This window comes from Streptomyces sp. B93 (assembly GCF_018070565.1).
Classification (GTDB): Bacteria; Actinomycetota; Actinomycetes; order Streptomycetales; family Streptomycetaceae; genus Streptomyces.
In genome coordinates this window covers 1-55,062 of sequence record NZ_JAGPXL010000029.1, presented here as the reverse complement: position 1 = coordinate 55,062, position 55,062 = coordinate 1, and the positions used below count along the sequence as shown (strand labels likewise).

The window sequence follows — 55,062 nt, the reverse complement described above, 5'->3', positions numbered from 1 at the left end:
GTACGGACCTCACTGACCGCCAACGACCTGCCCGGCGACCTGTCCCGGCTCCGGTCGCGGATCGAGCAGGCCATTCCGGTGGGACGGGGCATGCACGACAGCCCCGTCGAGCCGGGCCGCCTGCACGGGTTCGCCACCGGGGGGTGGGACGACTTCTGGGGGCGGTTCGAGGGGGTCGCGGAGGCGGTGAAGTTCCGTCAGGGACGGGCGACCCAGCAGATGGGGACGCTCGGGGGCGGGAATCATTTCGTTGAGGTTTGTACGGATATGTCCGGCGCGGTGTGGCTCATGCTCCACTCCGGTTCCCGGAACATCGGCAAGGAACTGGCCGAGCACCACATCGGTGTCGCGCAGAAGCTGCCGCACAACCAGGGTCTGGTCGACCGCGACCTCGCCGTCTTCGTCGCGGACACCCCGCAGATGGCGGCGTACCGCAACGACCTGTTCTGGGCGCAGGAGTACGCCAAGTACAACCGCAGCATCATGATGGCGCTGCTGAAGGACGTGGTCCGCAAGGAGTTCAGGAAGGCGAAGCCGACCTTCGAGCAGGAGATCTCCTGCCACCACAACTACGTGGCGGAGGAGCGGTACGACGGCATGGACCTGTTGGTGACCCGTAAGGGTGCGATCCGGGCCGGGTCCGGGGAGTACGGCATCATCCCCGGCTCCATGGGCACCGGTTCGTACATCGTGAAGGGCCTCGGCAACGAGCGGTCCTTCAACTCCGCCTCGCACGGCGCCGGTCGCCGGATGAGCCGCAACGCCGCCAAGCGCCGCTTCTCCACCAAGGACCTGGAGGAGCAGACGCGGGGGGTGGAGTGCCGTAAGGACTCCGGGGTCGTGGACGAGATCCCCGGCGCCTACAAGCCGATCGAGCAGGTCATCGACCAGCAGCGGGACCTCGTGGAGGTCGTCGCCAAGCTGAAGCAGGTCGTCTGCGTGAAGGGCTGACCCCCAGGGGGCGTCAGCCCTTCACGGGCGTCAGCGGGACTCGCGGTGGACCTTCGTGTTGGACGCCTGGGCGCGGGGGCGGACGATCAGGAGGTCGACGTTGACGTGGGGCGGGCGGGTGACGGCCCAGGTGATGGTGTCGGCGACGTCGTCGGCGGTGAGGGGTTCGGCGACGCCCTCGTAGACCTTGGCGGCGCGTTCGGTGTCGCCGCCGAAGCGGGTGAGGGCGAAGCCCTCCGTCCTGACCATGCCGGGGGCGATCTCGATCACCCGGACCGGCTGGCCGACGATCTCCAGGCGGAGGGTCTCGGCGAGGACGTGGGCGCCGTGCTTGGCGGCGACGTAGCCCGCCCCGCCCTCGTAGGTGGCGTGGCCCGCGGTGGAGGAGACGACGACCACCGTGCCGTCGCCGCTGGCGACCAGGGCGGGGAGCAGGGCCTGGGTGAGGTTGAGGGTGCCGATGACGTTGGTCTCGTACATCTGGCGCCAGTCGGCCGGGTCGCCGGTGGCCACCGGGTCCGCGCCGAGCGCGCCGCCCGCGTTGTTGACCAGGACGCCGATCGTCGTGAAGGCCGTCGCGAACTCGTCGACGGCGGCGCGGTCGGTGACGTCCAGCGCGTACGCGGTCGCGGAGTGGCCCGCCGCGTTGATCTCCTCGGCCAGCGCCTCTATCCGGTCCTTGCGGCGGGCGGTCAGGACGACGCGGTAGCCGGCGGCGGCGAGCTGCCGTGCCGTGGCGGCGCCGATGCCGCCGCTCGCGCCCGTGACGACGGCGATGCGGGAGGCGGCGGAGGGGGCGGCGGCTGCCATGGGGGCTCCTCTGGCGTGACGGGTCCGGTGTGACGGGTTACGGGTTGGGACGCGTTCCTTCTCTGCCCGGTCAGGATAGGCATGGGGGCCGGGCCGGGGGTTCGTGGTCCCGCTCTGCGGTCGTCGTGGGGCGGTGCCGGTGGGAAAATCGAGGGTGGGGCCCGGCCGGTGTGGAGGTGGGTCATGGGAGACGCGCGTGAGGTCATGGACCGGCTCACGGAGGCGGTCACCACGGGCCGCGATCCGGACGTCCTGGCGGAGCTGTTCGCCGAGGACGCGGTCGCCGTCACGCCCGACGGGGAGTTCCGCGGGCGCGACAGCATCCTGGGCTGGTGGGGTCAGATGATCGAGGCGATGCCGGACGCGTGGTACGAGCCGGAGCACGCCTACGAGGCCGGTGACACCGCCATCGACGAGGGCTTCTACCGGGGCCGCAACAGCGGGCCCCTTCAGCTGCCCACGGGTGAGACGTTGCCCGCGACGGGCCGGGAGGTCAGGATCCACGGGGTGGACATGGCCACCGTGGCGGACGGCCGGATCGTGAGCTACCGGGTCTACTACGACCAGATGGACTTCCTGGGGCAGCTGGGCCTGCTGCCGCCCGCCTGAGCTGTGGAATAAGCGTGGCCACGGTGCCGTTCAGCGGTATAGTTGAACGGTCAACCACTTGGAGGATGAGCGGCCATGCAGTCCATGCAGTTCGGGATCTTCAGCGTCGGAGACGTCACGCCGGACCCGACGACGGGCCGTACCCCGACCGAGCGTGAGCGGATCAAGGCGATGGTCGCCATCGCCCTGAAGGCGGAGGAGGTCGGGCTGGACGTCTTCGCCACCGGCGAGCACCACAACCCGCCCTTCGTGCCGTCGTCACCGACGACCATGCTCGGGTACATCGCGGCACGGACCGAGAAGCTCGTCCTCTCCACCTCCACCACCCTGATCACCACCAACGACCCGGTGAAGATCGCGGAGGACTTCGCGATGCTCCAGCACCTGGCCGACGGCCGGATGGACCTGATGATGGGGCGCGGGAACACCGGCCCGGTCTACCCCTGGTTCGGACAGGACATCCGGCAGGGCATCAACCTCGCCGTCGAGAACTACGCCCTGCTCCACCGGCTGTGGCGCGAGGACGTCGTGAACTGGGAGGGGAAGTTCCGTACGCCTCTCCAGGGATTCACCTCCACGCCCCGGCCGCTGGACGACGTCCCGCCGTTCGTGTGGCACGGCTCGATCCGCTCGCCCGAGATCGCCGAGCAGGCCGCCTACTACGGTGACGGCTTCTTCCACAACAACATCTTCTGGCCCGCCGACCACACCAAGCGCATGGTCGAGCTGTACCGGGCCCGCTACGCCCACTACGGGCACGGCACGCCCGAGCAGGCCATCGTCGGCCTCGGCGGCCAGGTGTTCATGCGGAAGAACTCGCAGGACGCGGTGCGCGAGTTCCGGCCCTACTTCGACAACGCGCCCGTCTACGGGCACGGGCCGTCGCTGGAGGACTTCACCGAGCAGACCCCGCTCACCGTGGGCTCGCCCCAGCAGGTGATCGAGAAGACGCTCGCCTTCCGCGAGTACGCCGGGGACTACCAGCGCCAGCTGTTCCTTATGGACCACGCCGGGCTGCCCCTGAAGACCGTGCTGGAACAGCTCGACATGCTCGGCGAGGAGGTCGTGCCGGTGCTGCGCAAGGAGTTCGCCGCCGGGCGGCCCGAGAACGTGCCGGACGCGCCCACCCACGCCTCCCGGCTCGCCGGGAAGAACGCCGAGAAGTCCGAGGAAGGTGCCGCCGTATGAAACTCGTCGTCGTCTCGGCGGGACTGAGCGTCCCGTCCTCCACCCGGCTGCTCGGTGACCGCCTCGCCGCGGTCGCCGCACCGGCCGCCACCGCGCCGGAGCCCGCGCCCGCCGACGTGCGGGTGATCGAGCTGCGCGACCTCGCCGTGGAGATCGCGCACACCTTCACCAACGGGTTCCCGGCCCCGGCGCTGGCCGAGGCGTTCGACGCGGTCGCGGCGGCCGACGGGCTGATCGTCGTCACGCCGGTGTTCTCCGCTTCCTACAGCGGACTGTTCAAGTCGTTCTTCGACGCCCTCAGCGTCACCGACGAGAACGCCCTCACCGGCAAGCCCGTCCTGATCGCCGCGACCGGCGGCACCGCCCGGCACTCCCTGGTCCTCGACCACGCCCTGCGCCCGCTGTTCGCCTACCTCAAGGCCGTCGTCGTCCCGACCGGGGTCTACGCCGCCTCCGAGGACTGGGGCGCCGAGGGCCTGGACGAACGGATCGAGCGGGCCGCCGGTGAACTCGCGGCGCTGATGGCGGGGCTGTCCACCGCCCGGCCGCTGCCCAGGCGGGACTCCTTCGAGCAGGTCACCCCGTTCGAACAACGGCTCGCGGCCCTGCGCCCCACCGCGTGAGACCGCCCGCTGTCCCGGTGAGATCCCGGTAAGAAGCCCGGCCGTACCCCGAACCCCGGGTCGTACGGCCGGGCCGCTTTGCCACACTGGACCCGTGGCCCCCACTGTTCTGCTCGCCGAGGACGATCGCGCGATCCGGCACGCCCTGGAGCGGGCCCTGACCCTGGAGGGCTACGACGTCACCGCGGTCGCCGACGGAGTGGAGGCCCTGGCCAGCGCCCACCGCACCCCGCCCGACGTCCTCGTCCTCGATGTGATGATGCCGGGCATCGACGGCCTCCAGGTCTGCCGGGTGCTGCGCGCCGAGGGCGACCGCACCCCGATCCTGATGCTGACCGCGCTGGTGGAGACCCAGGACCGGATCGCCGGCCTGGACGCGGGCGCCGACGACTACGTCGTCAAGCCATTCGACGTCGAGGAGGTCTTCGCCCGGCTGCGCGCCCTGCTGCGCCGCACCAGCCCCGACGGCGGCCCCCTCACCAGCGACGCGCCGGAGACCGTCCCCCGGCCGCTGCCCGACCCGCGGTTCATCGACGCCGCCGGCATCCGCATGGACCCCCGGGCCCGGCGCGCCTGGCGCGGCAGCCGTGAACTGGAGCTGACCCGCACCGAGTTCGAGCTGCTCGAACTGCTGGTCCGCAACGCGGGCATCGTCCTGGACCACGCCACCATCTACGACCGCATCTGGGGTTACGACTTCGGCCCCGGCTCCAAGAACCTCGCCGTGTACGTCGGCTATCTGCGCCGCAAGCTCGACGAACCGGGCGCGCCGCAGCTGATCCACACCGTCCGGGGCGTGGGTTACGTACTGCGGGAGCAGTGATGAGCCGGGGGCGGCGGCTGCGGCTGCTGTCGCTGGGGACGACGTTCGCGGTGTCCTTCGCGGCGGTGACGGCCGCCGTCACCGTCGTCGTCGGCATCCTGTCGTACAACGCGGCGGCCCGGCTGGTGCGGGTGGACCAGCAGTCGGTGTTCGCGGAGGTCGTGCAGGACCTGCGGGCCGAGGTGCGGGCCAACCGGATGGAACCGGCCGACTTCTCCTCCGGGCCCGGCCATGACTTCGTCCGCCCCGCCCGCACGGACGTGCAGGTGCTCGGCCCCGACGGCGACATCGTCGACCCGGGCAGCCCCGGCCTCCCCGTCACCGGCGCCGACCGGGAGGTGGCGGGCGCGGCGGGCGCCGGGACGGTCGTCCAGCACCAGGACGTCGACGTCGGCAGCGACGTGTACCGGGTCGCCACCGTCGCGCTCGGCAGCGGGCGGGGCGCGGTGCAGGTGGCGCAGGAGTTCAGCGACACCGAGGACCTGCTGCGCACCCTCCAGCAGCGGACCTGGCTGCTGATGGCGGCGGTCGTCGTCGCCGCCGGGCTGTTCGGCTGGTGGCTGGCCCGGCGCATCACCCGCCGCCTGGTCGTCCTCACCGACGCCGCCGAGGCCGTCGCCCGCACCCGGCGGCTCGGCATCCAGGTCCCGGTCACCGGCTACGACGAGGTCGGCCGCCTCGGGCGGGCCTTCGACCGCATGCTGGGCCGCCTCGCCCAGTCGGAGGAGGACCAGCGGCGCCTCGTCCAGGACGCCGGGCACGAGCTGCGGACGCCGCTGACCTCACTGCGCACCAACATCTCCCTGCTGCGCCGGATCGACGAACTCCCGCCGGAGGCCCGCGAGGAACTCGTCGCCGACCTCGGGCAAGAGGCCCGGGAGCTGACCGACCTGGTCAACGAGCTGGTGGAGCTGGCGGCCGGGCAGTCCGACGCCGAGCCGCCGCAGCGGGTCGACCTCGCCGACCTCGCCGAGGACGTCGCCGCGCTGGCCCGGCGCCGTACCGGGCGCAGGATCGTGGTGCGGGCGGGCGGTGGCACGGTGACGCAGGGGCGGCCCGTGCTGCTGACGCGGGCGCTGTCCAACCTGGTCGAGAACGCGGCGAAGTTCGACGCCGACGGCCATGAGCCGATCGAGATCGTCGTGTCCGGGCCGGACGGCGAGTCGCCCGGGCGGCCGCTGCGGGTCGAGGTCCTCGACCGCGGTCCGGGGATCGCCGACGACGACCTGACCCGGGTCTTCGACCGTTTCTACCGGGCCGCCGACGCCCGCGCCCTGCCGGGTTCCGGGCTCGGGCTGTCCATCGTGCGGGAGGTGGCCCTCTCGCACGGCGGGGCGCCGTTCGCCTACCGGCGGGACGGGGGCGGCTCGGTGCTGGGGTTCACGGTGGGGCGCCGGACGGGCTGAGCGTCCGGCGCCGCGGGGCCGCGGGTCAGCCGCCGAGGGCGGCCTCGGCGGCGGTGAGGGCGCCGGTGTGGCCCCTGCGCAGCGCGGTCAGCTCCTCGCGGTGCTCGGCGATCTGCTCCCGCTGGATCCTGGCGTCCTCGGTGAACCAGGTCCTGACCAGGTTCGTGGACTCCTTGCAGTCGATGTCGGCGACGGCGACGGCGATCTCCTCCGCGGAGGGGGTGTCGCCGGCGCGCGGGGCGAGGTCGATGGCGTTGTAGGGCACGTCGACGGTGTGGCCCTTGTCCTTCATGCAGGCCGACCAGTCGGCGAGCACGGCCCGCACCTCCGGTGTCTCCCGCGACTTCACCAGGCTCTGCCCGTCGAGTTCGGAGACGAGGGTGAAGTCGAGGTTCCGGGTGCCGAGGGTGTCGTCGGCCCAGCCCGCGCAGCCGTCCTTGTGGATCTTCTTGCCGTTGAAGCTGGCGCGTGCCGGGGCCGCGCCGGTGTCGGCCGGGTTCAGGCTGGTGCGGCCGGAGAGCACCTCGACCTGCGGCTGGGTGAGGGCGGGCAGCTCGGTGCGCTGCTGGCGCTGGAGGTCCTCGGGCAGCCCGTAGCCGTACTTCTCGGCCGCGGCGCGGTCGGTGATGCCGTAGCGGCGTTCCATGTTGGCGTCGTTGTCGTTCGGCGGCGGGTTCATCCCGGCGGGCGGGAAGGCGACCTCCAGGCCGTACTCGGCCATGCACTCGCTCTGGAGGCGGCGTTCGGCGTCGTCGAGGGTGACGGTCTCCTCGTAGGTCTGCATGTAGCGCTCCAGGGGCAGTTCGAGGCCCTTGGCGAGTCCGTTCGGGTCGGCCTTGGGCCACTTGCTCCGGTCGACGGCCGAGCCCGCCTCGGCGACCGGTTCGGCCCGGGTGCCCCGGTCGGGGGCGCCGCCGGGGGCCGCGCAGCTGGTGACCAGGCCCGCGCAGACGGCGAGGAGGGCGATGGCTGGTGCCTTGGTGCGGTGGGTCATCGGCGTCTCTCCTGGGTCCGGGGCCGGGTCACGCGAAGTGCTGGGAGGCGTTGTCGTTCTTCAGCGTCGAGTCGAGGTTCACGAAGGGGCAGTCGTAGGCGGAGGCGTGCCCGAAGTACTGGGAGTGGCCCTGGTAGCCGGAGTTGTAGTAGACGCGGTAGTTGTCCGCGGGGGCGCAGTTGCGGACGGAGGCGGCGTTGTTCTTGACGCGCTGGCCGCTGCCGTTGCCGTTGCCGTTGAAGACGTAGACGTACGTCGACAGGGTGGAGCCCTGGTACTGGCTGGTGCCGTCGTAGTCGTGGACGTTGCCGTAGAAGCTGGCCCAGCTGGAGAGGATCTTGCCGCCGCTGAGGGCGTACTCCTTGGAGTTGTAGACCATCCACAGGTCGCCGTAGGAGCAGTTGATCCAGGGGACGTCGCAGTTGTCGGTGACGTAGTAGGTGGCGGCCTGGGCGGGGGTGGCGGTCGCCAGGAGTCCGGCGGTGGCGGCCACGGCGGTGGTGGCGGCGGACAGGGCGGCCCGCAGCTTGGTGATCTTCATGGGTTCCTCCCGGGTCACTGGTGGCGGGCGGCGCGGCGGCGCCGGGACGGCTCGGTGGCGTCCACGAGGACCCCGGCCCCGGCGCCCGGCCGTTCGTGCGCGGCGCGCAGGCCCTCGGCGACGCGGGCCAGCTTCGGGTCGCCGGGTGCCACGGCGACGTAGAACAGGCCCTCGTACGGGCGCCGGTCGTCGCCGCCCCAGCGGACGACGCCCTCGGTGTCGGCGACGATGTCGCGGATCACCAGTTCCTGGGCCCTGGTGAAGCCGCCGCGGACGCCGGGCGGGAAGGAGCCGGGGCGGACGACGACGGCTGTGCCGGAGGCCTGCGCGGACTGCGGCAGGCCGCTGTCGCGGACCTTCGACGGGGCGGTCCAGCCCTGGAGGGGCGCCGGTTCGCCGGGCAGGCCGAGGGTGTCGACCTCGTAGTGGAAGCGGCGCACGACGTGCACCAGTACGGTCTCCACGTCCCCGGTGCGCACCACCACGCTCAGTCCGGTGCCGGGCACCGGGCAGGTGGCCAGCTCGCTGTCGGCGTCGACGGCCTTGTGCATCTCCCAGCCGTTCGCGGACGGGCGGCCGGTCAGCGTGCGGCGGCGGCGCGCCTCGAAGCGGCGCAGCGCTTCCTTGAGGTCGTCGTCCTTCAGGGGCTTCGGCGCGGCGGCGGGGGCGGCGGCGGCCGGTACGGCACCCAGTCCCACGCCGGTGAGGCCCGCGGCGGCGGTGACCCCGGCGGCGGTGGTGAGGGCGCGTCTGCGGGACAGGTCGATGTTGATCACGGGTCAGCCTTCCTGGTGGTCGGTGGGGCTTCTCGGGTCAGGCCTCGCGCACGACGCGGTTGTACTTCTCGAAGATCGCGTAGAGCGGCATCCGCAGCTGGGCGTCGCTGAACGCCGGTTCCGCCGGGCCCTGGTAGCGGCGCAGGACCTCGTAGATCTCGGTCTCGGTGTAGTCGAGGGCGGGGCGGCGGATCGGGCTCTCCGCGACGTCGCCGGGCTTGCCGTCGGCGCCCCAGATGTGGACGAGGCCGATGGTGCGGACGTTGAAGGAGTTGTCCGTGAGCAGCCGCAGCCACATCTTGTACCGGTCGGCGTCCGGGTCGGGGCGTACGTCGGTGGGGTCGAGGATCTCCCCGTCGACGAGCCCGGCGTTGATGCAGTGGTTCCAGGCGAGGATGCCGACCCGGCCCTGGATCTGGCCGATGCCGGTGCTGGAGTCCTGGGCCCGTTCGACGCCGGGGAGGTGCTGGGCCCAGTCCGGCAGGACGCCGGTGTAGTAGAGGCCGACACCGCCGTCGACGTTGGCGTCCTCGTTGCCGTAGTGGCAGAACTCCCAGAAGGCGGAGGTCTGGATGAGGGCCTTGCGCATCCGGTACCGGCGGGCGGTCGCCGTGATGACGTCGTCCTCCTCGAAGACCGCGTTCAGGCACTCCAGCCGGGTGTAGATGCTGGTCGACGTCTCACCGCGCCCGATGGACCGCATGTACTCCGTGGCCTCCGAGGCCAGGGCGCCCCAGTAGTCGAAGTTGAAGTAGATGTCCTGCTTCAGCGAGGGCGCGGGGTCGAAGCTGGCCTGGCCGGTGTCGCGGCCGGAGGCGATGTTGTTGTCGATCTCGATGGCCCCGTCGCCGGAGCCGACGGACTTGGTGACGATCTGGTCGAACGCCCAGTTCTCCGGCAGCGTGTAGCCGAGGTTCCCGGAGAACCCGGAGGACATGTCGGACACGAAGCTGGCGTCCGCGTACCCGGCGGCCGAGACCCGGGAACAGACGTTGCGGGGCCCGTAGATGCCGATCCGGTAGCCGCTTCCGGTGCGGTCCATGTGGCTCTTGACGCTCTGGAAGTACGGCAGGATGTGCGAGGTCACCTCGTCGTCGACGGCGTCGTAGTCGACCGCGAAGTAGATCCGGCTGCCGGACTTGAAGCCGTGCTCCTCGGCCTTGTACGTGGCGTTGGCGCAGTCGAGGACGCCCTGCTGGGGGCTGTAGTAGTCCACCGAGCGGGCCCACGTCTGGTAGATCGGGAAGCAGCGCAGCCCGTACTGCCGGATCGTCTCCAGCTCGCCCGGCTGGATCTCCTTCTCCGGCAGTGAGGTCGTCGACGGGTTGTAGAGGTAGCGGCCGACGTACTTGTAGCCCGCGTCCTTCAGCGCCTGCGCCCGCGCCGGGGTGATCTTGGTGACGCCGTCGCAGGCCTCACCGGCGCGGCTCTGGTCGCCGTAGGAGACCAGCAGGGACGCCCAGGTCTGGAAGTCGCCGATGCCGGTGACGGGGAGCTTGGCGAAGGACTGGAAGACACGCACCCCGTCGGCGACGGTGGAGGTGAAGTTCCCGAACGGCACGCTGCGCTTGTTGAGGATCATGCCCGCGGTGAACAGCAGCGCCCAGGTGCCGGTGGTGCCGACGGCCACGGTGTGATTGCGCAGGCCGGACTGGGTGCCGGGGCCGAAGACGCCGTTGGCGGTGCCGTCGGCCATGCCGAGTTCGTACTGGATGGCCAGCAGCAGGGACTTGGCGACGTCGCGGGAGTGGTGGCCGTCGCAGGGGATGACGTAGAAGTCGGCGCGGTTGACGTAGCGGCCGTTCAGCCACTGCTGGATCTCGCGGATGGTGTCGGAGCCGTTGTTGACGGTGACGTAGGCGTCCATGTTCAACAGGCCCTTGAACACCTTGGGTTCCAGGCTGCTGCCGGGGAACGTGCCCCCGACGCCCATGTTGGCCTTCAGGGACGCCACGGCCGCGGCGACGCGGTCGGTGTAGACGCCCTCGATGCCGTCGCCGTCGTAGCCCTTGCAGTACAGCGCGGACTGGATGATCCGGCAGAAGTCGGCGGACGGCATGGTGGAGGCGTTGAGGCTCGGGTACTTCGACCTGAGGGTGGAGAGCGTCGTGGGCCCGAAGCTGTTCGACAGCGCGGTGATGCCGAGTTCCCACTGGAGGGCGCGGGTCAGGGCGTACATGGTGTTCCAGCCCGTGCGCCCGTCCTCGGTGACGGTCATGCCGATTCTGCCGCCGTAGACCTGATTGACGAACCTCTGGGCTCTGAGCACCATCTCGTCGGCCATGGGTGGCCCTCCTTCGTGCTGCGGTGTGTGGGCAGGGTGAGCGGCGGGCGGTGGGGACGAGGGGGAGGGGAGACGGAAGGGGGAGAAGGCAGGGCGAAGCCGCCGTGTGTGACGGGGAGTTGCCGGGGCGCGGTCGGTGGAGCGCCCGGTGCGACTGCGGTCGGTGACGGTGAGTGGCGGCCGATGAGGGGGGCCTGGAGTGCCCCCCGGACGTTGCACTACGACGTGCCGTGAACCCGCGAAGCCCCCGTCCCCCTCCCTCGACTGCGATGCCGCGAGGGGCGTCCGGCCCGTTCCACACCGGACTCCGTGTCCCCCGCCCCTCGCGGCCTCCACGAACCTAGGCCTACGGATCATCGGGGGGAAGGGGGTTTCCGGCAGGGAATCCGCAGGTGGGGGAGGCTGGTTACGGAGGGTTCCGGGGCTCATCCGGATTAACGGGCTATGCCGGGATGCGGGCGACATCAGTGCTTCCGGCGACACCGGGCGGGCGGTCGGTATTCTTCGGCCACTCGCTCAAGTGCTCGAATTGAGGTCTATACCTGTCGCGATCGCGGGGGCTGGAATCGTGACTGACCTGTGGGGGGAGGGGGTTGGCGGAAATCGCAACTCATTTGTGCGCCGGGCCGCGTAGAGAGCGTTTTCGGCCAGGGGTCCGGAGGGGGTTGTGGGGTGCCTGCGGCGATGATGTGTAGCGCTGCGTGATCAAAGATGGGCATGTGATGTGCGTCACGCGAGGGCTGGTGGGGGACGCCTCAGGCGGGGTAGGCGTGGGTCTGGGTCGCCTTCACCGTCGCCCACACCGTGCCGCCCGGACGGAGGTCCAGTTCGGCGGCGGCCATGGTGGTGAGGTCGGCGGCGAGGGGGAGTTCGCCGCCGAGGGCCGCGCGGATCCGGTCGCCGTGGGTCTCCAGACCGGCCACCTCGCACCGCCAGAGGTTGCGGGCGCTGGAGCCGGTGGGCCGGTCGCGGTGCAGGGTGACCGCGCTGGGCGGGAAGGCGACGAAGACCGGCCCGGTGAGGTCCTCGGTGGTGGTGATCGCGGGTCCGTCGTCGAGGCGGACGGCGTGGCCGTCGGCCCGGCCCCGGTAGAGGTTCAGGCCGACCAGATGGGCGATGTAGTCGGTGCGCGGGTGGCGGGCGATGTCGGCCGGTGCGCCCTCCTGGACGCTGCGGCCGTCCTCGATGACGACGAGATGGTCGGCCAGCACCATGGCGTCCAGCGGGTCGTGCGTGACCAGTACGGCGACCGCTTCGAAGTCGGCCAGGTGGCGGCGGAGCCGGGCGCGTACGTCGAGCCGGGTACGGGCGTCGAGCGCGGCGAGCGGCTCGTCCAGCAGCAGCAGGCGCGGGTGGGTGGCCAGGGCGCGGGCGAGGGCGACGCGCTGGGCCTGGCCACCGGACAGCTTGCGGGGCTTGCTCGCGGCGTGCGCGGCGAGACCCAGCCGGTCCAGCCACTCGGCGGCCTGGGCGCGGGCCTTCGCCCTGGAGGCGCCGTGGCAGCGCGGGCCGAAGGCGACGTTGTCGAGCGCGGACAGGTGCGGGAAGAGCAGGTAGTCCTGGAAGACCACCCCGACCGGCCGTGACTCCGGCGGCGTACCGTCCAACTCCCGCCCGTCCAGCCGCAGATGCCCGCCGGACAGCGGGACGAGACCGGCCAGGGCCCGCAGCGCGGTCGTCTTGCCCGCGCCGTTGGGGCCGAGCACGGCGACCACGTCACCGGGCGCCGCGCTGAGCGCCACGTCGAGACGGAAGGCGCCCCGCTCGACCACCAGCCGGGCGTCGAGCCCTTCGGCGCCCTGGCGCTTGTCGTCCCCGCCGCCGGTCATGAGGCGGTCATCCACCGGTCGCGCAGCCCCGCCAGCACCGCGATCGACACGGCGAGCAGGACCAGACTGAGGGCGATCGCCGCCTCCGGGTCGTTCTGGAGGGCCAGGTAGACGGCGAGCGGCATGGTCTGGGTGCGGCCCGGGAAGTTCCCCGCGAAGGTGATGGTCGCGCCGAACTCGCCGAGCGCGCGGGCCCAGGCGAGGACGGCGCCCGCCGCGACGCCCGGCGCGATCAGCGGCAGGGTGACCCGGCGGAAGGCGGTGAAGCGGGAGGCGCCGAGGGTGGTGGCGGCCTCCTCGTAGCGGGGGTCGGCGGCGCGCAGGGTGCCCTCCACGCTGATGACGAGGAACGGCATCGCCACGAAGGCCTCCGCGACCACCACGCCCGCCGTGGTGAACGGCAGGGTGACCCCGAACCAGTCGTCCAGCCACCGGCCCACGACCCCGTTGCGGCCGAGCGCCATCAGCAGCGCCACACCGCCGACGACCGGCGGCAGCACGAGCGGCAGGGTGACGAGGGCCCGCACCAGCCCGCGCCCCGGGAACTCCACCCGGGCCAGCAGCCAGGCCAGCGGCACCCCGACGACCAGGCTCACCGCGGTGGCCGCGGTCGCGCAGACCAGGGAAAGCCGGAGCGCCTGCCACACCTCGGCGCTGGTCAGCAGGTCGGGCATGCTCCGCCAGGGGGCACGGATCAGCAGCGCGACGAGCGGCAGGACGAGGAAGAAGAGACCGATCAGCGCGGGGAGGAGGAGGGGGAGGGGGGCACCTCGGTTGTTCCCTCCGGACCGGAACCGGGGCCGGAACCGGGACGGGAGCGAGGGCGAGGGCGGGCCCTGGGGCCTCGGCTGGGACGGGGACCGGGAGATCACGGCTGGAGGAACCCCGCCCCGGTCAGCACCCGCTGCCCCTCCCCGGACCGCACGAACCGGATGAACGCCTCGGCGGTCGCGGTGTTCCCCGACTCCTCGAGCAGGGTGATCGGGTAGTCGTTGACGGCGTCGGCCGACTCGGGGAAGTCCACGCCCTCCACCTTGTCCCCGGCCGCCCGCACATCGGTCCGGTAGACGAGGGCGGCGTCGGCCTCCTTCAGCACCACCTTGTTGAGGGCGGACTTGACGTCCTCCTCGTAGGAGACCGGCGTGAGCTTCAGCCCGCTCGCGTCCAGCGCCTGCCGCGCCGCGGCCCCGCACGGCACCGACTCGTCGCACAGGACGACCTTCAGCCCGGACCCGGTGAGGTCCTTCAGGGACGCGATCCCGTCCGGGTTGCCCGGCAGGGTGGCGATCTCCAGCTGGTTGCGGACGAAGACGGCGGGCTTGCCGGACGCGGCACCGGCAGCGGTGACGATCTCCATCGTCCTGGGGCTGGCCGAGGCGAACACGTCCGCCGGGGCGCCACCGGTGATGCTCGCGGCGAGGGCGTCGCTGCCGCCGAAGCTGAAGGTCACCTCGGTGCCGGGGTACCGCTCCTCGAACCGCTCGCCCAGTGTCGTGAAGCTCTCCTTCAGCGAGGCGGCGGCGAAGACGGTCACCTCCCCGGACGGCTTCCCCGAGGCACCGTCCGACCGCGCGGAGGCGTCGGAGCCGGGCGACGAACAGGCACCCAGCCCCAGCAGGGCACCGGCGACCACCCCGGCCACCCCCAGGCGCCCACGGCGCATCCAGCCTCCGGAACGGGGCATCACGGATCCACTCCCTCTGCTCCTGACGGACGCGCTTACGCGCACGATAATGCCGCAGGTGCAAGGGGAAAGTCACTCCGGGTGCCGCAGAAGCGAGATTGTGAGACTACATGCCTGGCAAGTGCGGAGCGGAAGACACAGGGAGGGGGGCGCCGTTCGACCGCGCGGCAGCCGACGGCGTCACGCCTCCCGCTTCGCGTCGATCTCGGCGACGAGGGCCTCGATGCGGGTCCTGATCTCGTCGCGGATCGGGCGGACGGCCTCGACGCCCTTGCCCGCGGGGTCCTCCAGGGCCCAGTCGAGGTACTTCTTGCCGGGGAACACCGGGCAGGCGTCCCCGCACCCCATGGTGATCACGTAGTCGGACGCCTGGACGGCCTCGGTCGTCAGGACCTTCGGTTCGGCGGCGGAGATGTCGACGCCGACTTCCTTCATCGCCTCGACGGCGGCCGGGTTGACCCGGTCGCCGGGGAGAGAGCCGGCGGAGCGAACCTCGACGCGGTCGCCCGCGAGGTGCTGGAGGAATCCGGCGGCCATCTGCGAGCGGCCGGCGTTGTGGACGCAGACGAACAGCACGGAGGCGAGCGGAGCGGAGGACATGCGTTCTTCCTTCACGAGGCGGTGGGGAGGTGATGGGCGGATCTGGGCAGGCGGTTGACGGGTGGTGCGGAAAGGGTTCAGGCGCCCGGCAGGCTGGCGAGCAGGTCGGCGACGCGGGCGTCGATGTCGTCGCGGATCCGGCGTACGACTCCGAGGGCGGCGCCGTCGGGATCGGCCACCGGCCAGTCCAGATAGCGGCGGCCGGGCACGACCGGGCAGGCGTCCCCGCAGCCCATCGTGATGACGATGTCGGCGGCCCGTACGACCTCGTCGGTCAGCGGCTTGGGGAACGCCCCGGCGAGATCGGCGCCCACCTCGGTGAGGACCTGCGCGATGTGGGGCTCGACCTCGGCCGCCGGGTGCGTGCCCGCCGAGGAGACGGTGACCCGGCCGGTCGCCCGGTGCTCCAGGAGTGCGGCCGCGAGCTGGGAGCGTCCGGCGTTGTGGCTGCACACGAACAGCACCCGTGGCAGCCCCACGCCCGGCGTGCCCTCGACGTGGGCGAGGGCGTCGAGGCGCTCGGCCGCGAACCGCTCGGCCAGCACCACCAGGTGGGTGCTGACCCGTGCGGTGGCGGCCAGCCGCAGGTAGGAGTCGGCGAGGAGGCCTTGCACGGTTTCGACGGCGAACCGGCCGGCGTGCCGAGTGGCCAGCCGGGCGGCGCCGGCGGCAAGGCGCTCGTCGGGCAGGGCGGGGGAGGGGGCGGAGGACATGGAAGACCCTTTCGACGGGCCTGACGTGACGGACTGTAGGTCAGCCCCGGCTGGTGTCAGCGTCGGGTGATGTGACAGTATCAGCCCATGATGACGTCAGTCGACACTGACCTGATCCGGGTGCTGGCCGACCCGCTCAGGCTCCGGATCGTGACCCTGCTCGCCCGCGAGACGCTGTGCACCACCCACCTCGTCGAGGAGACCGGGGCCCGGCAGACCAACCTCTCCAACCACCTGAGAGTGCTGCGCGAGGCCGGGGTCGTGGAGACCGAGCCGTGCGGCCGGTACACGTACTACAAGCTGCGCCCCGACGTCATCGCCTCGCTCGCCGGCCAGTTCGCCGAACTGGCCGAGTCCGCCCGTGGTGCCGCCGAGAACAAGAGGGCCTGCCCGTGACCCGCACCGAAGCGTCCGCGACGACACCGGATGCGTCCGTCGTCGCCAAGCTCTCCACCCTCGACCGCTACCTGGCCGTGTGGATCCTGCTCGCCATGGCCGTCGGCCTCGGGCTCGGGCGCGTGGTCCCCGGGCTGAACGACGCCCTGGCGAAGGTGGAGGTCGGCGGGATCTCCCTGCCGATCGCGCTCGGCCTGCTGGTCATGATGTACCCGGTCCTGGCCAAGGTCCGCTACGACCGGCTGGACGCGGTCACCGGCGACCGGAAGCTGATGGTCTCCTCCCTGGTCATCAACTGGGTCCTCGGGCCCGCGGTGATGTTCGCGCTGGCCTGGATCTTCCTGCCGGACCTGCCCGAGTACCGCACCGGCCTGATCATCGTCGGCCTCGCGCGCTGCATCGCCATGGTCATCATCTGGAACGACCTCGCCTGCGGCGACCGCGAAGCCGCGGCCGTCCTCGTCGCTCTGAACAGCATCTTCCAGGTGCTGGCGTTCGGCCTGCTGGGCTGGTTCTACCTCGACCTGCTCCCCGGCTGGCTCGGCCTCGGCGACGGCGAGCGCCTGGACATCTCCATGTGGAAGATCGCCCTGAACGTGGTCATCTTCCTCGGCGTCCCGCTGGTCGCGGGTTTCCTGACCCGCCGTATCGGAGAGCGGAAGCTCGGCCGTGAGAAGTACGAGACCGGTTTCCTGCCGAGGATCGGCCCCTGGGCGCTGTACGGCCTGCTCTTCACGATCGTCATCCTCTTCGCCCTCCAGGGGAAGACGATCACCTCGCAGCCGCTGGACGTCGCCCGCATCGCCTTGCCGCTGCTGGTCTACTTCGCGGTGATGTGGTTCGGCACCTTCGCCCTCGGCAAGGCCCTCGGACTCGCCTACGACCGCACCGCCACCCTCGCCTTCACCGCGGCGGGCAACAACTTCGAGCTGGCCATCGCGGTCGCCATCGCCACCTTCGGCGTCACCTCGGGCCAGGCCCTGTCCGGCGTCGTCGGCCCGCTGATCGAGGTGCCGGTGCTCGTGGCGCTGGTGTACGTCTCGCTGGCCTGGCGGCGCAGGTTCACCACCGCGCGGCGGGGTTGATCACGGCGGTCAGGCCGGTGCGCGGCCGGTGCCGGTGAGCAGCCTGCCCATGGTGGCGAGCACGGACGGCTCGACCCGGTAGTAGACCCAGGTGCCGCGTCGCTCGGAGGTGAGCAGCCCGGCCTCCTTGAGCTTCTTCAGGTGGTGGGAGACGGTCGGCTGGGAGACCCCGACGTCGGAGATGTCGCACACGCACGCCTCCCCGCCCTCATGGGAGGCGACGGCGGAGAACAGCCGCAGCCGCACCGGATCGCCCAGCGCCTTGAACATCGCCGCGGCGGTCTCGGCCTCCTGGGCGGTGAACGGCCGCTCGGTGAGCGGCGGACAGCACGGCGCGACGACCTGACCGTCGACGGCGTCGAGCAAGGGCAGCATCTCGGTATTCGACATGCATCTATGTTGACACACGTCAAACCAGCGGTGCCTCCCCACTGGAACGCTCAATTTCGATAAACGTCTATGTTGACGCACATCGAAACAGGTGCCATGCTGGCAGCGCGATACATCGACGTCCATCAAAACAGGAGTTCGACACCTGATGAGCACCCAGCAGCTCCCCGTCGTCGTCATCGGAGCCGGCCCCACCGGACTCGCCGCCGCCGCACACCTCGTCGAGCGCGGCATCGAGCCGCTCGTGCTGGAATCGGGCGACGGTGCCGGTGCGGCCGTTCGTGAGTGGAGCCACGTACGCCTGTTCTCCCCCTGGGGCGAAGTCGTCGACCCGGCCGCCGAGAAGCTCCTCGCCCCCACGGGCTGGACGCGCCCCGACCCGGCGGCGTACCCGTCCGGCGGGGACTGGGCGGAGCGGTACCTGCGGCCCCTCGCCGACGTCCTCGGCGACCGGGTCCGCCTCGGCGCCACGGTCACCGGTGTCTCCCGCTCGGGCCGCGACCGGATCGTCGACGCCGACCGTGCGGCCCAGCCGTTCGTCGTCCATGCCGAGTACGCCGACGGCCGCGAGGAGCGGGTCCTCGCCCGCGCGGTCATCGACGCCTCCGGCACCTGGACCACCCCCTCCCCGGCCGGTGGCAGCGGTCTGCCCGCGCTCGGCGAGCAGGCGGCGGCCGACCGCGTGACCTACCGCGTCCCCGACCTCAAGGACCCCGTCGTCCGCGCCCGTCACGCGGGCAGGCGCACCGCCGTGATCGGCTCCGGCGCCTCCGCGTTCACCGCGCTCGCCTACCTCGCCGAGCTGGCCAAGTCCGAGGACGGCAAGGGAACGCACGCGGTGTGGGTGCTGCGCCGCGGCATCTCCGGCTCCACGTTCGGCGGCGGCGAGGCCGACCAGCTGCCCGCCCGCGGTGCGCTGGGCCTTGCGGCCAAGGCCGCCGTCGACGAGGGTTACGCCGACGCGGTCACGGGCTTCCGCACCGAGGCGTTCGAACGCGACGGTGACGGCCGTCTGGTCCTGGTCGGCGAGGACGGCCGCCGCCTGGACCCGGTCGACGAGGTGATCGTGCTGACCGGTTTCCGCCCCGACCTGTCGTTCCTCTCGGAGATCCGCCTCGGCCTCGACGAACGGCTCCAGGCCCCGCTCCAGCTCGCCCCGCTGATCGACCCCAACCAGCACTCCTGCGGCACCGTCTACCCGCACGGCCACCGCGAGCTGTCCCATCCCGAACAGGGCATCTACCTCGTCGGCATGAAGTCCTACGGCCGTGCCCCGACGTTCCTCGCCATGACCGGCTACGAGCAGGTCCGCTCCGTCGTCGCCGCGATCGCGGGCGACCTCGACTCCGCCGACCGCGTCGAACTCACCCTCCCCGAGACCGGAGTCTGCGGCGGGGCCGGCCTGTTCGACGCCCCCGACACCCAGCAGACCGACGGCGGCGGCTGCTGTGCGCCCGCGCCGCAGCTCGTCCAGCTCGGTGCGCCCGCGGCAGCCGGTGCCACCGCCGAGGAAGCCCCGGCGGGCGGCTGCTGCGGCTGACCCCAGTCCCCGTCCACCTACCAGGAGGTACGTCATGTCCCGCGTGCAACTCGCCCTCCGCGTACCCGACCTCCAGGCGGCGATCAGCTTCTACGGCAAGCTGTTCGACGCCGAGCCCGCCAAACTCCGCGACGGCTACGCCAACTTCGCCATCGCCGAGCCCCCGCTCAAGCTCGTCCTCTTCCAGGGCGAGCCGGGTGAGGAGACCCGCCTGGACCACCTCGGCGTCGAGGTGGCCACCACCGACGAGGTCCACGCCGCCACCGCCCGCCTCACCGACGCCGGTCTCACCACCCGCGAGGAGAACGACACCACCTGCTGCCATGCCCTCCAGGACAAGGTCTGGGTACGGGGTCCCGGCAGCGAACGCTGGGAGGTGTACGTCGTGAAGGCCGACACTCCGGCACCGGAGCCCACCGCGACCGGTACCTGCTGCTGACCTTCCACGCCCCGGACGCCCACCACCCCGGCCGCGACCGGAACGGGGCCCGGTCGCGGCCCCGTTCACGCGCAAGCAGCGCCACCAGCCGCGCCCTTTGCTGGGCCTACAGCCGCCCCGTCACACTCCTGACCAGCAGCTCAGGGCCACACCAGGCAATAAGGCTGGTGCCCCGCCTCATGCAACCGATGGCTGAAGTCCTGCCACTCGTGCAGCAGCTGGTAGACGTTGAACGCGTCGCGGGGGCCGCCGCGGTCCGGGACCGTGGACCAGATGAAGGCGGCGGCGCCGACGGCCTCCTCGCCGATGCCGCGGAGGGGGTCGACGACGGTCATGGGGAGCTTGACGACGGCGTAGTCGGGGTGGAGGACGACCAGCTCCAGCGGGGGCACCTTGTGGAGGGGGACGCCTTCGATGCCGGTGAGGACCATGGCGGCCATGGTCTCCGGCTTGATCTTGGTGAACATGCCGTTCATGCCCAGCTCGTCGCCGCCGAGTTCCTCGGGGCGCATCGAGATCGGGACGCGGGCCGCGGTCGCGCCGTCCGGTGCGCCGAAGTACTTGTACGTCACCCCCACCCGACCACCATTCCTGCGCTCACTCGGTACGCCGGGAACGCCCGGTCCGTCCGGTGTCCGACGTGTTTCGGTTGTTTCCTCCGCGTCGCGCCGGTGCCTTCCCCGCCGGGCACGTCGAGGACCCAGGTCGTCAGTCCCCTCGCCCAGTCCGCCACCGCGATGCATATCTCCACCCGACTGCTTTTCTAGGACGCGTGGCGCCCGCCGCGCAACCCGATCATCGTGTCAGTGACCTCCCCCACGGCCGCTCGCCGAAACGTGCGCGCGGAAACACCTGTCCGCGGGGTCCTCGCAGCAGTCTCGCAGATGGTGGTGGATTGATCAGACATATTCGCTCCCGGTCGGGGTGGGGCGCTGGCCTACCCTGAGGAGGTCCCCGTCAACCGGAGTCCGAGAAGTCGGAGAAGTCGCAGGTCATGAGCGAAGCCCCCTATTCATACGACGCGCCTGCCTCGCAGGCTCTATTCGACCGTGCGGCCGTCGTCACGCCGGGCGGCGTGAATTCCCCGGTGCGGGCCTTCCGCGCGGTGGGCGGTACGCCCCGGTTCATGGTGTCCGGCACCGGTCCGTACCTGATGGACGCGGACGGACGCGAGTACGTCGACCTCGTGTGCTCCTGGGGGCCGATGATCCTCGGGCACTCGCACCCCGAGGTGATCGCCGCCGTACAGGAGGCCGTGGCGCGCGGTACGTCCTTCGGTACGCCCGGTGAGGGTGAGGTCGCGCTCGCCGAGGAGATCGTCGCGCGGATCGAGCCCGTGGAGCAGGTGCGGCTGGTCTCCAGTGGGACCGAGGCGACCATGTCCGCCATCCGGCTCGCCCGCGGGTTCACCGGGCGGTCCAAGGTGATCAAGTTCGCCGGGTGCTACCACGGGCACGTGGACGCGCTGCTCGCCGCCGCCGGGTCCGGGGTCGCCACCTTCGCGCTGCCCGACACCCCCGGCGTCACCGGCGCCCAGGCGGGCGACACCATCGTGCTGCCGTACAACGACCTCGAAGCCGTGCACGCCGCCTTCCGGGCCCATCCCGGTGAGATCGCCTGTGTGATCACCGAGGCCTCGCCGGGCAACATGGGCGTCGTACCGCCGCTGCCCGGGTTCAACCAGGGGCTCAAGGACGCCTGCGCGGAGAACGGGGCGCTCTACATCTCCGACGAGGTCATGACCGGGTTCCGGACCAGCCGCAGCGGGTGGTTCGGGGTGGACGGCGTGCGGCCCGACCTCATGACCTTCGGGAAGGTGATGGGTGGCGGGTTCCCCGCCGCCGCCTTCGGGGGGCGCGCCGATGTGATGGCCCACCTCGCTCCCGCCGGGCCCGTCTACCAGGCGGGCACGCTGTCCGGGAACCCCGTCGCCACCGCCGCCGGGCTCGCGCAGCTGCGGCTGCTCGACGACGCCGCCTACGACAAGGTCAACGCCGTCTCCGCGCAGATCCAGACGCTGGTGACCGAGGCGCTCGGCAAGGAGGGGGTCGCGCACACCCTCCAGAGCGCCTCCAACATGTTCTCCGTCTTCTTCACCGACCGGCCGGTGCGCGACTACGAGGACGCCAAGGCGCAGGAGTCGTTCCGGTTCACCGCGTTCTTCCACTCGCTGCTGGCGAGCGGCGTCTATCTGCCGCCCTCCTCCTTCGAGTCGTGGTTCGTCTCCACCGCCCATGACGAGCGGGCCGTCCAGCGGATCGCCGACGCCCTGCCCGCCGCCGCCCGCGCCGCCGCGGAGGCCACGGCATGAGGGACGAGACGCGGGACATCACCGTCGTACATGTCATGCGGCACGGCGAGGTCGCCAACCCCGACGGGGTGCTGTACGGGCGGCTGCCCGGCTACCACCTGTCCGAGCTGGGGCGGCGGATGGCCGACCGGGTCGCCGAGCACCTCGCCCACCGCGACATCACCTACGTCGTCGCCTCGCCGCTGGAGCGGGCGCAGGAGACGGCCACGCCGATCGCCAAGGCGCACGGACTCGACCTCGCCACCGACGCCCGGCTCATCGAGGCCGAGAACGTCTTCCAGGGCAAGACCTTCGGGGTGGGGGACGGGGCGCTGCGGCGGCCGGAGAACTGGAAGCACCTCGTCAACCCGTTCAAGCCGTCCTGGGGAGAGCCGTACGTCGACCAGGTGGTGCGGATGATGGGCGCGCTGGACGCGGCCAAGGACCAGGCGCGGGGGCACGAGGCCGTGCTGGTCAGCCATCAGCTGCCGATCTGGATCGTGCGGTCGTACGTGGAGAAGCGGCGGCTCTGGCACGACCCGCGCAAACGGCAGTGCACGCTCGCGTCGCTGACGAGTTTCACGTACCAGGGCGACCGGATCGTCTCCGTCGGGTACACCGAGCCCGCCCGTGACCTGGTCCCCGCCCATCTCCTCGCCGGCGCCAAGCCGGTGAAGGGGAAGGACAAGGCCTTCGGGGCGTGAGGGGCGCCCGCGGGGCGTTCCCTCACCCGTCTGTGACATTCGTTGCGGAATCTCCGCGAATCCCGGGAAACCATCCGTTCGTCGCATTCATCTGACTGTGTGACCAGCACGGAATGCGAGGGACGGGGGCGCCATGCGCAACTTCACCCGACGGGGAGTCATCGGGATCGGTGCGGGGGCTGCCGCCGCCGGGCTCACGGGCTGCGGTGGTCCCACACCCTCAGACGGGGGTGCCCCCGGTGCCGGTTCCCCGACCGGTGGCGGCAAGAAGAGCAAGGAGCCCCGGGGCTTCCGCGCCCGGCCGATCGGTGACGGCTCCACCTCCTACACCGGCAAGCAGCCCCACCAGCCGCCGGAGCCCGAGCCGCTGGAGCCCGGTCAGACGCCGCCGCAGTTCGTCGTCTTCTCCTGGGACGGCGCCGGTGAGGTCGGCAACGGCCTCTTCCCGCGCTTCCTCGACCTCGCCGAGGAGCACGGGGCGGGCATGACCTTCTTCCTCTCCGGGATCTATCTGCTGCCCGAGTCGAAGAAGCGGCTCTACGACCCCCCGAACAACGTGCGCGGTGCCTCCGACATCGGCTACCTCACCGACGAGCACATCAAGGACACGCTGAAGAACGTCCGCCGTGCCTGGCTGGCGGGGCACGAGATCGGCACCCACTTCAACGGGCACTTCTGCGCCGGGTACGGCTCGGTCGGCAACTGGACGCCCGCGCAGTGGCGCAGCGAGATCGACCAGGCGAAGTCCTTCGTGAAGGAGTGGCGGACCAACACGGGGTGGACGGAGATCGAGTCGCTGCCGTTCGACTACGACAAGGAACTCGTCGGCGGGCGCACACCCTGTCTGCTCGGCCAGGACAACCTGCTGACTACCGCCCGTGAGCTGGGCTGGCGCTACGACGCCTCCTCGCCCGGCGGGCGTCAGGTGTGGCCGGGGAAGCGGGAGGGGCTCTGGGACCTGCCGTTGCAGCAGATACCTTTCCCCGGGCACTCGTTCGAGGTGCTGTCCATGGACTACAACATCCTCGCCAACCAGTCCATCAACTCCACCAACGCCCCCGCCCACAACTATCCGGGGTGGCGGGAACAGGCCACTCAGGCCTACATATCAGGATTCAAGCGGGCATACGAGACCAATCGGGCGCCTTTCTTCGTCGGCAACCACTTCGAGCAGTGGAACGGCGGCATCTACATGGACGCCGTGGAAAAGGCCCTGAAGCACATCGCCCGGGAGCGGGAGAAGGGCGGTGACGTGCGGCTCGTCTCCTTCCGGCAGTTCGTGGACTGGCTGGACGTACAGCCGCCCGCGGTGCTCGACAAGCTGCGCACCCTCGACGTCGGACAGGCGCCGACCGGGGGCTGGCGACAGTTCTGAGCAGGGGCCTCGCAACCCCCAGGGGGGTGGGCAAGATCCCCAGAACGGGCATGCGAAACTTTTCACATGAGTGCCGCCAGCCGCGCCCCCCAGCGCTCGAACCGCCCACGCCGCACCCGCCGCCGCGTCCACCCGCTCGCCGCCGGTGCGGCCGTCGCGGCACTCGTCCTCACCGCCTGCTCCACCGGGGGCACCTCCGGAGGCGGCGGTGACACCGGCTTCGTCGCCGGGTCCGACGGCATCGACACCGTCGCCAGGGGCGAGCGGACGGCCGCCCCCGAACTCTCCGGCGAGACCGTCGAGGGCGGGCAGCTCGATGTCGCCGACCACAAGGGCAAGGTCGTCGTCCTCAACATCTGGGGCTCCTGGTGCTCACCCTGCCGGGCCGAGGCCAAGAACCTCCAGACCGTCTACGACGACACCAAGGACCAGGGCGTCGAGTTCGTCGGCATCAACACCCGCGACAGCAACACCAGCAAGGCACGGGCCTTCGAGGAGGAGTTCGGGATCACCTACCCGAGCCTCTACGACCCGACCGGCAAGCTGATGCTCCGCTTCGAGAAGGGCACCCTCAACCCGCAGGCCATCCCCTCCACCCTCGTCATCGACCGGGACGGGAAGATCGCCGCGCGCACCCTCCAGGCGCTCAGCGAGAAGAAGCTGCGGGAGATGCTCGACCCGGTCCTGGCGGAGAAGTGACGTGGCTGTGACCGGACTCACGGCGCTCGCCGCCACCGGGACCAACGACACCGTCCTCAACGGCGCCCTGCTGCTCGCCCTGCCGATCGCCGTCCTCGGCGGCCTCGTCTCCTTCTTCTCCCCCTGCGTCCTCCCGCTCGTCCCCGGCTACCTGTCGTACGTCACCGGGGTCAGCGGCACCGACCTCGCCGACGCCCGGCGCGGCCGGATGGCCGTCGGCGCCTCGCTGTTCGTGCTCGGCTTCACGGTCGTGTTCGTCTCCGGCGGGGCGCTGTTCGGGTTCTTCGGGCAGGAGCTGCAAGAACAGCAGACCGTGCTGTCCAGGGTGCTCGGCGTGCTGATGATCCTGATGGGCGTCTTCTTCATGGGGCTGATGCCCTGGCTGACCCAGCGGGAGTTCCGCTTCCACCGGCGCCCGGTGGCCGGTCTGGTCGGCGCCCCCGTGCTGGGTGCGCTGTTCGGCATCGGCTGGACGCCCTGCATCGGGCCGACCCTCGCCTCGGTGCAGGCGCTCGCGCTCAACCAGGCCAGCGCCGGGCGCGGCGCGCTGCTGACGGTCGCCTACTGCGTCGGCCTCGGGGTGCCCTTCGTGCTCGCCGCCGTAGCCTTCCGCAAGGCCCTCGGCGCCTTCGGCTGGATCAAGCGCCACTATGTGTGGGTGATGCGCACCGGCGGCGTGATGATGATCGCGACCGGTGTGCTGCTGCTGACCGGCGCGTGGGACAGCCTGGTGCAGGAGATGCAGACCTGGTCCAACGGCTTCACTGTGGGGATCTGACCGATGACCAAGACGACAACGCCCGCGGCCGAGGACCAGGACCTCGGCGCCGCGGGCTCCCAGCTCTCCACCGCCCCCAGCGAGGAGGCCCCCAACCTCCCCGCCCTCGGCGTCATCGGCTGGGCCCGCTGGTTCTGGCGGCAACTGACCTCCATGCGGGTCGCGCTGCTGCTGCTCCTGCTGCTGTCGCTGGCCGCCATTCCCGGCTCGCTGATCCCGCAGACCGGCGTCGACGCCACCCAGGTCGCCGACTTCCGGCAGCGGCACACCACCCTCGGACCGGTCTACGACAAGCTCGGTCTCTTCCACGTCTACAGCTCGGTGTGGTTCTCCGCGATCTACATCCTGCTGTTCGTCTCCCTCATCGGCTGCATCGTCCCGCGCACCTGGCAGTTCGTCGGCCAGCTGCGCGGCCGGCCGCCGGGCGCCCCCCGACGGCTGACCCGGCTGCCCGCGCACACCACCTGGCGCACCGAGACCGACCCCGAGCAGGTACGGGAGGCGGCGCTCGCGCTGCTGAAGAAGCGCCGGTTCCGCGCCCACACCGCCGGGGACGCCGTCGCCGCCGAGAAGGGCTACCTCCGCGAGGTCGGCAACCTCCTCTTCCACCTCGCGCTGATCCTGATGCTGGTCGCGTTCGCCTGGGGCCAGCTGTTCAAGTACGAGGGCAACAAGCTGGTCCTGGAGGGCGACGGCTTCGCCAACACCCTCACCCAGTACGACGACTTCAAGTCCGGCAACCTCTTCACCCAGGACGACCTGGACTCCTTCAGCTTCAAGCTGGGCGACTTCCGGGGCACCTACGAGCCCTCCGGACCCAACCGCGGCACCGCCCGCACCTTCGAGGCCGACCTCACCTACAGCGTCGGCGCGTTCGGCGCGGAGCAGAAGACCACCGTCCAGGTCAACGAGCCGCTGGACATCGGCGGCTCCAAGGTCTACCTGGTCAGCCACGGCTACGCCCCCGTCGTCACGGTCCGCGACGCCAGCGGCAAGGTCGTACTGGACAAGGAGGCCGTGCCGCTGCTGCCGCAGGACGGCAACATCACCTCCACCGGCGCGATCAAGGTCATGGACGGCTACCGCAACGCCGACGGCGAGCGGGAACAGCTCGGCTTCCAGGCCTTCTTCGTGCCGACCTTCGCCGGGGAGGGCAGCGGCACCATGCTGTCCCAGTTCCCGGCGCTGCTGAACCCGCGCCTGGCGCTCAACGCGTACCACGGCGACCTCGGCGTGGACTCCGGGATTCCGCAGAGCGTCTACCAGCTCGACAAGACCCACCTGAAGGAGTTCAAGGACTCCGACGGAGAACTGGCCAAACAGCGGCTGAAGGTCGGCGAGACCATGGAGCTGCCCGGCGGCCAGGGCTCGATCACCTTCGAGGGCGTCCAGGAATGGGCCGGTTTCCAGATCGCCAAGCAGCCCGCGAGCGGCTGGGCGCTCGCCGGAGCCGTCGCCGCGATCCTGGGCCTGTCCGCCTCCCTGTTCGTACAGCGCCGCCGCGTCTGGGTGCGGGCGGTGCGGGGCGCCGACGGGGTGACCGTCGTGGAGATGGCCGGACTCGGCCGCAGCGAGTCCGCGAAGGTGCCCGAGGAACTGGGCGACCTGGCCGGACTCCTCTACGAACGGGCACCGGGCGCACCCGACCCCGGCCAGGACCCAGAAGCAGACCAAGAACCCGACCCGACCCACTCCGCTGTTCCTGCCGAAGGGGCTGAGAAGTGACTCTCGCCGCCGCGACCCACGAGAACCTCGCGAACATCAGCAACACGCTGATCTACTCCGCGATGGCCGTCTACACCCTGGCCTTCTTCGCCTACATCGCCGAGTGGCTGTTCGGCAGCCGCAGCAAGGTCGGCCGTACCGCCGCTGCGCTCACCGAGCCGCGGGAGGAGAAGGCCGCCGCTCCGGCGGTCACCGCGCGGAAGGCGGGCGGCACCGCCGTACTGGAGCGGCCCAAGGTGACGGTGCGGGCCACCGCCGGAGCCCGGGACGTGCCGGACGGGCCCGGCGCGCACGGCGGGAGCGAGCAGGGCGACCTGTACGGGCGGATCGCCGTCTCCCTCACCGCGCTGGGGTTCCTGCTGGCGTTCGGCGGGGTGCTCTGCCGGGCCCTCTCGGTCGAGCGGGCGCCGTGGGGCAACATGTACGAGTTCAACATCACCTTCTCCACCACGGCCGTCGGCGTGTACCTGCTGCTGCTGGCGCTGAAGACGAACGTGCGGTGGCTCGGCCTCTTCCTGATCACCACCGTCCTCCTCGACCTCGGCCTGGCCGTCACCGTCCTGTACACCGAGAGCGACCAGCTGGTCCCCGCGCTCCACTCGTACTGGCTGTGGATCCACGTCTCCACCGCGATCCTGTGCGGCGCGGTCTTCTACGTCGGCGCCGTCAGCACGATCCTGTACCTCTTCCGGGACTCCTACGAGAACAAGCTCGCCGGCGGCGGCACGCCCGGCCGGTTCGCCACGTCCTTCCTGGAGCGGCTTCCCGCCGCGGCCTCGCTGGACAAGTTCTCCTACCGGGTCAACGCGGCCGTCTTCCCGCTGTGGACGTTCACGATCGTCGCGGGCGCCATCTGGGCCGGTGACGCCTGGGGCCGCTACTGGGGCTGGGACCCCAAGGAGACCTGGTCGTTCATCACCTGGGTCGCCTACGCCGGTTATCTGCACGCCCGCGCCACCGCCGGCTGGAAGGGCCGCAAGGCCGCCTACCTGGCCCTGCTCGCCTTCGCCTGCTGGCTGTTCAACTACTACGGCGTCAACATGTTCGTCTCCGGCAAGCACTCCTACGCCGACGTCGGCCTCGGCGTCCTCCAGGCCGCCGGTTTCTGATCCGCGAACCCTTTGAGGGCCGGTTCCCGTGAGACACCTCACGGGAACCGGCCCTCGGCGTACGGACAGACACAAGGACGTGGAGACGAATCTGCGGAAACGCATCCGCGCGGGGGACCACGACGCCTTCGGTGAACTCTTCGACGCGTACGCGCGCTCCGTCTACAACCATGCCTACCGGCTCACCGGGGAGTGGGCGACCGCCGAGGACGTCGTCTCGCTGACGTTCCTGGACGCCTGGCGGCTGCGCACGAGGCTCGACGAGGAGGGCGGCTCGCTGAGGCCCTGGCTGCTCGGCATCGCCACCAACGTCACGCGCAACGTCCGCCGCGCCGCCCGGCGGCACGCCGCCGCCGTCGCCCGGCTGCCGCGCGAGGAGGCGGTACGGGACTTCGCCGACGAGGTCGCCGGGCGCGTGGACGACGCCGGGCGACTGGGCCTCGTACAGGAGGCGCTGGGGAGGCTGCGGCGGGCCGAGCGGGAGGTGCTGGCGCTGTGCGTGTGGGGCGGGCTCGACTACGCGGCTGCCGCCGAGGCGCTCGGGGTGCCGGTCGGGACGGTGCGGTCGCGGCTCTCCCGGGCGCGCGCAAAACTCGCCAAACACCTGGAACTCCCGCAAAGCGCCGGACAGATGAGAGGTGACCGCACCACCGCGGTCAGGCCCCTGAGGGAGGGAAACCGATGAACCAGCTTCCGGAACTCCCGGAACCTCTTGAGCGAGACCTTCCGCCGGGCCGTCACCGACTCCTCAAGGAGCATCTGATGACCGAGATCCGGCGCGACGAGCCCCTACCCGCCCGCACCCGCCGCACCCGGTGGCTGCGGCCCGCGATCGCCGCGGCGGCCGTGGCGACGGTCGCCGCCCTCACCTTCGCCGCCCTCCCGGACGGCGGCGACGCGACCGCCCAGCCGCCCAGCCGGGCCACCGTCGCGCTGCTGGAGGACATCGCGCTGGCGGCCGAGGGCGAGGACGTCACGTACGGCGAGATCCGCGACGACCAGTTCGTGTACGTGGAGAGCAAGGTGTCCTACGCCCAGTACGAGGAGGGAGCGAAGACGAAGATCCCGCCGCTGCACCGCCTGGAACAGTGGCACTCCGTGGACGGCACGAGGAAGGGGCTGGTCCGGGAGACGGGCCGCGGCCAGTGGCCCGTGGACCCCGACGCGCAGCGGGGCGAGCTGGGCTACGAGGTCTCCACCAACTACCGCCACCTGGCCACCCTGCCGACCGACGCCGACGCGATGTACGACTGGCTGCGCGAGACGGCACCCGACTACAGCGGCCAGCAGACCGACCAGGCCATGTTCGTGCTGGTCGGCGATCTGATCCGGGACGCGATCGTGCCGCCGGAGCAGAGCGCGGCGCTCTACCGCGCGGTCGCCCGCATCCCCGGCGTGACGGTCGTGGAGAACGCGGTCGACGCGGCGGGCCGCGAGGGCGTCGCGATCGCCCGCCAGGACCCGGACAACCCGACCCGGGACGAGTGGATCTTCGACAGGGAGACCTTCGAACTCCTCGGTGAGCGAAGCGTCGCCAGCGAGGACTACTCGGACGTGAAGAAGGGCACCGTGACCAGCAACACCGCGGTGCTGCGCCGGGCCGTCGTGGACGCGCCGGGGGAGCGGCCGTAAGGGGTGCGCGACGTCCCCTTCGGGGTCACGCTGGAGTCATGACCGGTTCCGTCGAACAGGGCACCAGCCAGACCCACGGGAACACCCACCTCCTGCACTTCCTGGTACGGCTCCCGAGGCCCATGGAGGCGGTCTGGCCCGCGTTCGCCACGCCGGAGGGGCTCGCGGCCTGGTTCACCCCGGCCGATGTGCTCGAACCCCGGCTCGGCGGCGCGGTCACCCTCCGCGGCACGGGCTCCGGACAGATCACCGCCTGGGACGTTGACCGGGTCGCCGAGTACACCGTGGGGGAGGGCGGCCGCATCCGCTTCCACCTGGAACGGGACGGCGCCGAGGCGTGCGTCCTGCGCTTCACGCGCGAGTTCCGCGGGGAGGGGGAGTCGGAGGCGGAGTGGCGGGCTCGATTCGAACGCCTGATCGACATCGAGGGTCCGTCGCCGTGACGCACGGAGCCTCACGGCGGCGGCAGGCACTCCTCACCCGGCGGCTTCCCCTCCGGCCAGGCGATCTGCACGAACCGCGCCCGCCCCTCCGACGTCAGCTCCACGATCGGTACGGCCTTGTCGTACGGGTTGCCGTGCACATCCAGGCAGATCCAGCCGCTCGCCCCGTCGACCCGCAGCGACGAACCCTTCACCTGGGGCCACTGGAGGCCCACGTCGGCCAGCGGCGGATCGGTCCGGCCCTCCGGGGTCGCCTGGCGGATGCCGTGCACGGCCAGCCGCATCGCGTCGTACGCGATGATCAGCTGGCCGTCCTCCAGCGCGACCGGACCGATCGGCCCGACGGGCGCCCGCTCCCCGTTCGTCACCAGCCGCTCCAGCTCCCGCGCGTCCCGCACCGAACCGCCGGTCCGCGCCGGGTCGTGCTCCCAGGCGTCCGGATGCGCCAGCGCCGTGTAGCGCACCGACAGCTTCCGCTTGAGGGCGTTCCGGTCGAGATCCCTGTCGCCGGTGAGGTAGGAGGCCTCGTCGCCGGTGAGCACGGTGAACCCGCGGTCCTGGCAGCCGCGCCCGCCGAGCGCGTTGATGAACTGCCGCAACTGCGTGTGGCGCCCCGCGAACAGGATCGTGTCCGTCTCCTTGGCCGTGTCGCACACCAGGTGGGTGATCTGCCGGAACGTGTTGGCGGTCGTCCCCTCCTGACTGCGGTCGTCCGGCGGCGTGAACGGCTGCGGCTCGTACGGGGAACCCTCCAGCAGCCGCGCGAACGACCGCTGCAACGTCGTCGTGTACGGGTCGCCCGGCTTGTCGTACACCAGCAGCGCCCGCCCCGCCTTCACCTTGGCGAAGGAGGCCAGCGCCCGCGCCTCGTCCGTGTTCGTGGGAGAGACCCTGGCCAGCCCCGGGAACGGGTCCACGCCGTCCTGGTCGTTGGCGAGGTCGTCGGCGGTGATCGAACTGCCCACCACCGGGATGCCCAGCCGCGTCAGCTCCGCGACCGCCCGCTTGTTGTTCTCCGTGCTCGACCCCACCCCGGTCACCGCCCGCAGCCGGTCCGGGTCGCCCGTCATCCCCACCAACTGCCCGACCGTGTGCGGCCAGTGCGAACCGTCCGCGCCCGGGTTGGCCAGCACCAGCCGGATCTGCGGGGTCTGCCCGTTGGACTCGTGGTTGGCCCGGTACTGCGCCAGGTACGCCCCCTGCAACTCGTGCAGGGTGTCGTGCAGGTTGTCCCGGTCGGACGCCGTGAACGGCGCCAGCATCGCGACCGTCACATAACTCCCCGGCTTCAGCGAGCGGTTCTCCCGGTCGATCGCCCGGATGGTGTCCCCGAGCAGCGGTCGCCCGAAGTCGTAGGCGGTCGCCGACACGCCCACGCACTCGTCACTGCCCTCCGGCCGTACGACACCGGGGGCGCAGGAGCGGTCCTCCGCGGTCAGCGCCCGCACCGCGAAACCGACCCCCACCACCAGCGCCACCGACAGCAACAGCGCCAGATAACGGCGCAGCGGGATCTCCCACACGCCCTCGCGCAGCCGCTCCCCCAGTCGGGCCATCAGCCGCCTCCGTCCCGGTCGTCGTCGGCATCGGCGTCGGCGTCGTCCGACGCGCACAGGGGCCGCCCGGCGAGGGCGCTCGCCGGCCAGTCCCGCGAGGCCCGCCACAGCAGGGCGTTGCCCGCGGGCCGCAGATTGGACAGCTGCTCCAGTTCGAACCGCAGCCGGTCGGCCACCCGCTCCTCCGGCAGCACCAGCGGATCGGTCAGCTGCCACACGGCGTGCAGCAGCCGCCGTATCCGCAGGTGCAGCGCGGTGTCCGCACCGTCCGGCACCGGGTGTCCGGCGTCCGTACGGCCCAGCGCGACGGCCGTACGCCGGTCCACCGGCCGCTCGTGGTCACGGCCCTCGGCGTCATGGGCGTGGAAGTAGGGCGCGGACGCCACAAAGCACAGGGTGTCCAGCCAGACGCGGGTGTCCAGGTGCGGGAACGTGTCCCGCAGGTGCGCCACCGCCGGGTCGGCGGTCCCCAGGGCGAGCTGGTGGTAGAGGCGGTAGCGGGCGTGGTCCTCGCCGGTACCGTCGTAGTGCCGTATCAGCGTCTCGTGCGCCGCCCGCCAGCGGCGGTGGTCGGAATCGCGGTGGTGCAGCCGGAGCAGCAGCAGGGTGCGCACGAACGCGCTGCCCACGAACTGCCCCGGCACCACCGGCAGCCCTTCCGCCGCGAGCAGCGTCCCCAACGACCGTACGTCCGCCGGACCGAAGTCGTCCGGCAGCAGCGCGGCGGCCAGCGCGCACGCCGAGTCGTGGTCGTGGGCGGCGGCCAGCACCGTCAGCTCGTCGAGGCGGTCGGCGGGCACCAGCCGGTCCAGCAGTTCCCGGTAGGCGGGCTCGGGCTCGCCGTGCTCCCGCAGCCGCACCGGAGCCGTGACCAGCGTGCCCAGCGAACCCGCGTCGTCCGGATGCTGCGCCGCGGACTCCGCCAGCACCTCGACGCCCAGCGGATTCCCGCCGGTCAGCCGGTGCATGGCGTGCGGCAGCTGCGGCGGCACCGCCAGCTCCCCGCACACCGCGCCCACGATGTGCAGGGTGTCCTCCGGCGACAGCGGCGACAGCGCCACCAACAGCGCCCGCGACGACGGCGCGGCCGGGTCCGGCGCCCAGCCGCTGCGCCGCGCCACCTCCGGCAACTCCCGCCGTACGGCCGCCCGCAGCGCGCTGGTCCGGCCGTCGCCGCGCAGCCCGGCGAGGAACACCACCTGGTCGGTGTGGCCCTCCGCCCGGTCCCGCAGCACCGCGTCGACCAGCCCCGGGCCCGGCGCCACCTGCGCGTTGTCCACCAGGACCAACGGCCGTCCGATGCGCTGCATCCGCGGCAGCACCCCCGTGTAGGCATCCCCCAGGTCGGCGAGGAGCGCCCGCACCAGATACCGCTCGGCGTGCTCGCGCGAGGCGCCGCCCGCACGGAAGTGCCCGGACAGCAGCATCAGCCCACGGCGCGCGTGCCCGCCCGCGTTCGGATAGTCGCGGTACCACAGCGCCGCCCGCTGGTGGCGCCGGTTGCCGAAGCCCTCCGAGATCGAGTCGAGGGTCGCCTCCACCGCCGCCGACAGCAACGGCCCCGCGGTGCTGGTGGCCGCGGCGACCACGTTGGCGGCCACCCGCCCGGCCCAGCGCCCCGCCACCCCGGAGATCCACGAACCGCTCTCGTTCAGCAGCAGGATCCGCTCCACCTCGCTGCGGATGCGCTCCGAGTCGGTGTCGGCCCAGCCGCTCGCCGCCACCGCCACCAGCCCCGCCATCAGCCTCGGGAACTGGATCCGCCCCGCCCCGGTGACCGGCTCCGCCAGCTGCTCGGCGGCCTCCAGCAGCGCCTGCGACAGCGGCGACCAGGACTCCTCCGGCCGACCGAGGGGAGCCCGCGCGAACTGCGGTCCCGCACAGTCGACGAGCGCGGTCGGGGTGTGCCCCTTGTAGGCGTCCCGTAACTCCCCGAGGACCGTGCTCTTGCCGAGCCCGCGCGCGCCGGTCAGCACGACGAACGGCAGCTCCTTCGGATGCTCGACCGTCGTGGCGCGATGCCGGTGCGGGCGCAGGCCGACCAGCCGCGGGGCAAGACCGGCCGGTTCCGCGTCGAACAGTGCCCCGCGCCCGTGCAGCCGTCTGCCCACCCTTGTTTCCCCCTCCACCAACACCAGTTTATGAAGGGGGGGTTGATCCGGAACAGGCCGCGTGGTGTCCGTTGTGTTACGGAGCCGGGGGCGCTCGGAACGCGTACAGGAGTCGCCCCCATCGCGTACCGCGAGGGCGCTGCGGGGGCGGTGACGCACGGTGCGCCGCCGTCGAGGGGCCACGCCAGGGGTGAGGCGGTGGTGGAAGACGCCGTTCGCCGGGAGATCCGCACCAAGGTGCCCGCGCCGCTGTCCGGACCCCGGCGAGCACCGGCCGACGCCCCGGCGGCACCGGGCCCGTCCCCCCGGCGCACCGCCGTCGCATTCGCCGCCACCGGCAGCCGCTCCTTGCCGAGGAACCCCACCGCCGGGGACCGGGCCACCCGCACCCCGTACGACTCGACCTCCCGCGCGGAGCACAGCACCACGGCCGTGCCGGGCGCCGCCAGGCACAGGGCCCGACAGACGGCGAACCCGTCCGCGACCCCGCGCCCGACCCTGTCCTCACCGCTCAGACCGACGTCCAGCAGCACGGCGTCCGGCGGCGGGTCGTCGTCGACGATCAGCACGGTGCGCGGCATGCCCCCATCGTCACCACGGGCCGACGCCGCCGTCATCCGTGCGCGCACGGAACCGGACCGTCGCCGGTCCCGTGCGGACCATGATGTGCGGCCCCGCGCCGCGCCCAGACTGGCGTGACCGCGGGCGCGGAGGGGAGCGCCCGTGACATCGCCGTGTCGGCGGCGCTGTCCGGCCTCGGCGGGGTCCTGGCCGGCAGCGACCCGGGCCTGTACGGGGGGCCCAGGGACGCCGGGCACTGCGACAGGGCGGGGCTTGTCGACTTCCTCCAGGACCCGCGCAACCGGCGCAAAGCCGAGGAGTGGGCTGATGTGAAAGGGCTCGGCGGGGTCGACGAGATCGACGGGTACGCGCGGAAACTGACGCCCGTGCTGCTGCGCGCCGACACCCTGTCAAGAACCACGACTTCAAGAAGGGCAAGGCCGACCCCTTCGACGCGTTGCTGGAGGCGGGCATCGCCATCCTGGTGGACCAGTTCGGCGCACCGGCCGTCCAGTGCAGCTGCGGCAACCCGTTGAAGGCGTTCGACCACGACATCGGGGACGCCGACGTCAAGTTCGACGACCGCAACAAGAAGTGGTCGTCGTACGACGAGAAGCGCGTCGCCAAGGTGAAACCGGCGCCGGCCACCAAGCCCGTCGAGGTCTACCAACTCGTCGACGTCGAGGAACCCGACACCGGCCTGGCCCGCGAGGCGGGCTCCGACGGCACCACCGACGAGGTCCTGCCGGAGGCACCGGACCGCGGCACCCCGTCTGTCGACCCAACCGAGTCATTGGTGACGGTCCCGGACGGCCAGGGGCGGCCCGCGGACGAGGCGACAGCGTCCCTGGCAGCACAGGGCCGCCAGGTCACGACGACCGAACAGCCCTCCGACACCACGGCCCCCAACACGGTCCTCACCTAAACCCCGCCCCCCGGCACGGAGGTCCCACCCAACACCCCGATCACGTTGACGGTGACCCCACCCGCCCCCGAGGAGCAACCCCAGGAGCAAACGGACCCACCCCCCCACGGACGACGCGACGGGCGAACCGGCGGACGACACTGGCAAAGAAGCGGGCGGCCCCGACGGCAACCAAGGCAGCGGGCGGTATGTGTCCCTACTGCTGTCTCTCCAGTACCGCGTAGTCCGCGAAGCTGCGGCGGTAGCGGGTGTGCCGGGTCTCCTGGGTGTGCCGGCGTTGCCACTCCTCGACCTCCGTCGGGTGCGTGCACGGGCCCGAGCGGGCTCCGCAGTCCTCGTCGTCGCCGGACACGCACCGTGCCTCGTACTCCGGTTGGGCGGAGGCGTCCTGGACGATGGAGTACGGCACGTACCGGAAGACACGGCGCCCGGTCGAGCGCTCGTTGGCCGCCCTGACGCCCGCGCTGAGCCGTTCCTCCGGGGTGGCCGCCCTGATCCGTGCCGGGTCCGCCTCCCACTCGCGGCCGCCGCCGACGGGGCGCAGTAGGGCGTACGGTCCGAGTCGGGCCTGGAATTCGCCGACCTTGCGCGTTTGGGGGTCGTAGACGAGCGTTCCCCGTTTCATTGCCGCACCTTTCGTCACGCTGGGTGTACTGAGCGTCGCTCAGGGGAACGGTCGGATTCAATGCGTGGCGCGTGACACCGGGGCGTTGTCACAGAGGGGGGCGGGACCGTGAGCAGTCATGCCGAGATCTTCGGGGAGTTGCTGCGGCACTTCCGTGAGTCCGCGTGCCTCACCCAGGAGGCGCTGGCCCGGCAGATCCCGTGCGATCGGTCCTACGTCGCGAGGGTGGAGGCGGGGACGCGGGTGCCGCAGGACACGTTCGCGAAGAAGTGCGACGAAGTGCTGGGCGCGGGTGGGGTGTTGGTGCGGCTGTGGGGAAAGGTGGACTGGTATCCCCAGGTCGAGCATCCGGACTGGTTCCGTCGCCGGGCCGAGATGGAGCGGGAGGCGGTCGCGCTACGGGAGTACCAGATCCACGTGGTGCCGGGGCTGTTGCAGACGGAGGCGTACGCACGTGCGCTGTTCTCCCGCGCGCGGCCGGCTCATGAGGCCGAGGAACTCCTCAGGGCACGTCTGAGCAGGCAGGCGCGCTTCCTCACGGACGACGGGCCCTTCTACGCCGTCGTCCTCGACGAGAGCTGCCTGCGCAACGTGGTGGGCGGCCCCGCCGTGATGAGAGAGCAGTGCACGCACCTGCTGCGCGTTGCCGAGCGTCCCAACATCCACCTCCAGGTGGCCCCGGCGAACCATCCCGGACTGCTCCGGCCCAACACCTCCATGTCCCTGATCCGGCTGTCCGACGGGCACGAGTGGGTCTACTCGGAGTCACTGGACCGGGGTCACTTCAGTGACGATCCGGCCGTCTTCGCCCGGCACAGCCAGACCTATGATGTGCTCAGGGCAGACGCTCCGTCAGCCCTTCGATCGGCCGCTCTGATCAGCGACGCGAGGGAAGGCTACGAGCATCATGGACAGGCATCCGCTGGACGCGGCGACATGGATCAGGAGCAGCTACAGCGGCGACAACGGCGGCAACTGCGTAGAAGCGGCTCCCGCGTTCGACGGCCCCGTCGTCCCCGTCCGCGACAGCAAGACAACCCCTGACGGCCCCGTCCTCCACATATCCCGCGCCGCCTGGACAGCCTTCATATCGGCCCCGCCGATGGCCCCATAGCCAGGACGCCCCACTGGCGCGTGGCCGTGCGGGTCGGCTTTCCGTAGCGTCCTGGGCATGACCTCAGAGAGCAAGGGCACCGCCCAACTCGCGGCCGCGATGGTCCTCTCCGGCACGCTCGGCGTCTTCGTCGTCGAGTCGGGGGCGTCCCCCTTCAACGTCGTCTTCTTCCGTGTGCTGTTCGGCGCCCTCGCCCTCGGCGCCTATGTCGTGGCGCGTGGGTGGCTGCGCGGGCACGGGTTCACGCCGCGCACCCTCGGACTCGCCGTTCTCGGTGGGGTGTTCATCGTCTTCAACTGGGTGTTCCTGTTCCAGTCGTACGAGAACACGTCGATCTCCGTGGCGACGGTCGTCTACCACACGCAGCCGTTCTACGTCGTCCTGCTGGGCGCCCTGCTCTTCCGGGAGCGGCTCACCGCGGCCAAGGTGGGGTGGATCGCCCTCGCCTTCGCGGGGCTGATCCTGGTCTCGGGCGTCACGCCCGGCGACTTCACCAGCGGCGACGGGTACCTCACCGGTGTCGGGCAGGCCCTGCTCGCCGCGCTGCTGTACGGGCTGTCCACCCTGGTCACCAAGCGGATCACGGGCGTACGGCCGCATCTGATCGCCCTTGTCCAGGTCGTCGTGGGCATCCCGCTGCTGCTGCCCTTCGCCTCGTTCGGGGCGATGAGCGGGACCGGCGCCGACTGGGGGTGGCTGGTGGGGCTGGGTGTCGTGCACACCGGGCTGATGTACGTGCTGATGTACGCCGCCTACGCCCAGTTGCCGACGTCGAAGATCGCCGTACTGGCGTTCGTCTACCCGGCGGTGGCGATGGTGATGGACTGGGCGGTCTACGGCCACCACATCGGGTTCGTGCAGGCGCTCGGCGTGCCGCTGATCGTGCTGGCCAGCCTGAAGGTCACCCTTGCTCGGCGAGCAGCTTCCGCGTCTGCTCCAGGAACAGCCGGGCGTGCGCCGGAAGCCGTTTCCCGGCCCGCCACGCCAGCTGGGTCCAGAGGGTGAAGGGCGGCTGCCAGTCCAGCCGTACCAGGGAACCCTCGGCGAGTTCGGCGGCGACCGTCACCTCGGGCAGCAGCGCGACGCCCAGGCCGGTCGCCGCCGCGCGCTTGGTCGCCTCGATGGTGCCGAACTCCATGAAGGTCACGGGGGCGAGCGCGGTCAGCTCCCGCTCGAAGAGGTCGCGGTAGGCGCAGCCCGGCTCGGTGGCCAGCAGCGACACGGGAAGCAAGTCGACGGTCGTGAGCGGGCGGCCGGTCAGGGGGTGGTCCGGGGCGGCGACCAGGGCGAGGGGCTCGGGTCCCAGTACCTCCGTCTCCAGGCCGGGGTGCCCGGTCTCCGCCTCCATCAGGAAGCCGAGGTCGTAGGTGCCCTGGTGCAGCGCCTGCCGGGTCTCGTCGCCGATGGTCGTACGGAAGGAGAGGCGGACCTTGGGGTAGCGGTGGTGGAAGAGTTCGAGGAGGGGTGGCAGGCGGTGGTTGGTCAGCGACTCCATGGTGCCGACGGTGAGCGTGCCCTCGGGCTCCCCGGCGCTGCTGACCGCCGTGCGGGCCTCCTCCGCCAGCTCCAGGATCTGGCGGGCGTACGGCAGGAGGCGCTCGCCCGCCTCGGTGAGGCGGATGCGGCTGCCGAGGCGGTCGAACAGTTCCGTGCCGAGGGAGGATTCCAGGGCGCGGATCTGGCTGGTGACGCTGGACTGGGCGTACTTCAGCTCGGCGGCGGCCCGGGTGAAGCTCAGGACGGTGGCGACCTTCTCGAAGGTGACGAGCAGCCGCAGCTCCATGGCCCGACTAGTCCCGCTTCTTCTTCTCGTCGTCCTCGTCGTCCTTGAGGGACTTCAGGAAGTCGGGGTTGTCGTCGGGGGCCACCCACTGCTGGGAGCGGCCCGTGCGCACGCCGGACCAGCCCTCGGCGGCGGGGCTGCGCTTCTTGCCCGCGATCAGCCAGGAGATGGACCCGACCAGCGGGAACAGCAGCACGAGGATCGCCCACAGGGGCTTGGGGATGTGCCGGATGTCCTCGTCCTTCGTGCTGATGCAGTCGATGAACGCGTAGACGCTCAGTGCCAGCGGCACGAGGAACATCAGCACCCGCAGCATGTGGCCTCTCCAGCGGAGCGAAGGGGTCGAGGGCGGCGGACGCGGCCCCCAGGTACACGTTCAGGGTAGCCCCTCGGGAATACTTGTCCCCATGGCTTACGACGATCTTCGCTCGCTGCTCAGGGCTCTGGAGCGCGAGGGCGACCTCAAGCGCATCAAGGCCGAGGTGGATCCGTACCTGGAGGTCGGGGAGATCGTCGACCGGGTGCAGAAGTCCGGCGGCCCGGCGTTGCTCTTCGAGAACGTGAAGGGCTCGGCGATGCCCCTGGCGATGAACGTGTTCGGCACCGACCGCAGGCTGCTGAAGGCGCTGGGGCTGAAGTCGTACGCGGACATCGGGGAGAAGATCGGCGGGCTGCTGAAGCCGGAGCTGCCGCACGGGTTCGTGGGGGTGCGGGAGGCCTTCGGGAAGCTCGGCGCGATGACGCACGTACCGCCGAAGAAGGTGAAGTCCGGGGACGCTCCGGTGCAGGAGACCGTCCTGACCGGCGACGACGTCGATCTGGAGCAGCTGCCCGCGCTGTTCACCTGGCCGAAGGACGGCGGGTCGTTCTTCAACCTGGGGCTGACCCACACCAAGGACCCGGAGTCGGGCGTCCGCAACCTCGGTCTGTACCGCCTCCAGCGCCACGACCGGCGCACCATCGGCATGCACTGGCAGATCCACAAGGACAGCCGCAACCACTACCAAGTCGCGGCCCGGCGCGGTGAGCGCCTGCCGGTCGCGATCGCCTTCGGCTGCCCCCCGGCCGTCAGCTACGCCTCCACCGCGCCGCTGCCCGGTGACATCGACGAGTACCTGTTCGCGGGGTTCCTCGCGGGCAAGCGGATCGAGATGGTCGACTGCAAGACGGTGCCGCTCCAGGTCCCGGCGCAGGCGGAGGTGGTGCTGGAGGGGTGGCTGGAGCCCGGTGAGATGCTGCCCGAGGGTCCCTTCGGCGACCACACCGGCTTCTACACGCCGCAGGAGCCGTTCCCCGCGCTGACCATCGACTGTGTGACGATGCGCAAGCGTCCGCTGCTCCAGTCGATCGTGGTGGGGCGGCCCCCGACGGAGGACGGGCCGCTGGGCCGGGCGACGGAGCGGTTCTTCCTGCCACTCCTCAAGATCATCATTCCGGACATCGTGGACTACCACCTGCCGGAGGCGGGCGGCTTCCACAACTGCGCGATCGTCTCGATCGACAAGAAGTACCCCAAGCACGCGCAGAAGACGATGCACGCGATCTGGGGCGCGCACATGATGTCCCTGACCAAGCTGATCATCGTCGTCGACAGCGACTGCGACGTCCACGACCTGCACGAGGTCGCCTGGCGGGCGCTCGGCAACACCGACTACGCCCGGGACCTCACCCTCGTCGAAGGCCCCGTCGACCATCTGGACCACGCCTCCTACCAGCAGTTCTGGGGCGGCAAGGCGGGCATCGACGCGACGAAGAAGTGGCCCGAGGAGGGGTACACGCGCGACGGGGGCTGGCCGGACATGGTGGAGTCGGACCCGGACACGGCGGCCCTGGTCGACCGCCGCTGGAAGGAGTACGGCCTGTGACCTCCGCTTCCGCGGCGCTCCCCCGGCAGCCGGGGCGCACGAAGGCGTTCCTGCGCCTCGTGATGATCGAGCACTCCGTCTTCGCGCTCCCCTTCGCCTACATCGCCACCCTCACCGCGATGTACGAGTGGGACAGGAACATCCACTGGGGGCGGCTGCTCCTGGTCACCCTCGCCATGGTCGGCCTGCGCACCTTCGCGATGGCCGCCAACCGGATCATCGACCGCGAGATCGACGCCCGGAACCCCCGCACCGCCCACCGTGAACTGGTCACCGGCGCGATGTCGGTACGGCACGCCTGGACCGGCGCGCTGATCGCCCTGGCGGTCTTCCTGGGCGCGGCGGCCCTGCTGAACCCGCTGTGCCTGGCGCTGGCGCCGGTCGCGGTCGTCCCGATGGTCGTCTACCCGTACGGCAAGCGGTTCACGGACTTCCCGCAGGCCATCCTCGGCCTCGCCCAGGCCATGGGCCCCATCGGCGGCTGGCTCGCCGTCACCGGGTCCTGGTCCTGGGACGCGGTGATCCTGGGTCTCGCCGTCGGCGTCTGGATCGGCGGCTTCGACCTGATCTACGCCTGCCAGGACGTCGACACCGACCGCGAGACCGGCGTCCGCTCGGTCCCGGCCCGCTTCGGCATCCCGGCGGCCATCTGGGGCGCCCGCGCCTGCCACTTGGTGACGACGGCCCTCTTCGTCTGGTACGCCGTCGCCACCGGCGCGGGCGCCTTCTTCTGGCTGGGCCTGCTGATCGTCGCGGGCGCCTTCGTCTACGAGCACTCCATCGTCCGCCCCCATGACCTGTCCCGCCTGAACAGGGCGTTCTTCAGCGTCAACGGCTTCATCGGCATCGCCCTGTTCGCCTGCGCCCTCCTCGACCTGCTGGTGCGGGGGCTGACGGTCTGAGTCCCCCTGCTGTCCCGAGGTCTGGGTCCGGTTGCTGTCCGAGGTCTGGAGACGGGTCAGTAGCGCCAGCCGCGCAGGGCGTGCCAGGTGTTGGGGCCGACGATGCCGTCGACGGCGGAGGCGCCGAGGTAGGTGCGCTGGAACCAGCGCACCGCGCGCTCGGTGGCCGGTCCGAAGTCGCCGTCGACGGTGAGCCGCGACCCGCCGGAGGTGTTGCGGTAGTTCGTCGTGCCGTTGATCAGCGCCTGGATCTCCTTCACGTGGAGGCCCTTGCTGCCGTACTCCGCCCACTTCCTGCCGTAGTCGTAGTCGCACGTCAGCCCGATCGTGCTGCGCGTGTAGCAGGTGTCGTCCGCGGCGTACGCGGTCGGTGCGACGGCTGTGGCGGCTCCTGAAAGGAGGCCCGCGGAGGCGACCAGCAGCGCCAGCCGGGATCGTGCGTTCATGTCTCTCCTGCCTTCGGGTGAGAGGAAGTGACGGACCGCCGGCACGCGGGGCGGGTGGCGGTCCGGAAGTGAGGTCAGCCTGTCCTCGGTGTGACGGGCGGCGATATCATCCGGGACGTCCCGGGTGTCTCTGGGACGTCCTCGCCGCTCACCTGCGGGGACTTGGCCGGGCTGGTACGTCCCGGGGCACGGGCTGGGACGGTTCGGGTGCGCGGCCGCTGGGGGGACAGGCCAGTGCAGAGGGCCTGAGGCAGGTTCCGAGGGAGAGGACTCGTCTGTCATGGCGTCGTGGAGGCCGCTGCCCGACGGACTCAGCCCGCACGCCCACCGGTTGGTGACCCGCATGCGGCAGCTGAAGGACCGCACGGGGCTGAGCCTGTCGGCTCTGGAGAGACGTACCAGTTACAGCCGGTCGTCGTGGGAGCGGTATCTCAACGGGAAGATGCCGCCGCCGTCCGAGGCGGTCGCGGAACTGGCCGCGCTGGCGGGTGAGGACGGCCGGGCCCTGGGGCAGCTCCAGACGCTCGCCGCCGGCGACTGGCAGCGCTCCGCGTCGCCGGGGGCCGTGCCATCTGCGCCGTCTGCTTCGGAAGGGGCGGACGAGCCGGACGGTGCAGCGCCTCGAAGACGGGCCTCCCAGCTGGGCGCCTGGGCCCGGCTGCGGGCTCCCTACCTGATATCCGGACTGATCCTGGCGGGTACGGCGGCGGGGGTCGCCGCCACCTGGGACCGTGCCGGTGACGTGGCCGCGGGCGGCGGGTTCACCTTCCGGGCCGGTGTCAGCTACGACTGCCCCGTGACCCGCAACGGCGCCTGGCTCACCGCCGGTTACAGCGACACCCGGCGGGCGTATCTGCACCAGGTGCTGACCAGCTGGGACGTGGTGGAGGCGCAGTGCCTGCTGGAGTACCACGGTTACTCGGTCGCGGAGGTCGACGGCGCCTACGACGCGATGACCGAACGCGCCGTCAAACGCTTCCAGGAGGACCACGGCGGTCTGGTGGTCGACGGGGTCATCGGCGAGCACACCTGGGAGGTGCTGCGCCGTTGAGCGGGCCGCGCACGGAACTGGACCGGCTCGCACGGGAGCTGGTGGCCCTGCGGAAACGGGCCGGGCTCAGTCTGGGGGTCCTGGCCGAGCGCACGTCGGTCAGCAAGTCGGCCTGGCACCGCTATCTGAGCGGACGCAACCTGCCGCCCCGCCAGGCGGTGGCCGAACTGTGCGCCCTCACCGGGGAGTCACCGACGCGGCTGCTGGCGCTGTGGGAGGTCGCCGAGGCGGAGCGCGAGGGCGGTCCCGGTCCGGCACCGGTCGCCGGGGAGCGGGACGCGCGGACCGAGGGCGGGGAGCCGTCGGCGGTGCCGCCGGGGGGAGACACCGAGGGCGTGGCCGCCCTGGCGTCCGAGGACCCGGAACCGGAGGCCGTGGTGTCGCCGTACCGGCGTCCCTGGCGCCGGGTCGTGCGCTGCTGGTGGCCGGTCGGGGCCTCCCTGCTGCTCTCCGCCGCCGTGTTCACGGCCATGCCGTACGTCCGTGAGTCCGCTGCCGAGCCCACCGTGGCCCCGCCCGGTTGCCGGGGCGCGGCCTGCGACGGGGAGGACCCCGAGTCCCAGGGCTGTACGACACCGGGCACCGACTTCGGGGCCGTGGCGGAGGCGGCGTTCCCCGGTGGGGCCCGGATGGAGATCCGGCACAGCGCGCACTGCGGGGCGCTCTGGGCGCGGGTGTGGCTCGCCCAGGACGGCGACCGGATCGAGCTGCGGGTGCCCGGCCGTCCGACCCGGCAGGCCGTCGTCCGGGACCGGCACGACGCCGACGGCTATGTCTACACCCGGATGACCGGTGGCGCCCCGGAGGGAGCCGAAGCCTGTCTGCTGCCCGCCGACGGGGGACCGGAGCGCTGTTTCACCGCCTGAGGCCCCGCGTGGCCGGTCCGGACGCCGGGCTTGTCCCGTCCGCCGGTACGCTCAAGATGTGAACGCAGGAGAAACGCAGCGCGCGCCTTGGATCGTGGGGGTCTCCGGAGCATCCGGGACGCCGTATGCGGCTGCCGTGCTGCGGGCGCTGCTGGAGGCCGGGGAGAGCGTCGACCTGGTGGTCAGCCGGGCCGCGCGGCTCACGCTGCTCGACGAGACGGGGATCTCGTTCCGGGACGCCCACTGGCGGGACGACCTCGCGCAATGGCTGGCCCGGGGGGCCGACGGGAAGCCGGGGACGTTCGCGGTGGACCTCGCGGCCGTACGGTACTGGCGTGCCGGGGACCTGGCGGCGGGGCCGTCCTCGGGGTCGTACCCGGCCAAGGGGATGCTGATCGTGCCCGCCTCGACGGCGTGCGTCGCGGGTGTCGCCCTGGGCCTGTCCAAGGACCTGTTGCAGCGGGCGGCGAGCGTGACGCTGAAGGAGCGGCGGCCGTTGGCCGTGGCGGTGCGGGAGTCGCCGCTGAACGGGCAGACGCTGCGCAACCTCGTCGCCCTGGACGACGCCGGGGCGACCGTCGTACCGACCTCGCCCGCCTTCTACGCCGGGGCGACGCACATCCAGGACCTCGTCGACTTCGTCGCCGGGCGGGTGCTGGACACGGTCGGTGTGCCGCACCGGCTGTACCAGCGCTGGAGCGGTGAACTCGGCGGCGGTGGTGGCGCCGGTCACCCGGATCCGCACTGACCTCTCCTGCGACTCACCCGGATCCTCGGATCCACCCGAACTTTTTCAGACTCTTCAGCGGAAGGCTTCGATCGCATGGACGCGGTGGACAGGCAGCTCATCCAGGCCCTGAGGGAGAACGGCCGGGCCTCCTACGCGGAGCTGGGGCGCCTCGTCGGGCTGTCGGGCCCCAGCGTCACCGACCGGATCAACCGGCTGGAGGCGGCGGGTGTCATCACCGGTTACCGGGCCACCGTGAACGCCGCCTCGCTCGGCCTCGGCGTCACCGCCCTGATCGGTATCTCGCTCTCCGACGCCACCGACCACGAGGACGTGGCCCGCCGGATGAAGGACCTCTCGGAGATCGAGGACTGCTGGTTCATCGCCGGTGACGACTCGTACATGCTCAAGGTGCGGGCCAGCGACGTGGACGGCCTGGAGCGGATCATCCGGCGGCTGTCCGGCACCAAGGGCGTCTCCCGGACCCGTACCACGATCGTGCTGTCCACGAAGTGGGAGAACCGGGTGGGTGAGCTGCCCGAGGAGGTCTGACCGGTGGGGCGTACGGTTGTCGGAGTCGGTCACAGAAAGAGGTGTCGTATGGACGTCGGGCTCAAGCGCGAGCTGGAGGAGAAGGTCCGCTCCGGTGAGCGGCTGACCCGTCAGGACGGCATCGCGCTGTACGAGTCGGACGACCTGGCCTGGCTGGGCGGCCTCGCGCACGAGGTGCGGACGCGGAAGAACGGCGACGTCGTCCACTTCAACGTCAACCGGCACCTCAACATGACCAACGTGTGCACGGCGTCCTGCGCCTACTGCTCGTTCCAGCGCAAGCCGGGCGAGAAGGACGCGTACACGATGCGCATCGAGGAGGCGGTGAAGCTCGCCAAGGCGATGGAGGGCGAGAACCTCACCGAGCTGCACATCGTCAACGGGCTGCACCCCAACCTGCCGTGGCGGTACTACCCGCGCTCGCTGCGGGAGCTGAAGGCGGCCCTTCCGGACGTGTCCCTGAAGGCCTTCACCGCCACCGAGATCCACCACTTCGAGACGATCTCGGGGCTGAGCGCGAGCGAGATCCTGGACGAGCTGATCGACGCGGGGCTCGAATCCCTCACGGGCGGGGGCGCGGAGATCTTCGACTGGGAGGTCCGGCAGCACATCGTCGACCACCGCACCCACTGGGAGGACTGGTCGCGCATCCACCGGCTGGCGCACGAGAAGGGGTTGAAGACCCCGTGCACCATGCTCTACGGCCATATCGAGGAGCCCCGCCACCGTGTGGACCACGTGCTGCGGCTGCGGGAACTCCAGGACGAGACCGGTGGCTTCCAGGTCTTCATCCCGCTGCGCTACCAGCACGACTTCGTCGACATGAAGGACGGCAAGGTACGCAACCGGCTCCAGGAGCGGACGACGATGGCGACCCCGGCGGAGGCGCTGAAGACCTTCGCGGTGTCGCGGCTGCTGTTCGACAACGTGCGGCATGTGAAGGTGTTCTGGGTGATGCATGGGCTCCAGACCGCGCAGTTCGCGCTCCAGCACGGCGCGGACGACATGGACGGGTCGGTCGTCGAGTACAAGATCACGCACGACGCGGACAACTACGGGACGCCGAACAAGCTGACCCGGGACGATCTGCTGGAGCTGATCCGGGACGCGGGGTTCCGGCCGGTGGAGCGGAACACGCGGTACGAGGTGATCCGGGAATACGACGGGGCCGAGGCGGGGCGCAGGGAGATGCCTCAGCCGATGAGGGTTTGATTTTCGGTACGGTCCCGCGCCCCGAGGGGGGTACTCGGGCCGCATGACTGCCAAGGCGCCTGAGGATGCCTACACCGCCGAGCCCTTTGTTCCCGACGGTGGGGATCTGGCGGCCCTCCGGCGCGCCGCCTCCGGCTGTCGGGGTGTCCCCTGCAACTGGGGGAGCAGCCCGGGGATCAGGAGGACCGGCAGGGGAAGCCGTTCGCCCGCCGGGAAGCTGCTCGGCCGGGCGTTGGCGGAGACGGGCATCGATCCCGGTGAGGCGTATGTCACCAACGCCGTGAAGCACTTCAAGTTCACCCGGGCCGAGCCCCGTAAGCGGCGTATCCACAAGGCGCCCAGTCTGCGGGAGATGACCGCGTGCGGGCCGTGGCTCGCGGCGGAGCCGGCGCTGGTGGAGCCGAAGCTGGTCGTGGTGCTGGGTGCCACGGCGGGCAAGGCGCTGCTGGGGTCGTCGTTCCGGGTGACGCGGGTGCGCGGGACGGTGCTGGAGGAGGAGATCCACGGGCGCCCGGAGCGGCTGGTGCCGACCGTGCATCCTCCCCCAAGCTCTCGGCTTCGCTCGAGCAGGGAGGTGCCCCCAGCCGTGCTGCGGGCGGAGGACCGGGAGGGCGCGTACCAGGGGCTGGTCGCGGATCTGAAAGCGGGGGCGCGACTCCTGGCGTAAGGGCTACGATGGCCGCGTGCCACTTACTTTCACGCTCGACCCCGCCGTCACCCCGGCCCTGCGCGACGGCATCCTCGACATGTGGACGGACGTGTCCAACGCGGGCGGCGCCATCGGGTTCGTACCGCCGGTGGACCGGGAGGCGGTCCGGCCGGAGCTGTTGAGGCAGCTCACGGCGATGGCCGAGGGGCGCAGCCGGCTGGTCGTGGGGCATGACGAGGAGGGTCGGCTGGCCGCTTCCGCGTTCCTCACCTTCAACACGCACCGGCTGATGACGCACTGGGTGTGGATCTACACGGTGATGGTGCACCCCCGGTACCAGGGGCGGGGGTTCGGCCGGGAGCTGATGGCCGCCGCGGCGGACGCGGCCCGTACCTTCGACGGCATCGACGCGATCCGGCTGTCCTGCCGGGGCGGCCTCGGTCTGGAGAGCTTCTACGCGTCCTGCGGCTACAAGGAGGTCGGCCGGGTGCCGGACGCGATCCGGGTGGCGCCGGACGATCACCGCGACGACGTCACGATGTTGCTGACGTTGCGCTGACGCACCCCCGTCCAAGATCTTCCGGTCCTCGTGCTTCACTGGACGGTGGAAATGTTCCGGTGAAGGAAGAGTGGATTGAGATGCTCCGCTACACGCTGATGCGCCTCGGGATCTTCGCGGGCTGCTTCGTGGTCGTCTGGGGCCTCGTCTACTCCGGCATCGCCCCGCGCGGCCTCGGCGACTCCAACGGCATGTGGGTGCTGCTGCTCGCCCTCGTCCTCTCCGCGCCGATCAGCTTCGTGGTGCTGCGCAAGGAGCGGGACCGGGCGTCCGAGCAGATCGTGCGCAAGGTCGACCGGGTCAAGGCCGACATGGAGGCCAACCGCAGCCAGGAGGACCTGGCCGACGACACCGCGCGGGCGCAGGGCCAGACTTCCTGAACTGGCCGAAGACGGCACGGGGCACGGGGGTGCGAACCGTAGGCTTTCCCCATGGGTGCCGTGAAGACCAAGCGGATGCCGCGTGCCGTCCGTGAGCAGCAGATGCTGGACGCCGCCGTACAGATCTTCGGGCAGCGGGGGTACATGGCGGCGTCGATGGACGACATCGCCGAACTCGCCGGTGTGTCCAAGCCGTTGGTGTATCTGTACCTGAACTCCAAGGAAGACCTCTTCACCGCCTGCATCCGCCGCGAGGCCACCGCGCTGGTCGCCGCCGTGCGCGCCGGAGTCGTCGCGGGGCTGCCCGCCGACCGCCAACTCTGGGACGGGCTGCTGGCGTTCTTCACGCACACCGCGGGGCACCCGGACGCCTGGACCGTGCTGCACCGCCAGGCGCGGACGCACGGTGAGCCCTTCGCCGCCGAGGTCAGCGCGTTGCGCGCGGAGATCGTCGACTTCGTGACGCAGCTGATAGCCGCCGCCGCGCGGGAGGCGCACCGGGACCCCGATCTGCCCGAGCACGAGGTCGCCGGGCTCGCGGAGGCCCTCGTGGGGGCCGCCGAGTCGCTGGCGGCCTGGGCCAACGCGACCGAGGGCGTCACCGCCCGGCAGACCGCGGCGACCCTGATGAACTTCGCGTGGGCGGGGCTCGGCAGCCTGATGGAGGGGCGGCCCTGGACGCCGCCGCCCGCCTCGGCTCCCTGAGGATCTGTTCGGGGGTGCCTACTCGACGTACCCCAGGAGGTGCACCCGGTCCTCCCCGCCCCGCAGTTCGAACCGTCCCTCCCCGTCCGCCGCGTACCGCACCACCCCGGGCAGCAGCACCGGCGCCCGGAACTCGGCCCGTACCCGCACCGTCTCGTCCGTGCCGTGGGCGGCCAGACAGCGGGCGACGGTCCACATGCCGTGGGCGATGGCGCGCGGGAAGCCGAACAGGCGGGCGGTGAGGGGGTGCAGGTGGATGGGGTTGCGGTCGCCGGAGACCGCGCCGTACCGCCGCCCGATGTCCCCGCCGAGCCGCCACTCCTGGCGTACCGGCAGCGGCCGGTGCGGCGCGGCCGGGGGCGCCGTGGGGGCCTCGGCCGCGTGGCGGTGGTGGCGGGCGAGGTAGGTGCTGGAGGACTCCCACACGACGGTCCCGGCGTCGCGCAGTTCCGTCATCACGGTCGCCTCGGTGCCGCGCCGGTGCGGTGTCAGTCCGTCGACGTGGACGGCGAGTTCGTACGCGCCGGTGGCGGGGAGGGTGGCGTACCGGGAGATGGCGATGGACGTGTGGACCAGGCCGAGCAGCGGCAGCGGGAAGGCGCGACCGCTCATCAGGCTGATGGCCAGCGGGAAGCCGAGGACGTGCGGGTAGGTGAGGGGGAGCGCGTTGTCGCCGGGGGCGGGGAAGCCGCAGATCCGTTCGTAGGCGGCGAGGCGGGCGAGGTCGACGCGCACCTCCGGCAGCACCAGCCGGGTGCGGGGGAAGCCGGCGGCGCTGCCGGGCCGCTTGAAGGGGGAGAGGAGGGCGCCGCGGGCGAGCAGCGGCGTGAGGGCGGGAGGGCTGGACAGCGGGATCACTAGGCCCCCAGCAGACTCTGGCCGCACACCCGTACCACCTGTCCATTGACCGGCCCGGACGCGGGATGGGCGAGCCAGGCGATGGTCTCGGCCACGTCCTCGGGCAGTCCGCCCTGGGCGAGGGAGTTCATCCGGCGTCCCGCCTCCCGGATGAACAGCGGGACGGCGGCGGTCATCGGGGTCTCGATGAAGCCGGGCGCGACCGCGTTCACGGTGACGTCGTGCGCGGCGCGCGCCCGGGGCGCGAGGGCCCGCACCAGACCGGCCACGCCCGCCTTGCTCGCGCCGTAGTTGGTCTGCCCGGCGTTCCCGGCGAGGCCCGCGATGGACGCGGTGGCGACGATCCGGCCGCCGGGGCGCAGGGTGCCGCCCTCCAGCAGCGCGTCCGTGGTGCGCAGGACACTGGCGAGATTGACGTCGAGGACGGAACTCCAGCGTTCGGCGGGCATGTTGACCAGGCGCCGGTCGCGGGTGACGCCCGCGTTGTGCACCAGCACGTCGAGTCCGTCGGGCAGCGCGGCGGCGATCCGTTCGCCCGCGTCGGCCGCGGTGATGTCCAGGGCGAGCGCGCCGCCGCCGAGCCGGTCGGCGACCCGCCGGGCGTCCTCCTCGGCCGCGGGCACGTCCAGTACGACGACCCGGGCCCCGTCCCTGGCCAGCGTCCCGGCGACGGCCGCGCCGATGCCGCGCGCGCCGCCGGTGACCAGCGCGGTGCGCCCGGCGAGCGGGCGGTCGGGGTCGTCGGGGCTGGTGACGGGGCCGGGGCCGACCTCGATGACCTGGCCGCTGACGTAGGCGGACCTGGGGGAGAGCAGGAAGCGCAGGGCGGACTCGGCGGCGTCCGGGTCGGTGAGCCGGACGAGGTTGACGGTCCTGCCGCGGCCGATCTCCTTGCCGAGGGAGCGGGTGAAGCCCTCCAACGCCTGCTGGGCGGCGGCCTGGTGGTGGTCGGCGGGGTCGAGCGGTGCTCCCAGCACGACGATCCGGCCGCTGGGCGCGACCGTTCCGACGACGGGGTGCAGGGCGGCGTGCACCTCGGCGAGGGCGTCGATGTCACGGACGCCGGTGGCGTCGAGGAGGACGGCGGCGGGGGGTGCCGTGTCGTCGTCGGTGGGCAGGCCCGTGCGGGCGAGGAGGGCTTCGAGGGCCGGGTCGGGTTTGTCGGCGCCCGCGACCAGGTGCCGCAACGCGCCGTCGAGCCGCGGTCGTTGCGGTGACCACCGGCTGAGGGGCACCGGTCGGGGCAGTCCGAGCCGTCGGGTGAGGAAGCGGCCGGGTGCGGTGCCCGTGAAGCTCAGATAGCGGTCGGCTGCCATGGCGACTCCAGCTAGTGGGGGGACCGGTCTCGTCCTTACTTCGGAGTAAGGTTACCGTAGGTAAATCCCCGGGGCGCACGGGGTGACGGCCGCCCCCGCACTCCTCGGGGACTGCACACCCCCGTCCCCGGACCACCGCCGGAACATCCCCGAACCCGCACCAACTCCCCACGTGGGAGCCGTACGATCACGCTGCCGACCGGCGGCGCACCGCTGAGCCGCGGCCGCCGGTGAACGCCTCCGTACGCCTGCCGCGTACCTCATGCCGCGGAGCAGTGCGCCCGCAGCAAGGCCTCAGGAGCTGCCATGCCCATCTCGTACTCGTCCTCCTCACCCGTGCCGCCGGACCCGTCGTCGACACCGTCGGGGCTGGACTACGACCCGGACGGCGGCCCGGTCCTGGTGGAGCCGGAGATCCGGCGGCTGGACGGCGAGGTGCGCGAGGTGGCCGTACCGCCGCTGGTGCCGCCCGTGTCGCACGGCTCGCTCGCCGACGTGCCGTTCGAGAACGCGGCCGTGGCACCGGACGACCGCGTCATCAGCCGCCGTACGGACGCCGGGAGCTGGCACGACCTGACCGCGGCCCAGTTCGCGCGGGAGGTGCTGACGCTGGCCAAGGGCCTGACGGCGGAGGGCCTGGTGCCGGGCGACCGGATCGCGGTGATGGCGCGGACCTCGTACGAGTGGACGCTGCTCGACTTCGCCGCCTGGGCCGCCGGACTGGTGACGGTCCCCGTCTACCCGACCTCCTCCCTCTTCCAGACCCGGTGGATCCTCCAGGACTCCGGCGCCGTCGCCCTGGTCACCGAGACCGTCGCCCAGGCCGCCGCCCTCGGGCCCGAGCTGGGCCACCTGCCCGACCTGCGGCACCTGTGGGTCATCGAGAAGGGGCATGTGGACCGGCTCGCCGAACTGGGCGGCCCGGTGCCCGACCAGGAGATCGACGTACGGCGCGGGGTGCTCGGCCCGGACACGCTCGCCACGCTCGTCTACACCTCGGGCACCACCGGCCGCCCCAAGGGCTGCGCGCTGACCCACGGCAACTTCCTGGCGGAGGTCGACAACGCGATCGAACTCCTCTACCCCGTCTTCAAGGCCCGCACGGACGTCGAGCCGTCCACCCTGCTCTTCCTGCCCCTCTCCCACGTCTTCGGCCGGATGGTCGCCGTCGCCTGCGTCCGCGCCCGCGTCCGGCTCGGCCACGCGCCCAGCCTGAAGGCGGGGGACCTGATCGCCGACCTGGCCGCCTTCCGGCCGACCTTCCTGCTGGCCATCCCCTACATGCTGGAGAAGGTCTACAACAGCGCCCGCGCCACCGCCGAACGCGGCGGCAAGGCCGGCTCCTTCGACCGCGCCGCCAAGGTGGCCCGCCGCTGGGGCGAGGCGACCGAGGCCCGCAAACAGGGCACGGGACCGGGACCGGGCGCCGGTCTGAAGGCCGCCCGCGCCCTCTACGACCCGCTGGTCTACCGCCGTATCCGCAACGCGCTCGGCGGCCGGGTCCGCTATCTGATCTGCGGCGGCTCCCCGTTAAGCCGCGACCTGGCCGCGTTCTACGCGGGCGCGGGCATGGAGATCTACGAGGGGTACGGCCTCACCGAGTCGACCGGCGCCGCCACCGTCACCCCGCCCCTGAAGCCCCGTCTCGGCACCGTCGGCTGGCCGCTGCCCGGTACCCGCGTCCGGATCGCCGCCGACGGCGAGATCCTGCTCGCCGGGGGCCAGGTCCTGCGCGGCTACTGGGACCCCCGGGCGGGCGGCGTCGTCCCGGCCGCCGTGGACGGCTGGTTCCCCACCGGCGACATCGGCCGCCTCGACGACGAGGGCTACCTCACCATCACCGGCCGCAAGAAAGAGATCCTCATCACCGCGGGCGGCAAGAACGTCGCCCCAGCGCCCCTGGAGAACTGGCTGCGCACCCATCCCCTGATCTCCCAGTGCCTGGTCCTCGGCGACCGCCGCCCCTACGTCACCGCCCTGATCACCCTCGACCTCGACGGCACCCACCACTGGTGCCGGATGAACGGCCGCCCCCCGGTGCCACCGGACGTCCTCGCCCAGGACGAGGAACTCCACGCCGTCCTCCAACGGGCCGTCGACGAGGCGAACAAGATGGTCTCCCGCCCCGAGTCCATCCGCCGCTTCACCGTCCTGCCCGTCGACTTCACCGAGACGGCCGGCCATCTGACCCCGTCGATGAAGCTCCGCCGCCAGGCGATCCTGCGGGACTTCTCCCGGGAGGTGGAGGCGATGTACGGGGGCTGAGCGCTGCCGCCACCGTGTCGGCGAACGCGCGGGCCGCAGGGGTCAGGGCGTCCCAGCGGCGGACCGCCCAGCCCACCGTCAGGGGGCGCAGCTCGGGGATGTGGAGCAGGCGCAGGGGCCGCCGGGGGTCGCTGATCGGCAGGTCGGGCAGCGCGGGCACGACCGCGCGGCCCAGGCCCAGTTCGGCGAGGAGCAGGGCCGTGTCCCAGTCGGCGACGCCGGTGTCGTAGGAGAAGCGCAGGCCCAGGTCGGCGCAGGCCGTCTCCAGCTGGGCGGCGGAGGTGGAGTTCGGGGGGAGGCGGATCAGCGGCAGCTCCGTCAGGGACGCGGCGGACACCGCCGTACGGCCCGCGAAGCGGTCGTCGTCCGCCCGCACCGCCAGCAGCCACGGCAGCTCCACCACCGGCCGCTGCTCGATGCCGCGCACCTGCGGGCCCAGGGTGATCCAGGCCAGGTCGAGATCGCTGTCGGTGAGCGCGTCGAAGCAGGCGCGGCTGGAACTCTCCGTGCGGAACTCCAGGTTGACGCGGGGGTGCCGGCGTCGGAACGTCACGATGGCGTCCGCCATGAAGTGCCGTACGGTCGTCGCGCCCGTCGCCACCCGCACCGAGCCGCTCTCACCGTCGGCGAGGTCCCGCAGCCGCCGCAGCGCCAGGTCGAGCCCGGCGATGCCCTCCGCGGCGGCGGCCTCCAGCACCCGGCCCGCCGGGGTGGGCGCCACCCCGCGCGGCTGCCGCTCCAGCAGGCCGACGCCGGTCTCCCGCTCCAGGCGCCTCACGTGCTGGCTCACCGCGGACTGCGTACAGCCCAGGTCACGGGCGACCGCGCTGAGGGAACCGGCACGGCACACGGCCACGAACACCCGCAGGTCATCGAGGGTCATGACCGGAAGATACCCATGAAACCCAAGCTCTGACTTGGGAGTTGGCAGTAATCCTTAGGATTGACTCGGCCTTTCGCCGTGTACGACGATCGATGCAGGGCCCCGGGCGGCAACCCGCTCCCGTGCCGCCCTCGTCGTCCGAGACGTCCGGGCGCGGAGGCGGCAGGACGACGGAGCGGGTGCCGACCCACCGTCGCCCCTCCGCGAAAGGACGCCGCCGTGCCGACGACCCGCGCCGACGAAGCCCCCTTCCTCCAAGCCCACGCCCTGCTGCGCCGCTCGGGCGCCGAGGCCGTCGCCCACCCCGGCGGCACCCTCCTCGCCCACCTCGACCGGGTACGGCGACGGCTCGCCGGCTGGTCCGCCCCGCCCGCCCTCCAGCTCGCCGGGCTCTGCCACGCCTGCTACGGCACCGACGGCTTCCCCGCCGCCCTGCTGACCCTGGACCGGCGCGCCGACCTGGCGTCGGTGATCGGCGCGGAGGCCGAGGCGACCGTGTACGCCTACGCCGCCTGCGACCGCGCCGCCACCTACCCGACCCTCGCCGCGCCGGGGCCGGGCGCGCCGCTCCACGACCGGTTCACCGGCACCGCCCGGCCGATAGGGCTGCGGCTGCGCCGGGACATCGCCGAGCTGACCGCCGCCAACGAACTCGACCACGCCCGCCACGACCCCGTCTACCGCGAACGCTGGGGCCACGACCAGAACGCCCAGC

At 71.7% G+C, this 55,062-nt stretch carries 57 protein-coding genes and 2 pseudogenes (1 of these 59 only partly in view); 38 read left to right on the top strand and 21 right to left on the bottom strand.

Features of this window, described 5'->3' with window-relative positions:
- Positions 1–951, top strand: partial view of an RtcB family protein gene (locus tag KBY47_RS24665; RefSeq protein ID WP_210924318.1) — the 3' portion only. The gene continues 243 nt to the left of window position 1, outside the view; the window shows 951 of its 1,194 coding nt (coding positions 244–1,194); its start codon lies off the left edge, out of view; the stop codon is at positions 949–951.
- 30 nt (positions 952–981) lie between these two features.
- Here the strand turns inward: KBY47_RS24665 and KBY47_RS24660 are convergent, their stop codons facing one another.
- Positions 982–1,761: an SDR family NAD(P)-dependent oxidoreductase gene (locus tag KBY47_RS24660; protein ID WP_210924316.1), complete on the bottom strand. Its 780-nt coding sequence runs from the start codon at positions 1,759–1,761 to the stop codon at positions 982–984.
- Between the two features lie 183 nt (positions 1,762–1,944).
- Between KBY47_RS24660 and KBY47_RS24655 the strand changes: the two genes are divergently transcribed.
- The 5 genes from KBY47_RS24655 (at position 1,945) to KBY47_RS24635 (ending at position 6,410) form a co-directional block, all read left to right on the top strand.
- Positions 1,945–2,370: an ester cyclase gene (locus KBY47_RS24655; RefSeq protein WP_210924308.1), complete on the top strand. Its 426-nt coding sequence runs from the start codon at positions 1,945–1,947 to the stop codon at positions 2,368–2,370.
- Between the two features lie 84 nt (positions 2,371–2,454).
- On the top strand, positions 2,455–3,558 hold the full coding sequence (locus KBY47_RS24650) for an LLM class flavin-dependent oxidoreductase (protein WP_210924394.1): 1,104 nt from the start codon (positions 2,455–2,457) through the stop codon (positions 3,556–3,558).
- Complete coding sequence (locus KBY47_RS24645; protein ID WP_210924305.1) at positions 3,555–4,181, top strand: FMN reductase; 627 nt, start codon at positions 3,555–3,557, stop codon at positions 4,179–4,181. Before KBY47_RS24650 ends, KBY47_RS24645 begins: the two co-directional genes overlap by 4 nt.
- A 94-nt stretch (positions 4,182–4,275) precedes the next feature.
- A complete protein-coding gene (locus tag KBY47_RS24640; protein WP_210924303.1) occupies positions 4,276–5,004 on the top strand; it encodes a response regulator transcription factor in 729 nt (242 codons plus the stop codon).
- Positions 5,004–6,410 (top strand): HAMP domain-containing sensor histidine kinase, encoded by a 1,407-nt coding sequence (locus tag KBY47_RS24635; RefSeq protein WP_210924301.1) that lies wholly within the window; start codon positions 5,004–5,006, stop codon positions 6,408–6,410. The genes KBY47_RS24640 and KBY47_RS24635 overlap by 1 nt, the downstream gene beginning before the upstream one ends.
- A gap of 25 nt (positions 6,411–6,435) precedes the next feature.
- On the opposite strand, the gene KBY47_RS24630 is transcribed toward KBY47_RS24635, so the two are convergent.
- The 9 genes from KBY47_RS24630 to KBY47_RS24590 form a co-directional block, all read right to left on the bottom strand.
- Positions 6,436–7,404, bottom strand: a complete 969-nt coding sequence (locus KBY47_RS24630) for a hypothetical protein (RefSeq protein ID WP_210924298.1) — start codon at positions 7,402–7,404, stop codon at positions 6,436–6,438.
- Positions 7,405–7,432: 28 nt separating this feature from the next.
- Positions 7,433–7,945: a hypothetical protein gene (locus KBY47_RS24625; RefSeq protein ID WP_210924296.1), complete on the bottom strand. Its 513-nt coding sequence runs from the start codon at positions 7,943–7,945 to the stop codon at positions 7,433–7,435.
- Positions 7,946–7,959: 14 nt separating this feature from the next.
- Complete coding sequence (locus tag KBY47_RS24620) at positions 7,960–8,718, bottom strand: hypothetical protein (protein WP_210924392.1); 759 nt, start codon at positions 8,716–8,718, stop codon at positions 7,960–7,962.
- 40 nt (positions 8,719–8,758) lie between these two features.
- Entirely contained in the window at positions 8,759–11,005 is a 2,247-nt protein-coding gene (locus tag KBY47_RS24615; RefSeq protein WP_210924294.1) for a glycoside hydrolase domain-containing protein, read from the bottom strand.
- Between the two features lie 755 nt (positions 11,006–11,760).
- Entirely contained in the window at positions 11,761–12,834 is a 1,074-nt protein-coding gene (locus KBY47_RS24610; RefSeq protein WP_210924292.1) for an ABC transporter ATP-binding protein, read from the bottom strand.
- Positions 12,831–13,706, bottom strand: a complete 876-nt coding sequence (gene modB, locus KBY47_RS24605) for a molybdate ABC transporter permease subunit (protein ID WP_210924290.1) — start codon at positions 13,704–13,706, stop codon at positions 12,831–12,833. Before modB ends, KBY47_RS24610 begins: the two co-directional genes overlap by 4 nt.
- A complete protein-coding gene (modA, locus tag KBY47_RS24600; protein WP_247695164.1) occupies positions 13,703–14,518 on the bottom strand; it encodes a molybdate ABC transporter substrate-binding protein in 816 nt (271 codons plus the stop codon). Before modA ends, modB begins: the two co-directional genes overlap by 4 nt.
- A gap of 180 nt (positions 14,519–14,698) precedes the next feature.
- Positions 14,699–15,118, bottom strand: coding sequence for an arsenate reductase ArsC (locus KBY47_RS24595; RefSeq protein ID WP_210924281.1), 420 nt, complete (start codon positions 15,116–15,118; stop codon positions 14,699–14,701).
- A gap of 77 nt (positions 15,119–15,195) precedes the next feature.
- Complete coding sequence (locus tag KBY47_RS24590; RefSeq protein ID WP_210924274.1) at positions 15,196–15,831, bottom strand: low molecular weight phosphatase family protein; 636 nt, start codon at positions 15,829–15,831, stop codon at positions 15,196–15,198.
- 87 nt (positions 15,832–15,918) lie between these two features.
- On the opposite strand from KBY47_RS24590, the gene KBY47_RS24585 reads away from it, so the two are divergent.
- Together KBY47_RS24585 and arsB are read left to right on the top strand one after the other, a co-directional pair.
- Positions 15,919–16,227 carry a helix-turn-helix transcriptional regulator gene (locus KBY47_RS24585; protein WP_210924272.1) on the top strand — a complete coding sequence of 103 codons (309 nt, stop codon included), beginning with the start codon at positions 15,919–15,921 and terminating at the stop codon, positions 16,225–16,227.
- Positions 16,224–17,312 (top strand): ACR3 family arsenite efflux transporter, encoded by a 1,089-nt coding sequence (arsB, locus tag KBY47_RS24580; protein ID WP_210924270.1) that lies wholly within the window; start codon positions 16,224–16,226, stop codon positions 17,310–17,312. The genes KBY47_RS24585 and arsB overlap by 4 nt, the downstream gene beginning before the upstream one ends.
- Positions 17,313–17,321: 9 nt before the next feature.
- Here arsB and KBY47_RS24575 read toward each other — a convergent pair whose 3' ends face one another.
- Positions 17,322–17,702 (bottom strand): metalloregulator ArsR/SmtB family transcription factor, encoded by a 381-nt coding sequence (locus KBY47_RS24575; RefSeq protein WP_210924268.1) that lies wholly within the window; start codon positions 17,700–17,702, stop codon positions 17,322–17,324.
- A gap of 148 nt (positions 17,703–17,850) precedes the next feature.
- Between KBY47_RS24575 and KBY47_RS24570 the strand changes: the two genes are divergently transcribed.
- Positions 17,851–19,242, top strand: a complete 1,392-nt coding sequence (locus KBY47_RS24570) for an NAD(P)-binding domain-containing protein (RefSeq protein ID WP_210924266.1) — start codon at positions 17,851–17,853, stop codon at positions 19,240–19,242.
- A 34-nt stretch (positions 19,243–19,276) separates the two neighbouring features.
- Positions 19,277–19,681: an ArsI/CadI family heavy metal resistance metalloenzyme gene (locus KBY47_RS24565; RefSeq protein WP_210924265.1), complete on the top strand. Its 405-nt coding sequence runs from the start codon at positions 19,277–19,279 to the stop codon at positions 19,679–19,681.
- A gap of 140 nt (positions 19,682–19,821) precedes the next feature.
- Here the strand turns inward: KBY47_RS24565 and KBY47_RS24560 are convergent, their stop codons facing one another.
- Entirely contained in the window at positions 19,822–20,424 is a 603-nt protein-coding gene (locus KBY47_RS24560) for a hypothetical protein (protein ID WP_210924263.1), read from the bottom strand.
- A gap of 251 nt (positions 20,425–20,675) precedes the next feature.
- On the opposite strand from KBY47_RS24560, the gene hemL reads away from it, so the two are divergent.
- From hemL to KBY47_RS24510, 10 genes are all read left to right on the top strand, one after another.
- Positions 20,676–21,992: a glutamate-1-semialdehyde 2,1-aminomutase gene (hemL, locus tag KBY47_RS24555; RefSeq protein ID WP_210924261.1), complete on the top strand. Its 1,317-nt coding sequence runs from the start codon at positions 20,676–20,678 to the stop codon at positions 21,990–21,992.
- A complete protein-coding gene (locus tag KBY47_RS24550; protein ID WP_210924260.1) occupies positions 21,989–22,675 on the top strand; it encodes a histidine phosphatase family protein in 687 nt (228 codons plus the stop codon). The genes hemL and KBY47_RS24550 overlap by 4 nt, the downstream gene beginning before the upstream one ends.
- A 133-nt stretch (positions 22,676–22,808) precedes the next feature.
- Entirely contained in the window at positions 22,809–24,050 is a 1,242-nt protein-coding gene (locus KBY47_RS24545; protein ID WP_210924259.1) for a hypothetical protein, read from the top strand.
- Positions 24,051–24,116: 66 nt separating this feature from the next.
- Positions 24,117–24,749, top strand: coding sequence for a TlpA disulfide reductase family protein (locus tag KBY47_RS24540; protein ID WP_210924258.1), 633 nt, complete (start codon positions 24,117–24,119; stop codon positions 24,747–24,749).
- 7 nt (positions 24,750–24,756) lie between these two features.
- Positions 24,757–25,527 carry a cytochrome c biogenesis protein CcdA gene (locus KBY47_RS24535; RefSeq protein WP_210924387.1) on the top strand — a complete coding sequence of 257 codons (771 nt, stop codon included), beginning with the start codon at positions 24,757–24,759 and terminating at the stop codon, positions 25,525–25,527.
- Between the two features lie 3 nt (positions 25,528–25,530).
- Positions 25,531–27,252: a cytochrome c biogenesis protein ResB gene (locus KBY47_RS24530; protein WP_210924257.1), complete on the top strand. Its 1,722-nt coding sequence runs from the start codon at positions 25,531–25,533 to the stop codon at positions 27,250–27,252.
- On the top strand, positions 27,249–28,361 hold the full coding sequence (ccsB, locus tag KBY47_RS24525; protein ID WP_210924255.1) for a c-type cytochrome biogenesis protein CcsB: 1,113 nt from the start codon (positions 27,249–27,251) through the stop codon (positions 28,359–28,361). The genes KBY47_RS24530 and ccsB overlap by 4 nt, the downstream gene beginning before the upstream one ends.
- 79 nt (positions 28,362–28,440) lie before the next feature.
- On the top strand, positions 28,441–29,046 hold the full coding sequence (locus KBY47_RS24520; protein ID WP_308405263.1) for an RNA polymerase sigma factor: 606 nt from the start codon (positions 28,441–28,443) through the stop codon (positions 29,044–29,046).
- The gene (locus KBY47_RS24515; RefSeq protein WP_210924253.1) at positions 29,043–29,993 is read left to right on the top strand and encodes a CU044_5270 family protein; all 951 of its coding nucleotides are present in this window, start codon (positions 29,043–29,045) and stop codon (positions 29,991–29,993) included. The genes KBY47_RS24520 and KBY47_RS24515 overlap by 4 nt, the downstream gene beginning before the upstream one ends.
- A 38-nt stretch (positions 29,994–30,031) precedes the next feature.
- Positions 30,032–30,436, top strand: a complete 405-nt coding sequence (locus KBY47_RS24510) for an SRPBCC domain-containing protein (protein ID WP_210924251.1) — start codon at positions 30,032–30,034, stop codon at positions 30,434–30,436.
- Between the two features lie 11 nt (positions 30,437–30,447).
- Here the strand turns inward: KBY47_RS24510 and KBY47_RS24505 are convergent, their stop codons facing one another.
- On the bottom strand, positions 30,448–31,992 hold the full coding sequence (locus KBY47_RS24505; protein WP_210924249.1) for a hypothetical protein: 1,545 nt from the start codon (positions 31,990–31,992) through the stop codon (positions 30,448–30,450).
- Entirely contained in the window at positions 31,992–34,103 is a 2,112-nt protein-coding gene (locus KBY47_RS24500) for a hypothetical protein (RefSeq protein ID WP_210924247.1), read from the bottom strand. The genes KBY47_RS24505 and KBY47_RS24500 overlap by 1 nt, the downstream gene beginning before the upstream one ends.
- A 201-nt stretch (positions 34,104–34,304) precedes the next feature.
- Here KBY47_RS24500 and KBY47_RS24495 point away from each other — a divergent pair, with 201 nt between their 5' ends.
- Entirely contained in the window at positions 34,305–34,802 is a 498-nt protein-coding gene (locus tag KBY47_RS24495; protein WP_210924244.1) for a hypothetical protein, read from the top strand.
- A pseudogene (locus tag KBY47_RS37265) lies at positions 34,799–35,589 on the top strand (DUF6777 domain-containing protein). The gene KBY47_RS24495 and the pseudogene KBY47_RS37265 overlap by 4 nt, the downstream one beginning before the upstream one ends.
- Positions 35,590–35,785: 196 nt before the next feature.
- Here KBY47_RS37265 and KBY47_RS24485 read toward each other — a convergent pair.
- On the bottom strand, positions 35,786–36,214 hold the full coding sequence (locus tag KBY47_RS24485; protein ID WP_210924240.1) for a hypothetical protein: 429 nt from the start codon (positions 36,212–36,214) through the stop codon (positions 35,786–35,788).
- 108 nt (positions 36,215–36,322) lie between these two features.
- Between KBY47_RS24485 and KBY47_RS24480 the strand changes: the two genes are divergently transcribed.
- From KBY47_RS24480 to KBY47_RS24475, 3 genes and pseudogenes are all read left to right on the top strand, one after another.
- The gene (locus KBY47_RS24480) at positions 36,323–37,258 is read left to right on the top strand and encodes a helix-turn-helix transcriptional regulator (RefSeq protein ID WP_308405261.1); all 936 of its coding nucleotides are present in this window, start codon (positions 36,323–36,325) and stop codon (positions 37,256–37,258) included.
- Positions 37,206–37,328 (top strand): annotated as a pseudogene (locus KBY47_RS36705) (DUF397 domain-containing protein); the annotation flags it as partial. The gene KBY47_RS24480 and the pseudogene KBY47_RS36705, both read left to right, overlap by 53 nt.
- A gap of 57 nt (positions 37,329–37,385) precedes the next feature.
- Positions 37,386–38,333, top strand: a complete 948-nt coding sequence (locus tag KBY47_RS24475) for a DMT family transporter (protein ID WP_210924238.1) — start codon at positions 37,386–37,388, stop codon at positions 38,331–38,333.
- On the opposite strand, the gene KBY47_RS24470 is transcribed toward KBY47_RS24475, so the two are convergent.
- Both KBY47_RS24470 and KBY47_RS24465 read right to left on the bottom strand, forming a co-directional pair.
- Positions 38,230–39,111 carry a LysR family transcriptional regulator gene (locus KBY47_RS24470; protein WP_210924236.1) on the bottom strand — a complete coding sequence of 294 codons (882 nt, stop codon included), beginning with the start codon at positions 39,109–39,111 and terminating at the stop codon, positions 38,230–38,232. The genes KBY47_RS24475 and KBY47_RS24470 overlap by 104 nt on opposite strands.
- Before the next feature lie 7 nt (positions 39,112–39,118).
- Entirely contained in the window at positions 39,119–39,427 is a 309-nt protein-coding gene (locus tag KBY47_RS24465) for a PLD nuclease N-terminal domain-containing protein (protein WP_210924234.1), read from the bottom strand.
- A 91-nt stretch (positions 39,428–39,518) separates the two neighbouring features.
- Between KBY47_RS24465 and KBY47_RS24460 the strand changes: the two genes are divergently transcribed.
- Together KBY47_RS24460 and mqnP are read left to right on the top strand one after the other, a co-directional pair.
- Positions 39,519–40,976, top strand: coding sequence for a menaquinone biosynthesis decarboxylase (locus KBY47_RS24460; protein WP_210924233.1), 1,458 nt, complete (start codon positions 39,519–39,521; stop codon positions 40,974–40,976).
- Positions 40,973–41,878, top strand: a complete 906-nt coding sequence (gene mqnP / locus KBY47_RS24455) for a menaquinone biosynthesis prenyltransferase MqnP (protein ID WP_210924231.1) — start codon at positions 40,973–40,975, stop codon at positions 41,876–41,878. The genes KBY47_RS24460 and mqnP overlap by 4 nt, the downstream gene beginning before the upstream one ends.
- 56 nt (positions 41,879–41,934) lie before the next feature.
- Here mqnP and KBY47_RS24450 read toward each other — a convergent pair whose 3' ends face one another.
- Positions 41,935–42,324, bottom strand: coding sequence for a peptidoglycan-binding protein (locus KBY47_RS24450; RefSeq protein WP_210924228.1), 390 nt, complete (start codon positions 42,322–42,324; stop codon positions 41,935–41,937).
- A 280-nt stretch (positions 42,325–42,604) separates the two neighbouring features.
- Here KBY47_RS24450 and KBY47_RS24445 point away from each other — a divergent pair, with 280 nt between their 5' ends.
- The 9 genes from KBY47_RS24445 to KBY47_RS24405 all read left to right on the top strand — a co-directional run bounded on the left by KBY47_RS24445 (position 42,605) and on the right by KBY47_RS24405 (position 49,025).
- The gene (locus tag KBY47_RS24445) at positions 42,605–43,375 is read left to right on the top strand and encodes a peptidoglycan-binding protein (RefSeq protein ID WP_210924226.1); all 771 of its coding nucleotides are present in this window, start codon (positions 42,605–42,607) and stop codon (positions 43,373–43,375) included.
- A complete protein-coding gene (locus KBY47_RS24440; RefSeq protein ID WP_210924224.1) occupies positions 43,372–44,241 on the top strand; it encodes an XRE family transcriptional regulator in 870 nt (289 codons plus the stop codon). The genes KBY47_RS24445 and KBY47_RS24440 overlap by 4 nt, the downstream gene beginning before the upstream one ends.
- A 58-nt stretch (positions 44,242–44,299) precedes the next feature.
- Entirely contained in the window at positions 44,300–44,989 is a 690-nt protein-coding gene (locus KBY47_RS24435; protein ID WP_210924222.1) for a UbiX family flavin prenyltransferase, read from the top strand.
- A 75-nt stretch (positions 44,990–45,064) separates the two neighbouring features.
- Entirely contained in the window at positions 45,065–45,520 is a 456-nt protein-coding gene (locus KBY47_RS24430) for an Lrp/AsnC family transcriptional regulator (RefSeq protein ID WP_210924220.1), read from the top strand.
- Positions 45,521–45,568: 48 nt separating this feature from the next.
- Positions 45,569–46,732: an aminofutalosine synthase MqnE gene (mqnE, locus tag KBY47_RS24425; RefSeq protein WP_210924218.1), complete on the top strand. Its 1,164-nt coding sequence runs from the start codon at positions 45,569–45,571 to the stop codon at positions 46,730–46,732.
- A 43-nt stretch (positions 46,733–46,775) separates the two neighbouring features.
- Positions 46,776–47,399 (top strand): uracil-DNA glycosylase family protein, encoded by a 624-nt coding sequence (locus KBY47_RS24420; protein WP_282108443.1) that lies wholly within the window; start codon positions 46,776–46,778, stop codon positions 47,397–47,399.
- Positions 47,400–47,415: 16 nt separating this feature from the next.
- Positions 47,416–47,940: a GNAT family N-acetyltransferase gene (locus tag KBY47_RS24415; RefSeq protein WP_210924215.1), complete on the top strand. Its 525-nt coding sequence runs from the start codon at positions 47,416–47,418 to the stop codon at positions 47,938–47,940.
- Positions 47,941–48,020: 80 nt separating this feature from the next.
- Positions 48,021–48,320 carry a DUF4229 domain-containing protein gene (locus KBY47_RS24410; protein WP_210924213.1) on the top strand — a complete coding sequence of 100 codons (300 nt, stop codon included), beginning with the start codon at positions 48,021–48,023 and terminating at the stop codon, positions 48,318–48,320.
- Between the two features lie 51 nt (positions 48,321–48,371).
- Positions 48,372–49,025 carry a TetR/AcrR family transcriptional regulator gene (locus KBY47_RS24405; RefSeq protein WP_210924211.1) on the top strand — a complete coding sequence of 218 codons (654 nt, stop codon included), beginning with the start codon at positions 48,372–48,374 and terminating at the stop codon, positions 49,023–49,025.
- Positions 49,026–49,043: 18 nt separating this feature from the next.
- Here the strand turns inward: KBY47_RS24405 and KBY47_RS24400 are convergent, their stop codons facing one another.
- Positions 49,044–49,883: a MaoC/PaaZ C-terminal domain-containing protein gene (locus tag KBY47_RS24400; RefSeq protein WP_308405260.1), complete on the bottom strand. Its 840-nt coding sequence runs from the start codon at positions 49,881–49,883 to the stop codon at positions 49,044–49,046.
- Positions 49,883–51,199, bottom strand: coding sequence for a 3-oxoacyl-ACP reductase (locus KBY47_RS24395; RefSeq protein ID WP_210924207.1), 1,317 nt, complete (start codon positions 51,197–51,199; stop codon positions 49,883–49,885). Before KBY47_RS24395 ends, KBY47_RS24400 begins: the two co-directional genes overlap by 1 nt.
- Positions 51,200–51,505: 306 nt before the next feature.
- Here KBY47_RS24395 and KBY47_RS24390 point away from each other — a divergent pair, with 306 nt between their 5' ends.
- Positions 51,506–53,464 carry a long-chain fatty acid--CoA ligase gene (locus KBY47_RS24390; protein ID WP_210924205.1) on the top strand — a complete coding sequence of 653 codons (1,959 nt, stop codon included), beginning with the start codon at positions 51,506–51,508 and terminating at the stop codon, positions 53,462–53,464.
- Here KBY47_RS24390 and KBY47_RS24385 read toward each other — a convergent pair.
- A complete protein-coding gene (locus tag KBY47_RS24385) occupies positions 53,364–54,347 on the bottom strand; it encodes a LysR family transcriptional regulator (RefSeq protein WP_210924203.1) in 984 nt (327 codons plus the stop codon). The two genes, KBY47_RS24390 and KBY47_RS24385, sit on opposite strands and share 101 nt — an antisense overlap.
- Positions 54,348–54,566: 219 nt before the next feature.
- Here KBY47_RS24385 and KBY47_RS24380 point away from each other — a divergent pair.
- The coding region (locus tag KBY47_RS24380; RefSeq protein ID WP_210924201.1) for a DUF6817 domain-containing protein at positions 54,567–55,062 on the top strand (496 nt) is incomplete at its 3' end.

What these genes read in the sequence shown, in the direction of transcription:
- KBY47_RS24660 (WP_210924316.1), bottom strand. Translation starts at nt 1,761, where the DNA reads ATGGCAGCCGCCGCCCCCTCCGCCGCCTCCCGCATCGCCGTCGTCACG.
- KBY47_RS24655 (WP_210924308.1), top strand. Translation starts at nt 1,945, where the DNA reads ATGGGAGACGCGCGTGAGGTCATGGACCGGCTCACGGAGGCGGTCACC.
- KBY47_RS24650 (WP_210924394.1), top strand. Translation starts at nt 2,455, where the DNA reads ATGCAGTTCGGGATCTTCAGCGTCGGAGACGTCACGCCGGACCCGACG.
- KBY47_RS24645 (WP_210924305.1), top strand. Translation starts at nt 3,555, where the DNA reads ATGAAACTCGTCGTCGTCTCGGCGGGACTGAGCGTCCCGTCCTCCACC.
- KBY47_RS24635 (WP_210924301.1), top strand. Translation starts at nt 5,004, where the DNA reads ATGAGCCGGGGGCGGCGGCTGCGGCTGCTGTCGCTGGGGACGACGTTC.
- KBY47_RS24630 (WP_210924298.1), bottom strand. Translation starts at nt 7,404, where the DNA reads ATGACCCACCGCACCAAGGCACCAGCCATCGCCCTCCTCGCCGTCTGC.
- KBY47_RS24625 (WP_210924296.1), bottom strand. Translation starts at nt 7,945, where the DNA reads ATGAAGATCACCAAGCTGCGGGCCGCCCTGTCCGCCGCCACCACCGCC.
- KBY47_RS24615 (WP_210924294.1), bottom strand. Translation starts at nt 11,005, where the DNA reads ATGGCCGACGAGATGGTGCTCAGAGCCCAGAGGTTCGTCAATCAGGTC.
- KBY47_RS24610 (WP_210924292.1), bottom strand. Translation starts at nt 12,834, where the DNA reads ATGACCGGCGGCGGGGACGACAAGCGCCAGGGCGCCGAAGGGCTCGAC.
- modA (WP_247695164.1), bottom strand. Translation starts at nt 14,518, where the DNA reads ATGCCCCGTTCCGGAGGCTGGATGCGCCGTGGGCGCCTGGGGGTGGCC.
- KBY47_RS24595 (WP_210924281.1), bottom strand. Translation starts at nt 15,118, where the DNA reads ATGTCCTCCGCTCCGCTCGCCTCCGTGCTGTTCGTCTGCGTCCACAAC.
- KBY47_RS24590 (WP_210924274.1), bottom strand. Translation starts at nt 15,831, where the DNA reads ATGTCCTCCGCCCCCTCCCCCGCCCTGCCCGACGAGCGCCTTGCCGCC.
- KBY47_RS24585 (WP_210924272.1), top strand. Translation starts at nt 15,919, where the DNA reads ATGATGACGTCAGTCGACACTGACCTGATCCGGGTGCTGGCCGACCCG.
- KBY47_RS24575 (WP_210924268.1), bottom strand. Translation starts at nt 17,702, where the DNA reads ATGTCGAATACCGAGATGCTGCCCTTGCTCGACGCCGTCGACGGTCAG.
- KBY47_RS24570 (WP_210924266.1), top strand. Translation starts at nt 17,851, where the DNA reads ATGAGCACCCAGCAGCTCCCCGTCGTCGTCATCGGAGCCGGCCCCACC.
- KBY47_RS24565 (WP_210924265.1), top strand. Translation starts at nt 19,277, where the DNA reads ATGTCCCGCGTGCAACTCGCCCTCCGCGTACCCGACCTCCAGGCGGCG.
- KBY47_RS24560 (WP_210924263.1), bottom strand. Translation starts at nt 20,424, where the DNA reads ATGCATCGCGGTGGCGGACTGGGCGAGGGGACTGACGACCTGGGTCCT.
- hemL (WP_210924261.1), top strand. Translation starts at nt 20,676, where the DNA reads ATGAGCGAAGCCCCCTATTCATACGACGCGCCTGCCTCGCAGGCTCTA.
- KBY47_RS24550 (WP_210924260.1), top strand. Translation starts at nt 21,989, where the DNA reads ATGAGGGACGAGACGCGGGACATCACCGTCGTACATGTCATGCGGCAC.
- KBY47_RS24545 (WP_210924259.1), top strand. Translation starts at nt 22,809, where the DNA reads ATGCGCAACTTCACCCGACGGGGAGTCATCGGGATCGGTGCGGGGGCT.
- KBY47_RS24540 (WP_210924258.1), top strand. Translation starts at nt 24,117, where the DNA reads ATGAGTGCCGCCAGCCGCGCCCCCCAGCGCTCGAACCGCCCACGCCGC.
- KBY47_RS24530 (WP_210924257.1), top strand. Translation starts at nt 25,531, where the DNA reads ATGACCAAGACGACAACGCCCGCGGCCGAGGACCAGGACCTCGGCGCC.
- KBY47_RS24515 (WP_210924253.1), top strand. Translation starts at nt 29,043, where the DNA reads ATGAACCAGCTTCCGGAACTCCCGGAACCTCTTGAGCGAGACCTTCCG.
- KBY47_RS24510 (WP_210924251.1), top strand. Translation starts at nt 30,032, where the DNA reads ATGACCGGTTCCGTCGAACAGGGCACCAGCCAGACCCACGGGAACACC.
- KBY47_RS24505 (WP_210924249.1), bottom strand. Translation starts at nt 31,992, where the DNA reads ATGGCCCGACTGGGGGAGCGGCTGCGCGAGGGCGTGTGGGAGATCCCG.
- KBY47_RS24485 (WP_210924240.1), bottom strand. Translation starts at nt 36,214, where the DNA reads ATGAAACGGGGAACGCTCGTCTACGACCCCCAAACGCGCAAGGTCGGC.
- KBY47_RS24475 (WP_210924238.1), top strand. Translation starts at nt 37,386, where the DNA reads ATGACCTCAGAGAGCAAGGGCACCGCCCAACTCGCGGCCGCGATGGTC.
- KBY47_RS24470 (WP_210924236.1), bottom strand. Translation starts at nt 39,111, where the DNA reads ATGGAGCTGCGGCTGCTCGTCACCTTCGAGAAGGTCGCCACCGTCCTG.
- KBY47_RS24465 (WP_210924234.1), bottom strand. Translation starts at nt 39,427, where the DNA reads ATGCTGCGGGTGCTGATGTTCCTCGTGCCGCTGGCACTGAGCGTCTAC.
- KBY47_RS24460 (WP_210924233.1), top strand. Translation starts at nt 39,519, where the DNA reads ATGGCTTACGACGATCTTCGCTCGCTGCTCAGGGCTCTGGAGCGCGAG.
- KBY47_RS24450 (WP_210924228.1), bottom strand. Translation starts at nt 42,324, where the DNA reads ATGAACGCACGATCCCGGCTGGCGCTGCTGGTCGCCTCCGCGGGCCTC.
- KBY47_RS24445 (WP_210924226.1), top strand. Translation starts at nt 42,605, where the DNA reads ATGGCGTCGTGGAGGCCGCTGCCCGACGGACTCAGCCCGCACGCCCAC.
- KBY47_RS24430 (WP_210924220.1), top strand. Translation starts at nt 45,065, where the DNA reads ATGGACGCGGTGGACAGGCAGCTCATCCAGGCCCTGAGGGAGAACGGC.
- mqnE (WP_210924218.1), top strand. Translation starts at nt 45,569, where the DNA reads ATGGACGTCGGGCTCAAGCGCGAGCTGGAGGAGAAGGTCCGCTCCGGT.
- KBY47_RS24420 (WP_282108443.1), top strand. Translation starts at nt 46,776, where the DNA reads ATGACTGCCAAGGCGCCTGAGGATGCCTACACCGCCGAGCCCTTTGTT.
- KBY47_RS24410 (WP_210924213.1), top strand. Translation starts at nt 48,021, where the DNA reads ATGCTCCGCTACACGCTGATGCGCCTCGGGATCTTCGCGGGCTGCTTC.
- KBY47_RS24405 (WP_210924211.1), top strand. Translation starts at nt 48,372, where the DNA reads ATGGGTGCCGTGAAGACCAAGCGGATGCCGCGTGCCGTCCGTGAGCAG.
- KBY47_RS24395 (WP_210924207.1), bottom strand. Translation starts at nt 51,199, where the DNA reads ATGGCAGCCGACCGCTATCTGAGCTTCACGGGCACCGCACCCGGCCGC.
- KBY47_RS24390 (WP_210924205.1), top strand. Translation starts at nt 51,506, where the DNA reads ATGCCCATCTCGTACTCGTCCTCCTCACCCGTGCCGCCGGACCCGTCG.
- KBY47_RS24385 (WP_210924203.1), bottom strand. Translation starts at nt 54,347, where the DNA reads ATGACCCTCGATGACCTGCGGGTGTTCGTGGCCGTGTGCCGTGCCGGT.